At 65.8% G+C, this 43,818-nt stretch carries 40 protein-coding genes, 1 tRNA gene and 1 pseudogene; 17 read left to right on the top strand and 25 right to left on the bottom strand.

The features are described from left to right. From AC3EDY_RS15255 to hemF, 3 genes are all read right to left on the bottom strand, one after another. A partial coding sequence (locus AC3EDY_RS15255; RefSeq protein WP_488573353.1) for a hypothetical protein occupies positions 1-320 on the bottom strand: 320 nt, incomplete at its 3' end. 45 nt (positions 321-365) lie between these two features. Next, on the bottom strand, positions 366-995 hold the full coding sequence (locus AC3EDY_RS15250; RefSeq protein WP_488573352.1) for a GNAT family N-acetyltransferase: 630 nt from the start codon (positions 993-995) through the stop codon (positions 366-368). A gap of 4 nt (positions 996-999) precedes the next feature. Then, positions 1,000-1,863 carry an oxygen-dependent coproporphyrinogen oxidase gene (hemF, locus tag AC3EDY_RS15245; RefSeq protein WP_488573351.1) on the bottom strand — a complete coding sequence of 288 codons (864 nt, stop codon included), beginning with the start codon at positions 1,861-1,863 and terminating at the stop codon, positions 1,000-1,002. 58 nt (positions 1,864-1,921) lie between these two features. Here hemF and pdeM point away from each other — a divergent pair, with 58 nt between their 5' ends. Together pdeM and infC are read left to right on the top strand one after the other, a co-directional pair. Beyond that, a complete protein-coding gene (gene pdeM, locus AC3EDY_RS15240) occupies positions 1,922-2,629 on the top strand; it encodes a ligase-associated DNA damage response endonuclease PdeM (RefSeq protein WP_488573350.1) in 708 nt (235 codons plus the stop codon). 143 nt (positions 2,630-2,772) lie between these two features. Further along, positions 2,773-3,297 carry a translation initiation factor IF-3 gene (infC, locus tag AC3EDY_RS15235; protein ID WP_488573349.1) on the top strand — a complete coding sequence of 175 codons (525 nt, stop codon included), beginning with the start codon at positions 2,773-2,775 and terminating at the stop codon, positions 3,295-3,297. 105 nt (positions 3,298-3,402) lie between these two features. Here the strand turns inward: infC and AC3EDY_RS15230 are convergent, their stop codons facing one another. The 13 genes from AC3EDY_RS15230 to aguB all read right to left on the bottom strand — a co-directional run bounded on the left by AC3EDY_RS15230 (position 3,403) and on the right by aguB (position 18,468). Next, positions 3,403-4,026, bottom strand: coding sequence for a YceI family protein (locus AC3EDY_RS15230; protein WP_488573348.1), 624 nt, complete (start codon positions 4,024-4,026; stop codon positions 3,403-3,405). A gap of 105 nt (positions 4,027-4,131) precedes the next feature. Then, positions 4,132-6,918 carry a phosphoenolpyruvate carboxylase gene (locus AC3EDY_RS15225; protein ID WP_488573347.1) on the bottom strand — a complete coding sequence of 929 codons (2,787 nt, stop codon included), beginning with the start codon at positions 6,916-6,918 and terminating at the stop codon, positions 4,132-4,134. A gap of 93 nt (positions 6,919-7,011) precedes the next feature. Continuing rightward, positions 7,012-7,629 carry a bifunctional 4-hydroxy-2-oxoglutarate aldolase/2-dehydro-3-deoxy-phosphogluconate aldolase gene (gene eda, locus AC3EDY_RS15220; RefSeq protein ID WP_488573346.1) on the bottom strand — a complete coding sequence of 206 codons (618 nt, stop codon included), beginning with the start codon at positions 7,627-7,629 and terminating at the stop codon, positions 7,012-7,014. A gap of 107 nt (positions 7,630-7,736) precedes the next feature. Next, complete coding sequence (locus tag AC3EDY_RS15215) at positions 7,737-8,228, bottom strand: flavin reductase family protein (protein WP_488573345.1); 492 nt, start codon at positions 8,226-8,228, stop codon at positions 7,737-7,739. Between the two features lie 39 nt (positions 8,229-8,267). Continuing rightward, the gene (locus tag AC3EDY_RS15210) at positions 8,268-9,005 is read right to left on the bottom strand and encodes a 3'(2'),5'-bisphosphate nucleotidase CysQ (protein WP_488573344.1); all 738 of its coding nucleotides are present in this window, start codon (positions 9,003-9,005) and stop codon (positions 8,268-8,270) included. Positions 9,006-9,044: 39 nt separating this feature from the next. Beyond that, positions 9,045-10,985: a sulfate adenylyltransferase subunit CysN gene (gene cysN, locus AC3EDY_RS15205; protein WP_488573343.1), complete on the bottom strand. Its 1,941-nt coding sequence runs from the start codon at positions 10,983-10,985 to the stop codon at positions 9,045-9,047. Next, entirely contained in the window at positions 10,985-11,896 is a 912-nt protein-coding gene (gene cysD, locus AC3EDY_RS15200; protein WP_488573355.1) for a sulfate adenylyltransferase subunit CysD, read from the bottom strand. The genes cysN and cysD overlap by 1 nt, the downstream gene beginning before the upstream one ends. Positions 11,897-11,997: 101 nt before the next feature. Next, positions 11,998-12,984 carry a phospholipase C/P1 nuclease family protein gene (locus AC3EDY_RS15195; RefSeq protein WP_488573342.1) on the bottom strand — a complete coding sequence of 329 codons (987 nt, stop codon included), beginning with the start codon at positions 12,982-12,984 and terminating at the stop codon, positions 11,998-12,000. Between the two features lie 15 nt (positions 12,985-12,999). Continuing rightward, positions 13,000-14,181, bottom strand: a complete 1,182-nt coding sequence (locus AC3EDY_RS15190) for a YdcF family protein (RefSeq protein WP_488573341.1) — start codon at positions 14,179-14,181, stop codon at positions 13,000-13,002. A gap of 5 nt (positions 14,182-14,186) precedes the next feature. After that, positions 14,187-16,700, bottom strand: a complete 2,514-nt coding sequence (locus AC3EDY_RS15185; protein WP_488573354.1) for a TonB-dependent receptor — start codon at positions 16,698-16,700, stop codon at positions 14,187-14,189. Positions 16,701-16,988: 288 nt separating this feature from the next. Then, a tRNA-Lys gene (locus tag AC3EDY_RS15180) sits at positions 16,989-17,064 on the bottom strand. Positions 17,065-17,094: 30 nt separating this feature from the next. Then, positions 17,095-17,607, bottom strand: coding sequence for a 2-amino-4-hydroxy-6-hydroxymethyldihydropteridine diphosphokinase (folK, locus tag AC3EDY_RS15175; protein WP_488573340.1), 513 nt, complete (start codon positions 17,605-17,607; stop codon positions 17,095-17,097). Between the two features lie 6 nt (positions 17,608-17,613). Next, positions 17,614-18,468, bottom strand: coding sequence for an N-carbamoylputrescine amidase (aguB, locus tag AC3EDY_RS15170; protein ID WP_488573339.1), 855 nt, complete (start codon positions 18,466-18,468; stop codon positions 17,614-17,616). Positions 18,469-18,575: 107 nt separating this feature from the next. Here aguB and msrA point away from each other — a divergent pair, with 107 nt between their 5' ends. Both msrA and AC3EDY_RS15160 read left to right on the top strand, forming a co-directional pair. After that, positions 18,576-19,103, top strand: a complete 528-nt coding sequence (gene msrA / locus AC3EDY_RS15165) for a peptide-methionine (S)-S-oxide reductase MsrA (RefSeq protein ID WP_488573338.1) — start codon at positions 18,576-18,578, stop codon at positions 19,101-19,103. Positions 19,104-19,180: 77 nt separating this feature from the next. Then, positions 19,181-19,795, top strand: a complete 615-nt coding sequence (locus tag AC3EDY_RS15160; protein WP_488573337.1) for a hypothetical protein — start codon at positions 19,181-19,183, stop codon at positions 19,793-19,795. 110 nt (positions 19,796-19,905) lie between these two features. Here AC3EDY_RS15160 and AC3EDY_RS15155 read toward each other — a convergent pair whose 3' ends face one another. Further along, positions 19,906-21,822 (bottom strand): NAD(P)-binding protein, encoded by a 1,917-nt coding sequence (locus tag AC3EDY_RS15155; protein ID WP_488573336.1) that lies wholly within the window; start codon positions 21,820-21,822, stop codon positions 19,906-19,908. Positions 21,823-21,965: 143 nt separating this feature from the next. Here AC3EDY_RS15155 and AC3EDY_RS15150 point away from each other — a divergent pair, with 143 nt between their 5' ends. Then, complete coding sequence (locus AC3EDY_RS15150) at positions 21,966-23,051, top strand: ABC transporter substrate-binding protein (protein WP_488573335.1); 1,086 nt, start codon at positions 21,966-21,968, stop codon at positions 23,049-23,051. Between the two features lie 6 nt (positions 23,052-23,057). On the opposite strand, the gene AC3EDY_RS15145 is transcribed toward AC3EDY_RS15150, so the two are convergent. Together AC3EDY_RS15145 and AC3EDY_RS15140 are read right to left on the bottom strand one after the other, a co-directional pair. Continuing rightward, complete coding sequence (locus AC3EDY_RS15145) at positions 23,058-23,528, bottom strand: cupin domain-containing protein (protein WP_488573334.1); 471 nt, start codon at positions 23,526-23,528, stop codon at positions 23,058-23,060. Between the two features lie 39 nt (positions 23,529-23,567). Continuing rightward, entirely contained in the window at positions 23,568-24,545 is a 978-nt protein-coding gene (locus tag AC3EDY_RS15140; protein ID WP_488573333.1) for a LysR substrate-binding domain-containing protein, read from the bottom strand. Positions 24,546-24,670: 125 nt separating this feature from the next. On the opposite strand from AC3EDY_RS15140, the gene gabT reads away from it, so the two are divergent. The 7 genes from gabT (at position 24,671) to AC3EDY_RS15105 (ending at position 31,945) form a co-directional block, all read left to right on the top strand. Next, positions 24,671-25,957, top strand: coding sequence for a 4-aminobutyrate--2-oxoglutarate transaminase (gabT, locus tag AC3EDY_RS15135; protein ID WP_488573332.1), 1,287 nt, complete (start codon positions 24,671-24,673; stop codon positions 25,955-25,957). 66 nt (positions 25,958-26,023) lie between these two features. Next, positions 26,024-27,505 (top strand): NAD-dependent succinate-semialdehyde dehydrogenase, encoded by a 1,482-nt coding sequence (locus AC3EDY_RS15130; protein WP_488573331.1) that lies wholly within the window; start codon positions 26,024-26,026, stop codon positions 27,503-27,505. A 130-nt stretch (positions 27,506-27,635) separates the two neighbouring features. Continuing rightward, on the top strand, positions 27,636-28,751 hold the full coding sequence (ald, locus tag AC3EDY_RS15125) for an alanine dehydrogenase (protein WP_488573330.1): 1,116 nt from the start codon (positions 27,636-27,638) through the stop codon (positions 28,749-28,751). A 32-nt stretch (positions 28,752-28,783) separates the two neighbouring features. Further along, positions 28,784-29,656, top strand: a complete 873-nt coding sequence (locus AC3EDY_RS15120) for an XdhC family protein (protein WP_488573329.1) — start codon at positions 28,784-28,786, stop codon at positions 29,654-29,656. 117 nt (positions 29,657-29,773) lie between these two features. After that, positions 29,774-30,343 (top strand): hypothetical protein, encoded by a 570-nt coding sequence (locus tag AC3EDY_RS15115; RefSeq protein WP_488573328.1) that lies wholly within the window; start codon positions 29,774-29,776, stop codon positions 30,341-30,343. 128 nt (positions 30,344-30,471) lie between these two features. Continuing rightward, positions 30,472-30,966, top strand: a complete 495-nt coding sequence (locus AC3EDY_RS15110) for a hypothetical protein (RefSeq protein WP_488573327.1) — start codon at positions 30,472-30,474, stop codon at positions 30,964-30,966. Positions 30,967-31,072: 106 nt separating this feature from the next. Further along, positions 31,073-31,945, top strand: coding sequence for a dienelactone hydrolase family protein (locus tag AC3EDY_RS15105; RefSeq protein WP_488573326.1), 873 nt, complete (start codon positions 31,073-31,075; stop codon positions 31,943-31,945). Positions 31,946-31,980: 35 nt separating this feature from the next. On the opposite strand, the gene AC3EDY_RS15100 is transcribed toward AC3EDY_RS15105, so the two are convergent. The 5 genes from AC3EDY_RS15100 to AC3EDY_RS15080 all read right to left on the bottom strand — a co-directional run bounded on the left by AC3EDY_RS15100 (position 31,981) and on the right by AC3EDY_RS15080 (position 37,839). Further along, a complete protein-coding gene (locus AC3EDY_RS15100) occupies positions 31,981-34,098 on the bottom strand; it encodes a xanthine dehydrogenase family protein molybdopterin-binding subunit (protein WP_488573325.1) in 2,118 nt (705 codons plus the stop codon). Positions 34,099-34,109: 11 nt separating this feature from the next. Continuing rightward, a complete protein-coding gene (locus AC3EDY_RS15095) occupies positions 34,110-34,574 on the bottom strand; it encodes a (2Fe-2S)-binding protein (protein ID WP_488573324.1) in 465 nt (154 codons plus the stop codon). A 20-nt stretch (positions 34,575-34,594) separates the two neighbouring features. Continuing rightward, positions 34,595-34,966, bottom strand: coding sequence for a c-type cytochrome (locus AC3EDY_RS15090; protein ID WP_488573323.1), 372 nt, complete (start codon positions 34,964-34,966; stop codon positions 34,595-34,597). A 189-nt stretch (positions 34,967-35,155) separates the two neighbouring features. Next, positions 35,156-36,499 carry an NAD(P)/FAD-dependent oxidoreductase gene (locus AC3EDY_RS15085; protein WP_488573322.1) on the bottom strand — a complete coding sequence of 448 codons (1,344 nt, stop codon included), beginning with the start codon at positions 36,497-36,499 and terminating at the stop codon, positions 35,156-35,158. Next, positions 36,499-37,839: a glutamine synthetase family protein gene (locus AC3EDY_RS15080; protein WP_488573321.1), complete on the bottom strand. Its 1,341-nt coding sequence runs from the start codon at positions 37,837-37,839 to the stop codon at positions 36,499-36,501. The genes AC3EDY_RS15085 and AC3EDY_RS15080 overlap by 1 nt, the downstream gene beginning before the upstream one ends. Positions 37,840-38,055: 216 nt before the next feature. Here AC3EDY_RS15080 and AC3EDY_RS15075 point away from each other — a divergent pair, with 216 nt between their 5' ends. The 5 genes from AC3EDY_RS15075 (at position 38,056) to AC3EDY_RS15055 (ending at position 43,319) form a co-directional block, all read left to right on the top strand. Then, complete coding sequence (locus AC3EDY_RS15075) at positions 38,056-39,549, top strand: aldehyde dehydrogenase (protein WP_488573320.1); 1,494 nt, start codon at positions 38,056-38,058, stop codon at positions 39,547-39,549. Then, positions 39,546-40,304: a gamma-glutamyl-gamma-aminobutyrate hydrolase family protein gene (locus AC3EDY_RS15070; protein WP_488573319.1), complete on the top strand. Its 759-nt coding sequence runs from the start codon at positions 39,546-39,548 to the stop codon at positions 40,302-40,304. Before AC3EDY_RS15075 ends, AC3EDY_RS15070 begins: the two co-directional genes overlap by 4 nt. A gap of 171 nt (positions 40,305-40,475) precedes the next feature. After that, positions 40,476-41,345, top strand: coding sequence for an ABC transporter permease (locus AC3EDY_RS15065; RefSeq protein ID WP_488573318.1), 870 nt, complete (start codon positions 40,476-40,478; stop codon positions 41,343-41,345). Beyond that, on the top strand, positions 41,345-42,184 hold the full coding sequence (locus AC3EDY_RS15060; RefSeq protein ID WP_488573317.1) for an ABC transporter permease: 840 nt from the start codon (positions 41,345-41,347) through the stop codon (positions 42,182-42,184). The genes AC3EDY_RS15065 and AC3EDY_RS15060 overlap by 1 nt, the downstream gene beginning before the upstream one ends. A gap of 19 nt (positions 42,185-42,203) precedes the next feature. Then, positions 42,204-43,319 (top strand): ABC transporter ATP-binding protein, encoded by a 1,116-nt coding sequence (locus tag AC3EDY_RS15055; RefSeq protein ID WP_488573316.1) that lies wholly within the window; start codon positions 42,204-42,206, stop codon positions 43,317-43,319. 393 nt (positions 43,320-43,712) lie between these two features. Here AC3EDY_RS15055 and AC3EDY_RS15050 read toward each other — a convergent pair. Further along, a pseudogene (locus AC3EDY_RS15050) lies at positions 43,713-43,818 on the bottom strand (IS630 family transposase); the annotation flags it as partial.

Below are 43,818 nucleotides of genomic sequence, written 5' to 3'. Positions count from 1 at the left end.
AGATTATTGCCCACTCGTCGTCCCTCAAACCAATCCGCTCGCCCAACGCCGCCTCCAAAAGACAGCCTTGAATCAAGCAGCGAGTCCGTTGTCAACCTTTGTCCACGAAACCTAGTGAGTTTCAGCCAAATCCAAAGCCCGATGTTTCCGCTGATGTAATCCTCCGTCTTCGGAAACCCGAGGACGAACGGCATCTCATGTGATTTCTTAGGGACGCACTCAAAGAAACCAGAGAGGGCGTTAACATGTTCATCCAGGAGTTCGGGAAAAAAGCGTCTCACCCTAACTGAAAAATTTAGCGCCTGACTGTCGACGTCCATCAATCGCTGGCATAGATGATCATTTGAAAAAATGTCTGCTCTGTTTCACCCCAAAACCGGCACCTGCGGCGCTTCATCGCCCAGCAGGCCCAGCCCGCGCGGGTCAGGGAACACTTCCACGAAGCGCGCGTAGGGCACAAACCCCTGCGCCATGTAGAACGGCAGCGCGCTCGGCCCATCCAGCGTGCAGGTGTGCACCCACACGCGCGCCACGCCTTCCCGGCCCCAGGCCTTCTGCAAGGCGCGGCGCATCAGCCATTTGCCGAAACCCTTGCCGGTGGCCCCGGGGATCAGGCCGAAAAAGGCGATCTCCGCCTCGCCAGGCTTGCGGAAATCGAGTTCCAGCATGCCCACTTCGATGCCGGCGCGATCGGCCATGGCATAGATTTCGACATTCGGATCGTGGATGATCGCACCCAGCGCGGCATCGTCCAGCGCCAGGCGCGACCACCACAGCCATTTCGCCCCGACGCGGCGATAGAGCAGGCGGTACTTTGCCGGATCGGGGGCTTTCCAGCGCACCAGTTGCAGCGGCACGTCTGCCTCGGGCGTCGGACGCTTGAGATCGGGCGGCATGGCGCGCATTTCCAGCGCCGTGACGACCGCGGCCACGTCGCCACGGGCAACGGCGTGGAACCCGGCGGTCAGCGGCGCGGCAGTTTCGGCAATGACCATCGCTTCAACTCCACACCGCGCGCGGCGGCAGGCTCATCAGGATGGCGTCGACATTGCCTCCGGTCTTCAGGCCGAACAGCGTGCCCCGGTCATAGACCAGGTTGAATTCGGCATAGCGGCCGCGCCATTCCAGCATGCGCTGCTCATCCTGCGGGCTGAATTCGTGGTTCATGCGCCGCCGCACCAGACGCGGGAAAATGTCGAGGAACGCTTCCCCCACATCGCGGGTGAAGGCAAAGTTGGCCTCGAACGCGGCATCGTCGGCGCATTCCAGGTGATCATAGAAGATGCCGCCCACGCCGCGGTCCACCTTGCGATGCGGAATGTGGAAATAGTCGTCGGCCCAGGCCTTGAAGCGCGGATAATAGGCCGGATCGTGCACGTCGCAGGCGGCCTGAAAGCGCGCGTGGAAATCGGCCGTGTCTTCGTCATAGGGGATCGGGGGATTGAGATCGCCGCCGCCGCCGAACCAGGCCCTGCGCGTGGTGAGGAAGCGGGTGTTCATGTGCACGGCGGGCACGTGCGGGTTGGCCATGTGCGCCACCAGGCTGATGCCGGTCGCCGTGAAGGCCGGGTTTTCCACATCGGCGCCGTTGATTGTTCCGGCGAAATCCGGGCTGAACGTGCCCTGCACGGTGGAAACGTTGACCCCGACTTTCTCGAACACCGTGCCTTTCATCAGCCCCTGCACGCCGCCGCCGCCGTTTTCCACCGGCTCGCCCGCGTGCGCGCGGTTCCAGGGGGTGTAGGAAAAGACCGCCTCGCTTCCCGCCTCGCGCTCGATCGCCTCGAACGCCGCGCAGATGCGGTCGCGCAGTGCCTCGAACCAGGTGCGGGCGCGGGCGGTATGGGGCGTCCAATCGGTCATGCGATCTCCTCGATTCCGGGCGCTTGCCAAATCGCCGCCGCTGCGGCAAGGGGAAGAAATGGTTCCCCTTTCGTTCGCCCCTTTCCAGTTTGCCGGGCAGGAATGGCTGCTCGGTTCGGCGCGGGCGCTGGTCTGGCCGGCGGAGCAGGCGCTGCTGGTAGCCGATCTTCACCTGGAAAAAGCCAGCTGGTACGCCCGCGGCGGACAGTTGCTGCCCCCTTACGACAGCCGCGAAACGCTCGATCGCCTGGGCCGCCTGATCGGGCGCGGCGGCGTGCGCCGGGTGTTCTGCCTGGGCGACAATTTCCACGATGCCCATGGCCCTGCCCGGCTCGATGCCCATGCGGCGGAGCATCTGGCCGCGCTCGCCGCCAGGGTCGATTGGGTGTGGATCACCGGCAATCATGACGAAAAAGGCGCCGCCGCCCCGGAAAACCTGATCGGCGGCACCATGCTGCGCGAGTTGGCGACGGGCGGCGTGGTCCTGCGGCACGAAGCGCAGAGCGGGGAAACCCGGCCCGAGCTTTCGGGCCATTTCCATCCGCGCCTGCGCCTGGCCGCGCGGGGCCGCACGGTCAGCCGTCCCTGCGCGGTGATGAGCGAGCGCAAGCTGATCCTTCCGGCCTTCGGCACGCTCACCGGCGGGCTGGATGCCGCACACCCGGCCCTGCTCAAGGCGATGCAGCCCGCGGGCCGCATCACCGCGCTTGTCCCGACGGCTGCGCGTGTGGCGCATTTCCCACTATGGCAGGCTGCTGCGGCTTGAAACGCATGCACCGCGCGCCCAGATGTAGCCGAAGGCTCTTTATCTGCCGCGTTGTTGTGATAAGAGCGCGCGTTGAGTCCGTTTGATGACTCGCACCCCGATCAACGTCAGGAGATAGCACTATAGCTCCCCCGCCCCGGCGCATGTTGGCGCCCCCCGTCAAGAGTGGTCCTCGCTACAACCAGATGATCAACGTGCCCAAAGTGCGCGTGATCGATGAAAACGGCGAGAATCTTGGCGTGATGTACACGCGTGAAGCGATCGATCAGGCAGCCGAAGTCGGCTTGGACCTGGTTGAAGTGTCGCCCAACGCCGATCCGCCGGTGTGCAAGTTCCTCGACGTGGGCAAGTTCCGTTACGAGGCGCAGAAAAAGGCCAACGCCGCCCGCAAGAGCCAGAAGACGCAGGAGATCAAGGAGATCAAGATGCGTCCGAATATCGATGATCACGACTATGACGTGAAGATGCGCAACGTGTATCGCTTCATCGAAGACGGCGACAAGGTGAAAGTGACTCTGCGTTTCCGCGGTCGCGAACTTTCGCACCAGCAGCTGGGCATGAACCTGCTCAAGCGGGTGCAGGAAGACGTGGCCGAAGTCGCCAAGATCGAGGCGTTCCCACGCATGGAAGGCCGCCAGATGCTGATGGTACTCGCCCCCAAGGGTTAAGCCGTTCCGCCACAGGACCAAAGAACAGAGCGTGCTTGCACGGGCGCGCTTTTCCTTTCGGCCGCCGCTCTCGCGGCACCATGCCGGCATTCACCGCCGGTCCATTCAGCCGGCGCGGTCGAGCACCACGGCGATGGTCACTTTCACCTCGTCGCCCACGAACGGCGTATATTTCGTCATGCCGAATTCGGACCGGCGGACCGTGCCCGTGGCCATGACGGAAAGCGCGCCGCCCTTGCCGCCAGCCGATGCGCCCGACGGATTGGCAAAAGTGGCATCGAGCAGCAGGGGGCGCGTCACGCCGTGCATCGTCACTTCCCCTTCGATGCGCGCGGTGCGCGATCCGGTGGGCACCAGCCGGCGCCCCTGAAAGCGAATCGTGGGATAGCGCGCAACGTCGAACAGGCCCGGTCCTTTCAGTTCGTCGTCGAACGTGCCGTCCTCGGTCGCGATCGCCGTCGCCGGCATGACCACGTCGAGCGCCATGGCGTGAATATCGGTAGGGTCTATGACCACCGTGCCGGTCGCCCGGGGCACCCGGCCTTCGATGTGGCTCATGCCCAGATAGCGCACGCGAAACCGCGCGACGGTCTGTTCGGGATTGACGGCATAGCGCCCCGGGATCACCCCCTGTAGCAGCGAGGAAATGGCAGAACCCTGCGCCGGGGCCGGCGCGAAAGCGGGGCCGGCCAGGGCCAGGGCTATGGCTGCGCAAAACCGGCGACGCATGGCGACACGCTCTCCTGATCCGGCTCCTGATCCGGCGTTCGGATCGAATGACAAAGCGGGACTAGCACGACTTTCCGCTGTAGGCGCCTGCCTCTTGGGACGGGTTCAGCCGTGCGCGCCGAAATAGTTGGCCACGGCCACCGACACGCGCAGGTTGAGGGCATGGGCGCGCTCGATCGGATCGATGAAGCGGGTGCGAATCGCGCCATAGTCCTCGCCGTCGTGATCGGGAAAGTCGCTTGCTTCGTCCACGCTGAAATCAGCCAGATGGGGGATCGCCGCCGGATAGGCGCGGCGCAGCTGCGCCAGGGCATCGTCCACGCGCAGCGAAAGCACCATTTCCAGCACGTCGTCGCGGCTGACATCGTTCGAGCGCGAGAACGGCGGCACCTGCACCGCACGCAGGAACATGTGCATCAACAGCGCCAGGCGCACAGCCTGGAGCAGGCCGATCGTGCGGCGTTCGGCATCGACCACCGGATCGCGCCCCGCCGGCGAGCCCGGCACCAGCGCAAGCAGGCGGTGAAGCTTCATCCAGTCGACCCGCAGACGCGACGTCAGCCGGCGAAACACCCCGGCGCGATCGTCCTTGGTCAGATATTCGGCCAGCGCCATGCAGGCCGCTTCCAGCGCGGTTTCCGTACCGCGATACGGGCGGCTGGCCCAATAGGCGGAATTGAACAGTTCGCCATAGGCCGCCACCGTCTTGATCGAGGCCAGGCCATTGGCCGCGCGCAGCAGCCGCACCAGCTGGCTGCCGCGTTCAGACTGCCCCAGGAGTTCGGCAATGGCTTCCATCTCGTCGCCCACGGCCGTCCCGGCGCCGGCGATCACGTTCACCGGATAGCCGATCTGCTGCAGGATGGCATTGTGCGGGATCGCGCGGATCTGGCGCAGGCTCATCGAACGGTCGGCCGAAATGTCCGACTGGCGGCGCGAGACCCGGCTGCCGGTCGGCTTGAGCATGCCCAGACCGAAAGCCGTCACAGCGCGGGCGTATGTCGCGCTTTTCAGATGATCGCGCTGCACGCGGCGGATCGCGCGATAGAAATCGAGGCTCAGGTCGGTACGGTCATAGAACGGATCGCGCGCCGCAGGCGCGGCAAAGGCCGTTTCCGCCTCGGCAATGCGGGTCAGCGTGGCGAGTGCCAGTTCGTCGTTGCGGAAGAAAAGATAGCCATCGCCGCCCTGGAAACTCGCTTCCGGCTCGAGCGCGATGCCCGCCTTGGCGAACCGGCGGCGAGCCCAGCGGCTCAATGGCCAGGTCAACCGATCGGCAAAACCGGCCGGATGCGCGCCGCGCCCCATCGATTCCCCGTGCGTATCGAACACCAGCGCGGCAACGTCAGCGAGGCCGTTGGCGGTCATCGCCTCGGCCAGGCGTCCCTGCAGGCGCTCGATCGCGAGGGCAGCGGGCAATTGCCCGATAAAGCGGCCGGCATCGGAAAAACCGGTCTGGATCGAAACCCGCCCGCGCCGGCGCACGTAATCGCGATAGGCCTCCTCGGCCAGCAGGGCTTCGAGAAACCGCCCGCCGTGTTCGAGCGCGGTTTCCGTTTCGAACAGCGGCGATACGTCGACCTTGTCGTCGATGCCGAACAGCCGCGCGAAATAGAGCGCAGCCAGCACCGTCTGCGGCTGTTCGCATTCGGCAATCAGCATGCGGACCGGCGCATCGGCATCGATGTGATGCAGGATCTGCGCCATGGCCAGGAACTGGCGGATGGCCGTGCTCGTTTCGATCGCCAGCGCGGCAAAATTGACGCGCAGCGGCTTTGCTTCGGCCAGAAGCTCGCGCAGGCGCGAGATCGCGCTTTTGCTGGCAAGGTCAAGCGTGCCTTCCGGATCGATCCGGCGGCGCAGGGCGTTGTGCAACTGCGACGCGTTCACGCGGAAGTGGATCCAGCCCATGCCCAGGCCATCGGCGCGCATGGCGCCGGCCAGCGTTGCCAGGCCCACCGCCACATCGCCGTCCTCGGCCTCTGCCGCATCGCTTTCCAGCACGGCGATCAGCGGCCTCAGCGTCAGCAGCTTGGCCGGATCGTCGGCCGTCAGGCGGTTGGCGGCATCGGCCAGCGTTTCGGGCGCGTCGAGCGGCCGCGAAAACAGCTCCGCCATTTCCGATGCGTGGGTCTGCGCCGCGTCGAGCGTGGCGATCAGCGCATGGCCGGGCACCAGGCCGGCCAAGCTTGCGCTGTAACGGCCCAGGCGCCGCGCCTTTTCGCGCAGGCGGAACGCGATGGACGTATGCCAGCCGATATCGGTGCGACCGTCCATGTCGTAACCGACCCAGGTGGCAAAACGGAACGGCAAGGGCCGGAAATCGAGCCAGCGCCCCGGCCAGCGCTGGCGGGCATGCGACAGCAGCGCGGCATTGATGCGGTCACGCGCATGGCCCGCGCGCTCGATGGCGTCGCACACTTCGAGATGTTCGAATTCCAGGGTGATAGCCGCGCTTTGGGCCGGAAGCGCGCATACCGTGGCGGCCAGCGGATCGTCGGCCAGGGCCGCGGTCGCCACCGCGTCCGCCTGTGCGGGATTGAGCAGGAATGTGGGATGGGCCGTGAACACCGCATGCAGGAGCGGCTTTTCCCAGCGAGCGCGAAACTGGCCGAAACCATCTTCCTCGTCCAGCAGGGCGGCAATGCGCGCCAGGTTCTCGCCCGGGTCGGTCGGCGCGATCAGCCGGCGCAGGCGCCCGGCACGGTTTTGCAGCGCCTCGCACTCCAGTTCGGCCACCAGAGCGTCCATGTCGTCGAGCGACAAGGCCCTGGCCTCCAACTGGCGCGAAAGATCGTGGCTCAACTGGAAAACGGGATTGAACAGCGGCGTTTCGGCGGTCCGCTCGTGCAGCTTGCGCAAACGATCCCTGAGCTGTGCGACGGTCTTCATCTGCGGTTCCCCCTTGCGGGCTGCAATGCCATTACCAAGCTGCAGAGTCCTGCTTCCTGGGCAAGCAAACTGCGATCCGGCCGGTTGGTGCCTTCAGCCTTCGCCAAGCGCGCAAGCTTCCCGCGCCAGACGCTCGATTTCGGTCTCGTCGGGCGCGCCCTTGGGCACGATCCAGCTGCCGCCGACGCAAAGCACGCGATCGAACGCCAGCCATTCGGCCGCCGTTGCCGCGGTGATCCCGCCCGTGGGGCAGAACCGGGCCTGATAAAAGGGCGCCGCCAGGGCCTTGAGCGCGGGCAACCCACCCGAAGTGGAGGCCGGAAAGAACTTGAAATGGGTAAGCCCAAGATCGAGCCCGCGCATGATGTCCGCCGCGCTTGCCGTGCCGGGCAGGAAAGGAATGCCAGCATTGACGGCCGCCTGGCCCAGCCGTTCGGTCAGACCGGGCGATACGATGAATTCGGCGCCCGCGTCGATGGCGGCCTTGAGCTCGCCGGGGTTGGTCACCGTGCCTGCGCCCACGATAGCGCCATCCACGCTTTTCATCGCGGTTATCGCATCGAGCGCGGCGGGCGTTCGCAAAGTCACTTCCAGCACCCGCAGGCCGCCTGCCACCAGGGCCCGCGCCACCGGCAGGGCATGGGCCACATCGTCGATCACCAGCACCGGGATGACCGGCGCGGTACGCATGATGGCTTCGATCGGCTTCATGTATTCTCCCCGCGTTCTGCAGGGGAAAGCCTAGCCGCACAAGACGCGCCTGTGCACCCGCTAAGGGACCGGCGCATAGCTATTTTCTGCGCGGGCAGGCGCCGGCGTCAGACCCCCTGGGCGATTTCCACCGCATCGTGGTACTGCCCGCGGAAGAACAGCAGCGGCGTGCCCCCCGCCCGCGCATCGAGCGCGTCCACCGCGCCGACCACCAGCCAGTGGTCGCCGATGTCATTCACGCGTTCGATCCGGCAATCGATCCACGCCAGTGCGCCTTGCAGCACGGGCAGCCCGGTGGGGCTGGTGTCATGGGCCAGTTCCGCAAACTTGTCGTCGGCGCGGCTGGCAAAGCGGCGGCACAGATCGAGTTGATCGGCGCCCAGAACGTTGACGCAGAACCGCCCGGTTTCGGCAATGCGCGGCCACGATGTCGATCGCTTGTCGGGAAAAAAGCCCACCAGCGGCGGATCGAGCGAAATCGAGGTGAACGAGCCGACGACGAGGCCGGTGCGCAGGCCGGCCTCGTCAACCGAGGTGATGACGCAGACGCCGGTGGGATAGGCGCCCAGAACGGCGCGGAAATGCTTGGGGTCGATCATCGTGTCCTCTCGTCGTTCCGAAATCCTGTCACGCCTGCGTCAATTGCCGATCCGCGCAACTTCCTCAAGCACGCGTTGCGCCCATTCGCGCCGGCAGATCAACAGATCGGGCAGCCAGGTATCGGGATTGTTGTAAACCAGCGGCGATCCGTCGATGCGCGAAACATGAAGGCCGGCGCCGGCCGCCACTGCCACTGGCGCGCAATTGTCCCATTCGTACTGGCCGCCGGAATGGAGATAGATTTCGGCCTGCCCGCGGACCACCGCCATGGCCTTGGCCCCCGCGCTGCCCATCGGCAGCATCTCGCCGCCCAGCGCTTCGGCCACGGCAACCGCTTCGCGCGCCGGGCGCGAACGGCTGACCAGCAAACGCGGCACGGGCGGCAAAGAAGGCAGCGGCGGGGTCGGGCCGGCGCTGTCGAACACCAGCCTTTCGCCCGGCAGAGCCACCGCGCCCAGCAGCGCCTGCCCGTTGACGGCAAGGCCCACATGCACGGCCCAATCGGCACGGCCCTCGCCATATTCGCGCGTACCGTCCAGCGGATCGATGATCCACACTCGGTCCTTGGCCAGGCGCGCGGGGGTATCGGCGGTCTCTTCGCTCAACACCCCGTCGTCGCGGCGGTGCGCGGCTATTTCCTGCATCAGAAAGGCGTTGGCCAGCCTGTCGCCTTCCGCGCCCAGCGCCCTGCCCACGAGCGCGCCCGATGCGCGCAGGGCCATGAGTATCTCTCCGGCCTTTTCCGCCAGGTGCCGCGCCAGTGCCAGATCGTCCATGCCCTGCCCCCGTTCACTTCGATCCGGTCGCCCGCCCGGTCAGATGACCGGCATCCACGCGCCGATCACCCGCTCGACGATCCGCTCCGCCGCTTCTTCGGGGCTTTCGCGTGTGGTGTCCACCCGGATCTCAGGATGCTCCGGCCGTTCATAGGGGCTGTCGATGCCAGTGAAATTCTTCAGTTCGCCGCTGCGGGCCTTGCGGTAAAGACCTTTGACGTCACGCTTTTCGGCATCTTCCAGCGGGGTATCGATAAAGACCTCGATGAACTCGCCTTCGGGCAGCAGGCTGCGCACCAGTTCCCGCTCGGCACGGAAGGGGCTGATGAACGCGGTCAACACGATAAGGCCCGCATCGGTCATCAACTTGGCCACTTCGCCCACGCGCCGGATGTTCTCGATCCGGTCGGCATCGGTAAAGCCCAGGTCCTTGTTCAGGCCGTGCCGCACATTGTCGCCATCGAGCAGGAACGTATGCTTGCCCAGCGCATGCAGCTTCTTTTCGACCAGGTTGGCGATGGTCGATTTGCCCGAGCCCGACAGGCCGGTGAACCACAACACGGCCGGCTGCTGCATCTTGAGCGCGGCATGCGCCTTGCGGGTGATGTCCAGCGCCTGCCAGTGCACGTTCCGGGCGCGGCGCAGGCTGAAGTTCAGCATGCCGGCGCCGACCGTGGCGTTGGTGATCTTGTCGATCAGGATGAACCCGCCCAGCGTGCGGCTCTGCGCATAGGGCTCGAACACCAGGGGCTTGTCCGTCACCACTTCGGCCACGCCGATGGCATTGAGTTCCAGCGTCTTGGCGGCCAGATGCTCCATCGTGTTGACGTTGACGACGTATTCGGGCGCGCGCACCGTTGCCGATACCGTCTGCGTGCCGAGCTTGAGCCAATAGGCGCGGCCCGGGGTCAGCACTTCGTCGGCCATCCACACCAGCGTCGCTTCGAACTGGTCGGCCACTTCGGGCGCATTGTCCGCCTGGGCGATCACGTCTCCGCGCGAACAGTCGATCTCGTCGGCCAGGCACAGGGTCACGGCCTGCCCGGCCTGGGCCTGGTCCAGATCGCCATCCAGCGTCACGATCCGCGCTACCGTGCTGGTCTTGCCCGAAGGCAGTACGCGCACCGGGTCCCCGCGCCTGACGCTGCCGCTGGCGACAAGGCCGGCAAAACCGCGAAAATCGAGGTTCGGGCGGTTGACCCATTGCACGGCCATGGTGAACGGCCGCGCCAGATCGTCGGCCCCGCGCACCGGCACGGTTTCCAGGTGCCCGATCAGCGATGGCCCGGCATACCAGGGCGTATTGGCCGAAGGGCCGGTAACGTTGTCGCCGGCGAAGCCCGAGATCGGCAGGGCCGTGAACGTCCCGATGCCGATGCCGGCGGCAAAGGCGCGGTAATCGGCCACGATCTCGTCAAAGCGGGCCTGGCTGTAATCCACCAGGTCCATCTTGTTGACCGCCAGCACGAAATTGCGAATGCCCAGAAGATGGCAGAGGTAGGAATGGCGCCGCGTCTGCACCAGCACGCCCTTGCGCGCATCGATCAGGATCACGGCCAGATCGGCGGTGGAGGCGCCGGTGACCATGTTGCGCGTATATTGTTCATGGCCGGGGCAATCGGCGACGATGAACTTGCGCTTTTCGGTATTGAAGAAGCGATAGGCGACATCGATAGTGATGCCCTGCTCGCGCTCGGCCGCAAGGCCATCGACCAGCAGCGCGAAATCGATCGCTTCGCCCTGCGTGCCCACTTTGCGGCTGTCGCTTTCCAGTGCGGCCAGCTGATCCTCGAATATCATCTTGGAATCGTAAAGCAATCGCCCGATCAGGGTGGACTTGCCATCGTCCACCGATCCGCAGGTGATGAAGCGCAGCATCGTCTTGTGCTGATGCGTTTCGAGATAGGCATCGATATCCCGCGCGATAAGGGCATCGGTCTTGTAGACGACGCCCGCCGCGTCCGTGACGGTCTGCTGCATCAGAAGTACCCCTGCTGCTTCTTCACTTCCATGCCGGCCCCGCCGGCGTCCTTGTCGATCACGCGGCCTTGGCGCTCGCTGGTGGTGGTAAGCAGGGTTTCCTGGATCACTTCGGGCAACGTCGCCGCAGTGCTTTCCACCGCTCCGGTCAGCGGAAAGCAGCCTAGAGTGCGGAAGCGGATCGCGCGTTCGACGATGTCGGGTCGACGGCCGAGAACCTTTTCCAGCCGGTCCGGATCGTCGGCCATGAACAGCTGCCCGTCCCATTCGTAGGTCGGACGCTTTGCGGCAAAATAGAGCGGCACGATGGGTACGTCGTTCAGGTGGATGTACTGCCAGATGTCCAGCTCGGTCCAGTTGCTGATCGGGAAGACGCGAATGCTTTCGCCTTTGTTCTTGCGCGCGTTATAAAGGTTCCACAGCTCGGGCCGCTGGTTTTTGGGATCCCAGCCGTGGCTGGCGGTGCGGAACGAAAAGATGCGCTCCTTGGCGCGGCTCTTTTCCTCGTCGCGCCGCGCGCCGCCGAACGCCACGTCGAACCCATGCAGATCGAGCGCCTGCTTGAGGCCCTCGGTCTTCCACATGTCGGTATGCAGGGGTCCGTGATCGAACGGGTTGATCCCCCGCGCCGCAGCCTCGGGGTTCTGATAGACCAGCAGTTCCATCCCGCTTTCGCGCGCCATGCGATCGCGCATCGCGTACATCGCCTGGAATTTCCACGTCGTATCGATGTGCAGCAGGGGGAACGGCGGCGGCGCGGGATGAAAGGCCTTGCGCGCCAGATGCAGCATCACCGCGCTGTCCTTGCCCACCGAATAGAGCATGACCGGGCGCTCCGCCTCGGCCACGACTTCGCGCATGATGTGGATCGCCTCGGCTTCCAGGCGCTCGAGATGGGTCAACGACGGCATGTTCATGGGCGGGCCTTTGGCACAGGCCCGCCGCATAATGACAGGGCGATTTGGTTAAGCGCCCCCAAGCCAAACTTTGGGCGGGGGGCGCGCCAGGCGGATCAGCCCGGCGCCGAACCCGTTTCCGGGTTGAACCGCGGATTGGCGAAATCGATCGGCGAAGGCTGGACGTCTTTGGCCGGGTCCGCGCTTTCCGCCCAGGCCCGGTCGAGCATGTCGCGCAGCATGGAGGCGGCGGCGGCCGTGCGCTGATAGACCAGCGCCCGCACATCGGGATCGGCATGATTGGCGAAACCGTCGCGCTTTTCCAGCCGGTAGACGGTTTCCACCTGGTCGCCGGCCGTGTTCAGGAACGCCAGCACCGCATCGAACATGTCGCCGGTCTGGCGTGCCGGTGGATCGAGGCGCGGGGCAATGTCGGCAGCGGTCAGTTTCATGCCGTCGACGAACTGGGTTTCGAAGCGGCTGTGAATGCTCCTCTCGCGGGTGTAACCGTGGGGGTTGTCGCCGATCCATCCATCGGAATGGATCGAATCATGCAATGGTTGCGCACCATCGCCAATATAGTGGCCGAGGCGGATGACCTGGAACGCGCAGTGCTGTTCGGGAACCGAGGCATCGCGCCCTTCCGCCCGCGCCTTGCGCACATAACGCATGCACACGATCAGGCGCTCGTAGGTTTCCATCGCGGCATAGGGCAAGGTGCCCGTCCAGCGGACATTGGTGCGCGCTGCTTTCGCCGGGTCGCTGCGGGCGATCTTGCGATACTGGTCGTATACCGCGATGACGAATTCATAACGCGAGCGCGGAATGGGCTTGAGGAATGCGAACTGCTCGCGGAACCAGCCGTGGTTGGGATCTTCCTCGATCTTGGAAAAGTTTTCCGAGGCGCCGCGCCAACTGTCCGGCAGGGACGCGGACGCGACGATGAAATCGCGGTATTTCTGCAGGAACGTGGGGCCGTCCGGCGCAATCGCGTCGATCGCCGCACGGTCGATCACCGCGTGTCCCGTCATGCCCCAGGCCTGGGCCTGCCGGGGCACGAGCGCAAGAGCGGCAAGCGCCACGATCGAAAAACGCTTGGGCATGTCCTTCTCCTTGGCTTACGGGTCCAGCGGATCGCGCGCGTCCACCCGGCTGACGATCGTCGCCGGTTGGAAGACCAGTTCGGTGGGGGAAACGCGCGCGCCGATCCGGCCTGGCTGATAGCCCAGCTCGTCGGCATTGCGCTGGGCAAAACGGGGACTTTCGATATAGGCGCTCTGGATCGGGTTGCAGAGAATCAGCGCGTCCTTCCCCGGCGGCGCACCGATCGTCGCCAGGATCCGCGCCGCGTTGCGCAGGTTTGTCGTCGTGTGGCGCGCATAAGGTTCGATCACGATCGCGTCGGCAGGCACGCCATACCGTTCGATCAGCGCCTTGCGCATTTCCACCGCTTCGACAAAGCGCGTGGCGCGCGGATGGGCGCGCCCGCCGCTGACGATAATGAAACCGACATCGCCCCGCGCAAAGCGTTCGGCCGCCAATCGGACATGGTACTTGCCGAACGGGCTGAGCGCCATGCCGGCGATTTCCGGGCCGACGCCGGTGACAATTGCCGCGCTGTAGCGATATCTGCTCCAGTCCAGCGCTTTGGCCCGGGCAAAAGCCGCCGCGTTGCTGCCTTCCGCCAGCGGCTCGTGATCGATGGCATCGGTCCGGTCGCTGACGTCGAGCAATGCCAGCGCGTAGTCGGCGCTCGGGTCAAGGGCCTGCGCCGACCCGGTGCGCGGCGCGGCGGCGAGCCAGGCGGCGGCCTGCAGCCGCGCCTGGCGCTCCGCCGGGTCGATCGCGCCGGCCCCGTCGATCTCGGGATAGGCCGGAACCTCGCCCAGCGCATAAGTCCGCACGATCGCGTTGATGCCCTCCAGTTCCCGTTTCACCTGGGCCTGGGGGCCATCGTCGGCACCGGCAAGTGGCTTGAGCGGCGCGAATGTACGGCGCATCGTTTCGATCTCGGCCGGTGTCCACAGCAGTGCCTGCGCCAGGCACGGCATAGTCTGTGCGCAGGCGGCGCGGCGTCGCGCCCGCTCCCCGATCAGGGTGGACATGGCCTGACTCCGCGCGATACCGTCAAGAACCGCGATGTCGCGCGATGCCGCGGTCAACAGCGGAAAGAGCCGCGCGGACAGCGCCTCGATCCGCATGTCGCGCACCGTTGCGGCCCGGGCCGGCGCAGCCGCCAGCCCAATCGCCGCAATCGCCGCGATCGCCTCCAGGCAGAGCCTGGCCGTGATGCGGGGCATGCGCATTACCATTTCCGGTTGAGGATCAGGCGGAAATTGCGGCCGAACAGCGGCCGCCCATAGATGGCATCCGAGGAACCCTGTCCGGCAAGCTGGTCGGTACGGGGATTGCCTTCCGTCAGCCCCTTGGCGTTGGTGATGTTGTCGCCCACAACCTGGATGCGCCAGTTGCCGCGGGTCAGCGAAGCACCTGCGCCCAGAGTCTGATAGGCCGGCAGGACAGTGCGGTTGAACAGATCGACATAGCGTTTCCCGACCCACTCGAAGCGGCCAAAGATCTCGACCCTGTTGCCCGCCACGTCAAGGCTGACATTGGGTCTGAGATTGCCGAAGAACTTGGGTTCGCGGATGATCTGGTTGCCGTTGACTGCGCTTGGATCGGCGCCGGAACTGTTGACGAGGTTGGCATATTCCGGGTCCTGCCATGTGGCCGAACCGGTGAGCGAAAACCACGAGGTCGGCGCGATGCGCCCGTCGATTTCGACGCCCTTGACCGTTGCCTCGCCGATGAACGGCACGGCCTGATCGTTCCGGCCCGTTTGCGGATTGAACGCCACGAACGAGGCATTGAACGGATTGAAATTGGTGTAAAATCCTGTGGCGTAGAAATAATTACCGCCAATACTGGCCTTGACGCCCACTTCGTACTGGCGCGCCTTGGTTTTCACGATCGTCGGGTTGATGCTGCTGACGACGCTCAGTTGCGGCACCACTTCCAGATTGGAAATGCGGCCATAGATGCCGAAGCGCTGGCTGAAATCGTAATTGACCCCGGCCGTCCAGTTAACGGCGCTGGGGCTCAGCCGCTGATTGATGATGGCGCCGGTAAACGCACGGGTCGTAGTATCGGCCAGCGTGGTCGCATCGCCCAGATCGGCCTGGGTGGTCGGCAGCGCATAGCCACGATAGCCGTACCATTCGGCGCGGATCCCGCCATCCACCCGCAGGCGGGGCGTGATGTCCCAGGTATCGTTGGCATAGACGGCAATCATCTTGGCATCGCCTTTGCCCTGGTTCAACGTCGTCGTGTAGCGCAGCACGCCGTTCTGCGTGACAGAGCCCAGCACTGTGCCTGAAGCCGAATAAGCCACCAGATCGAGCGTGCGCGGCTGGCTGCGCACTTCGATGAGCATGTCCTGATAAGCCTGGAACGAGGTATTGCCATAGAACGAGAAATAGGTGCCGGCGCGGATGTCGTGAGTACCCAGCCCCGTGACGAACTTGCGCGTCACGCTGAGGTCTGACTGGACCGAATAGAAACGCGATTCGACCGCGCGATACTGGCCCGACATCACCAGGCCCGAATCCGCATAAGGATCATAGGCGGTCGCCCCGTTGGTGCCGGCAATGGCATAGCCCAGCCGCGCCACGCCCGAACCGAATGCCGCCGTCGCACGGGACAGATAGCTGGTCGATGTCCCATCGTTGGCAAATGTATTGGCATCGGCCGGATTGGTGGTGGAATAGAACGCGTCAAAGCTGTTCTTGCCCGATGTCACCCCTGCTTTGAGCGAGACGTTCCAGTCGTCAAACGCCCCTTCGTACTGCACTGCGGCGTTGAAGAAGCGCATGTGCCGTCCATCGGCCAGATCGCGGTTCAGCGTCTGGATGTTGCCGGCGCCGTCGCGATACTTGATGTTGACGTTGCGCAGCGACGGGGAATTCAGCGTGCCATTGAAGTAATCGATATAGGAATTGAGCGAAACCGATGCATTGCGCGGATCCGACACCGGAATGGGCAGATAAAAAACGTTGTGATCGTTGGTATACTGCAATGATACTTTGACGAAGCCGTTATCCAGATCATGCTTCAGGTTAGCGCGGATCTGTCCGCCCCTGTCGTTGGGAAAGCCATTGTCGCGATAGCCTTCGTGCAGACGCATGAAACCGCCGATGGCAAAATAGGTGTTGTCGCTGATCGGGCCAGATTGCATGGCATCCAGCCGATAAAGCCCGGTATCGCCAAGCGTAAGTTGCGCCTGCCCCGCAGCCGTGCCGGTGCCGGTCACGGTGATGTTGTTGGCAATGGCGGCCGCGCTGCTGGCATAGATCGGCGCCGGGCCGCCGCGCACCACTTCCACGCGCTGGGTCATCAGGTCGAAGCGGTTCATCCCTTCGCCCGAATTGAAAAAGACGCCGTCGATCTCGTGATAGAGCGGCAGGCCGTCCTGCTGGAAGATCAGATAGCCGCGGTCGGTCGGAATTCCGCGCACCCGCGTGATGTTCTGCACCTCGCCGCCCGTCGCTTCCACTTGTATGCCCGGCACGGTGCCCAGAAGGTCGGCAAAGCTCTTGGGCGCGATCTTCTGCACGTCGCTCTGGCTCAGCGAATTGACCGCGTAGGACACGTCGAAACGACGCTGCGGCCGGGCCGAACCGGTAACGATGATCTGCGCCTGCGGCTCCGCTTCACCCGGCTGCGCACCAGCAGGCTGGTCCTGCGCGGCGGCGGCGGCGTTGGTTTGTGCGAAAACGGACGTGGACCACGCGGCCATGACGGCAACCACAAAGCTTTTCATCAGGATGGATTGGTGCACGATCTTGTCCCTCGATCCGGCTGATTGGATACAAAAGGCCCATAGATCGGCTCCGTGACGGGTATGTGAAACAGTCAGTAGCGCAAATGTGCGTTAGCGAAGCTTTTCGCGGTCAAGCGTTTTGCCATTGCCCCAAAGCCAGGCATTGCAATCCTTTGCCATGGCACAGCGACTCAGCTTTCCATGCTGCACCAGCGCTGTGAAACACTTGCACGCACTGCCCCCGCCGAATCGGCGGTGCTGTCGAAGAGTTCTGCGGTATGCGAAATTTGGTGAGCCCTGCTGGATTCGAACCAGCGACCTACTGATTAAAAGTCAGTTGCTCTACCGACTGAGCTAAGGGCCCCGGGCGCCCGATGGCGCGTGGTTGGTGCCGTCACCTAGGGGCGGGGCGGCGGCGGGTCAAGCGGGAAGCCAGGTGTTTTGTTGCCAGCCCCGTGAGCGGATCGCGCCAGTCGGGGGCGATCCGCACGGCCGGGCCCATCACGAAGGGACGCTGGCGGCAGGCTGGATGCGGGATGACGAGGTTGGCGTGAATATCCGCCAGGGCTCCGCCGGACCACAGCACGATATCAAGATCGAGCGTGCGGGCGCGCCATGGGGCGCCGCGGCGCACGCGGCCGAAGCTGTGTTCGAGACCTTGCAGGCGGGCGAGCAGTTGCGCCGGCTCCAGCGGGGTGGTGATCACCGCGCAGGCATTGGCATAGCGCCGGCGCGAGGGGCCGAGCGGTGCGCTGGCAACGATCGGCGACATCGCTCTGAGTGCAAGGCCCGCGTCATCGAGCGCACGCGCCGCCGCGCGCAGCACGCCCGCCGGGGCGCCATGGCGCGGATGGCGCACGTTGGAACCGAGCGCGATCAGGTACTGGTGCTGGCTGTCCCCCGACATCGGCGGTCAGATATCCTGCGCCAGGCGGCTGTAGAGCTGCGGGCGGCGATCGCGGAAGAAGCCCATGCCGGCACGGTGCCGCGCCGCCGCGTCAAGATCGAGCGCGGCGACCAGCGCGCCGCTTTCCTCGCGGCCGTATTCGGCGCGGAAATCGCCCCATTCGTCGGCGATGAAGCTGTGCCCGTAAAAGACCTGGTCGTTTTCCTCCGTACCGATGCGGTTGGCGGCCACCACCGGCATGCAATTGGATGCGGCATGACCCAGCATGGCGCGGCGCCAGATACGACTGGTATCGAGCGCGGCGTCATAGGGCTCGCTGCCGATCGCGGTGGGATAGAACAGCACCTGGGCGCCCATCAATGCCATGGCGCGGGCGCATTCGGGATACCACTGGTCCCAGCAGACGCCCACGCCGATGCGCGTGCCGAACACGTCCCACACCTTGAACCCGGTATTGCCGGGGCGGAAATAGTACTTTTCTTCGTACCCCGGCCCATCGGGAATGTGGCTCTTGCGATAGATGCCGATGATCTCTCCCGCGGGATCGATCATCGCCAGGCTGTTGTAGTAATGCGGCCCGTCACGCTCGAAAAAGCTGGTGGGAATGGCAATGCCCAGCCCCTTGGCCAGCGCCCGCATGGCCTTGATCGAAGGGTCTTCGCCGACGGGATGGGCCAGGGCGAAGCGCGCTTCGTCCTCGGTCACGCAGAAATAGGGACCGGCAAAAAGTTCGGGCGGCAGCACGATCTGCGCGCCCCGCGCCGCCGCCTGTTCCACCAGCGCGGATACGGCGGCGATGTTGTCTGCCGCATCGGGCGAATTGAGCGCGAGCTGAAGCGCGGCGACGGAAAGCTGGGTCATGGGCCACGCATCTATGCGTTTGGCACCGCCAATTCAACGACAGGTGGATGACAGCGGCGCGCGAGGTTCCTATCTGTGCGGACAAACTTCTTGGAAAAGGATCCATTATGACGCAGGCCATTTTCGCCGGCGGCTGCTTCTGGTGCACCGAAGCCGTGTTCCGCGACGTGATCGGCGTGTCCGAAGTGGAAAGCGGCTATATCGGCGGCACCACCGAAAACCCGACGTACAAGCAGGTGTGCAGCGGCACCACCGGCCATGCCGAGGCAATCCGCGTCACGTTCGATCCGGCGGTCATCGATTACGGCCAGTTGCTCGATATCTTCTTCGCCACGCACGATCCCACGCAGCTCAACCGCCAGGGCAACGACGTGGGCACGCAGTATCGCTCTGCCGTCTTCCCGCTGGACGAAGCGCAGCAAGCCGAAGCCCGGGCTGCCATCGCCCGCGCCCAGGCCGAGCGCCAGGCCCCGGTGGTCACCACGATTGAGCCGCTGGCGCCGTGGTATCCAGCCGAGGACTATCATCAGGAGTACTGGCAGGGCGAAGGCCAGCGCAATCCCTACTGCCTGGCCGTCATCCCGCCCAAGCTGATGAAACTGCGCAAGAGCTTTGCCGCAAAGGTAAGAGCCTGAGGCGGCGTGGGCAGAAGAGCAGCACGGCGGAATGGGTGGTGAGCGGACGTTAGCCTTTGCCGTGCCATAAGACTTAAATGCCCATGACTCCAACCGGCCAACGACAGCTCGCGATCAACCTCGTAGTGAGCGACCCAAAAAAGGCATTATCGATTGCTCGTGCAATCGAAGATCCGTGGTTTAAATGCCAATCACTGGCCTATGTTGCGCGCTACTGGCCGAATGACGATTATGAACAACTCCTACACGAGGCGATCAAAGCAGCAGATTCGCAAGTTAACTGGTACAAGCGCGTCGCAGTGTCGGCATGGCCAATACGCGCGTATTTAGAGCTGGGAAACCCAAACCCGGCAAAAAGGCTCCTAACGCGATACACGGAAGCGGCGAATAATATCGAGAACATGGGCGGCCGTTCAGAGGCATTGGTGATGCTCTTCCAGGCGGCCAAGCCATTTGACCGGGACCTGTGGGAGCCTGTTTTCCACGCTTTGGTGAAAGCGACGGAGCCTGCGCTTGCATGGCGGCAAACGAGAAACATAAGGAATGCCATTGCCATGGTCGCACCGGACAATCCCACGCTTTTACAAGAGGCGATCAAGTGCCTCACGAATGAAAAGACGGTCGCGGCGATTAAACGCGACGTAGGCAATCGGAAAGCTGCAGAGCCACGACCATTTTTCTGGCTCGACTGAAAATTCTAACTGCTTTCGCGTCCCGCTCAACTCGCAGCCGTGCTGCCGGGGAGCGGCGGAAAGTGGGCGATAGCGGTCGATCCAAACTCTGTCCGCGCCGCCCGCACGCCCTATCCTAGCAGTTCGCCCACCGCGCGCCAGGCCTGGTCGATCGCGCTGTCGGTATAGGCGGCGCGGCCGCTGTCCGAATTGGCAATCGCGATCGCGCCGAACCGGCGGCGGCCCACCCTGTGGGGGGCGAGCGGATCGTCGTCCTGCCGCTTGTCCCACAGGGCGTTGTATTCCGGGGCATAACCATGGGGCCAGCGGTTGACGGTGATTGCCGCGATATCCTTGTCCGCGTCGAAACCATACGCGCCCATGGCCCGGGTCAAAAGGTCGCGGATGCGGGTTTCGAACGTGGCAAGGTCCGTGTCCAAAAGCTCCATGCGACCGGCGCGGCTCTGATCGTGTTCGGGCAGGCCAGGAGCATGGGGAATGCCGGTCAGGTGGAGCAGAACGGGATCGTCCGGCGATTTCGGCCCGGCATAGCCGCCCATGGGCAGGGCATGATCGATCGCCGCATTCTGGAACCAGGCCTGGGGAAATTCGATCGATCCGATCCCCGCCTTGGCAAAGGCGCGCCAGTTGTCAAGCGCGACGCTGACATAGACCAGCGGTTCCTTCACAAGTTCGCGCAAGGCTTCCTTCTGCGCCTCGGGCAGGCTGGGCACCAGATAGGGAATGATCATGTTATAGCAGGCCATCACAACGTGGCGCGCCGCCACCTTGTGCACCTTGCCGGCATGGGAATAGACGATATCCGCCCCGGCCTGCGCGCGATTGACGGCGTGGACGGCCGTGCTGGAAAGACGCAGGCGCACCGCGTTTCCGGGCCGGTCGAGCACGGCATAGTCGGCCGGCGCCAGGATCGATTGTTCGATGCCAAGGCCCGGCGCCATGAACCCGGGGATCAGTTCGGCCACCAGGCGGCGGGCGATCGTGGCATTGCCGTCAGGGAAATGGAAATCATAGCTGCCCCCGGTGCTGGCAAAGCCGCGCGGGGTATAGCCCATGCGCATGGTGCCGCCCGGCGCCAGCTTCAGGCCCTTGAAGCCCGGAAAGAACCCCGTGCCCCAGGCATCGAGCGCGGAAATGCCATCGGCCCCCACGCACCACCAGCCCAGCGGGCGGTTCTGATAGAACAGCACCGCTTCTTCCGACAGGCCGCCGTGCTTGATCAGGTAATCGCGGTAACTGATGGTCGACAGGTAATCCTTGCGCGAGGCCAGGGGCATCGCGCCCAGCGGATCGGTGGCGCCCGCCTCGAGCGCGGCGATCTGCGCCCGGGCGGCCGCCGAGAGCGGCGCCTTGGCCAGAGCCTGCGCCAGCGGGGCATCGTCGGCCAGGGGGATCAACGCGTCGGCGCCGAAGCTTTCCCGGTCGAAAAACACCGCCCTGCCCAGCTTTACCCCGGCAAGCGTGCCTTCCTCGGCCTCGCCCGCGCCATGGGCCTTGGCCAGCGCCGGCACGTCGATGCCCAGGCGCCTTAACAACCCGTCGGCGGTCCCGCTGTAAGGCGTAGGGCTTTCGATGCTGGCAGTGCCGCCGTTCATCAGCAGGGTATGGCCGCGCACCCGGAATTCGTTGCGCTTGGCGTGGCCGCCGAAATCGTCGTGGTTTTCCAGGATCAGGATGCGCGCGGCCGGGTGGCGATCGCGATAGAACAAGGCGGCGGAAAGGCCGCTGATGCCCCCGCCGACCACGACAAGATCATAGCTTTCGTGCGCCGGGCCGGCCAGGGCCTGGCCCACCTGCTGCCCATCGCGCAGGGCATGGGCCACTTCGAACGAGCCGGGATGCGACCCGCGCATGCCGGTGCGCAGCGGCGGGTAATATCCGCCGGGTTCGCCGGCCACGGCAGGCAGCGGCGCGGGCATTGCCGGCGTGATGGCCGCGGCCTCCGCTCCCGGGCCGGACAGGACCGCGCCCGCACCCGCGGCGCCGGCCGCCGCCGAACCGCTTTTCACGAAAGCGCGACGCGTCAACCTTCCGGGGCGGCAGGATCCGGGTGCATCTTCCGAGGCCATTGGTGCTCACCTGCGATGAAAGGCTTTACCTGCAACCTGTGATCACATATCGTGCCGAAATGCAATGCCCGATATCGCGCGGGCCAGTCACGAGGGCCAACATGCAAGCAACCCCTTCCCGGCACGGAACCCTGGCGCGACGTGGATTTCTCGCCGGTCTGGGCACGGCCGCGGTCGGCATCAGCCTGGCGGGGCTGGCAGGCTGCAAAAAGCATCCCGGGCAGACGGTCAATTTCTACAACTGGGACACTTACGTCGGCAAGAACACGCTGTCGGGCTTTGAAAAAGCCACCGGCATCGGCGTGAACATGAGCCTTTATTCGAACAACGACGAATTGTTCGCCAAGCTGCGCAGCGGCAATCCCGGCTATGACGTGGTGGTTCCTGCCAACGATTTCGTGCAGCGCATGGCCAAGGCCGGCATGCTGATGTCGTTGAACCACGCCAGAATACCCAACATGAAGAACATCCTGCCCCGGTTTCAGGACGCGCCGTTCGATCCGGGCCGCCGCTATGCCATGCCCTATACCTGGCTGGTGCTGGGCATCGGCTATCGCAAGTCCAAGATCGACGGGGTGCCCGACAGCTGGAAATGGGTGTTCGATTCCCCGCAATACAAGGGCCGCATCGCGGTCATGTCCGATGCGGCGGACCTGTGCCGGCTGACCGAGATCTATCTTGGCGCGGACATGAACCGGTTCGACCCGGCGGCCCTGGCCAGGGTGCAGGACCTGCTGATCCGCCAGAAAGCCAATATCGCCACTTTCCATGACGATAACGGCCAGGACCTGCTTCTTTCGGGCGATTGCGACATCGTGGTCGAATACAATGGCGATATCGCCCAGGTCATGCGCGAGGACAAGGATCTGGCTTTCGTGGTTCCGCGCGAAGGCAGCATCCTGCAATCGGACCAGTTGTGCATTCCCACCGGCGCGCCCAACCCGGATGCGGCCCATGCCTTCATCGATTACCTGCTGGGCGCCGAAGCCGGGGCGGATATTTCCCGCACCATCCGCTATCCCACGCCAAATGCGGCGGCGCTGGCCCAGATGGATGCCGAATACCGCACCGATCCCGCAATCTTCCCGCCGGCCGCGGCGCTCGCCAAGTGCCAGTATGCCAATTACCTGGGCGAAGACGCCTATCGCGCGTATCAGGACGTGATCACCCGGGTGCGAGCCGCCTGAGCGGCGCTATTCGACCGGCTTGTCGGGATCATAGATCACGTAGAACTTGCGATAGCCCTGCGAGTCCCACCTGCCCAGCCAGCCTTTGGGAATGGAAACCGAATCGCCGGCCTTCACCTTCAGAATCGTGCCATCGGCAGAGGTCAGCGTGACGCCACCCTCCAGGAACATCATGAACTCGTTGACCGGATAGCCTTCGCCCGCAAAGGTTTCATGGTTCGGCCCGGCCACGGCATAGGCGCCGCTCATGAACTTTCTGTCGGCCGAATGCAGTTGCGGCAGATCGGAAACGGCAATGCCTTCCACCGTGCTGTGACGGGCGCCGGCACCGGCCAGCGCGGCGGCCACCGCCTTGGCCGGCAATTTGGCGGGCTTGGCAATGCTGGCGGCATCGGTCCCGGCGGCATGGGCAGCCGGTGCGGCCAGGATCACGGCCATGGGCAAAAAGGTGGTGGCAACACGGATGCGCAACCGCATGTCGGTCTCCTGTGGCAGGACTGCGATCTCAATCGCGCGTCATGGCATGGCCGTCAACCGGTCCCGTGGGCAGCCATCGTCGCGGGCCAGCCAGTCGGGCGGGGAAGCGGCCACCGCATCGGCCAGCCAGGCGCGAAACCGGGCGATGGGCCGGGCATCCCACATGTCGGCCCTGGCCGTGAAATAATAGGCCCCCGGCGCGCAGGGCGCGAAAGCCGGGTTCCCGGCACCCAGTTCCACCAGCCGTCCGCTGCGCAGATGCTCCGCCGCCAGAAAACCGTTGGTGATCGCCACGCCTTGCCCGTCGGCCGCGGCTGCCAGTGTCATGTGCGCCTGCCACAGCCGCGCGGCAACCGGCGGATGCAGGTCGGCCAGACCCTGGGCGGCAAACCAGGCGCGCCATTCCACGTCGGAATTTTCGTGCAGCAGCGGCAGCGCCAGCAGATCCTGCGGGGTTGCCACGTCTCCGCCCGCCAGCCAGTGCGCATCGGCACGGGCGACCGGAAACAGGCGCGGGCGCACGATGGCCCGGCGCACCAGGCCGCGGGGAGAGGGCAGTTCGGCAGCGGAGTCGAGATACCAGCGGATATCGCCATGCGCCTCGCGCCGGGCAAGGTCGGGCGGACTGTCGCTGGGCCGCAGGTCCAGCGCCATGCCCGCGTGGCGCCGGCCGAAACCCGGGAGGTTGGGCGTGAGCCACAGGTAGGCCAGGCCCGCCACCGACCATACGTCGAGGCGCCCGCTGTCCTGCCCCCGCGCCTGGCTGGTCGCCGTGCACAACTGATCGAACGCCGGCCCGATCAGCGCGTGGTAGCGTTCGCCCGCCGGCGTCAGGCCGCCGCTCTGCCGGTCAACCAGCATCACTCCCAGCCAGGCTTCCAGCGCGCGCAAGTGGCGGCTGACGATGGCATGGCTGACTCCAAGCGCCGCGGCCGTTCGGCGCACGCCGCGGTGGCGGCCAAACGCCTCGAAGGCGCGCAAGGCGGCGAAGGGCGGCAGTTGGGGGCGGTCCGGCATGGCCGTGGCAACCTGCGCTTGGTAACTTCCAGTCACCGGACAGGTAGCATTAGTGCGCTTTCGCGCGCAAGCCGATGATGCCAAGGCGGAGGCCCTTGTCCGTTCCAGCCCGGAGTGCGCGAACCATGGTCGACAACGCTTCCCTCCTTGCCCGCCGCAACAAGGCCGTGCCGCGCGGCGTGGCCTCGTCCACCGCGATCTTTGCCGATCGGGCTGAAAATGCGCAGCTGTGGGATGTGGAGGGGCGCCGCTTCATCGATTTCGCCGGCGGCATCGCAGTGCTCAATACCGGCCATCGCCATCCCCAAGTCATGGCCGCGGTGACGGCACAGATGGAACGCTTCACCCACACCGCGTTCCAGGTCAGTCCTTATGAAAGCTATATCGCACTGGCCGAAAAACTGAACGAGGCCGCCCCGTTTTCGGGCGAGGCCAAGACCATCCTGCTGACCACCGGTGCAGAAGCGACCGAAAATGCCGTCAAGGTAGCCCGGGCCGCCACCGGACGCTCTGCCATTATCGCGTTTACCGGTGGTTTCCACGGCCGCACGCTGCTCGCCAGCGCGATGACCGGCAAGACCACGCCCTACAAGCGCCGCTTCGGCCCGATGCCTGGCGAAGTGTTTCACGCCCCCTTCCCTACCGGGCTCGACGGCAACACGGTGGAACGCACGCTTGAGGCGATCGCCTATCTCTTCGCCGCCGATGTGGAGCCCGAACGCGTGGCGGCGTTCATTGTCGAGCCGGTCCAGGGCGAAGGCGGCTTTCATGTTGCCCCGCCCGCTTTTCTCGAAGCGCTGCGCGCGCTGGCCGACAGCCACGGCATCCTGCTGATTGCCGATGAAGTGCAGGCCGGGTTTGCCCGTACCGGCAAGCTGTTCGGGATCGAGCATTCGGGCGTGGAACCCGATCTGGTGTGCGTTGCCAAGTCGCTGGCGGGGGGCTTTCCCCTTGCCGGCCTGATCGGCCGCGCGCCGATCATGGACGCGCTCGATCCCGGCGGCCTAGGCGGTACCTATGGCGGATCGCCGATCGGCTGCGCGGCAGCGCTCGCGGTGCTCGCGGTGATCGAAGAGGAAGGCCTGTGCGCCCGCGCCAGCGTGATCGGCGCCCGGATGCGGGCAAGGGTCGAAGGTTTTGCCGCCGCTGGCCTGCCGGTGGCCAATATCCGCGGCCTTGGCGCGATGTTCGGCTTCGATGTGACCGGTCCGGATGGCAAGACCGATGGCGCCGTGGCCAGGGCCGTCACCGCCGCCGCGCTCGATCTCGGGCTGATCCTGCTGTCTTGCGGCACCAGGGGGGAAACCATCCGCGTGCTTGTGCCGTTGACGGCATCCGACGATCTGATTGACGAAGGGCTCGATCTGATGGAACGCGCCCTGGTGACGGTGGCTGGCCCAGTGACCGCATGAAAGTGACGGCATGAAAATGACGGCATGAAAGTGATGGCATGAAGGTGATGGCATGAAGGTGATGGCATGAATGCAGTTCCCGACCTGACCCGCCCCCCGTTGCAGCGTGCCGACCTGTGGCGCGAACAGGCTTTCGTGGCGGGCACATGGCGCGGCGGCGCGGCCACGATCGCGGTGGAAGATCCCGCCACCGGCGCGGTCATCGGTCACGTTCCCGATCTGGGCGCGGCCGAAACCGAAGAAGCGGTGGCTGCCGCCCATGCCGCGTTCGGCCCGTGGAAAGCGGCAACCGCGCGCGAGCGGGGCTCCGTGCTCAAGCGCTGGGCCGCGCTGATGCTCGATCATGCCGACGATCTGGCCACGATCATGACCGCCGAACAGGGCAAACCCCTGGCCGAGGCCAGAGGCGAGGTGGCCTATGCCGCATCGTTTCTGGAATGGTTCGGCGAAGAGGCACGGCGCGTACGCGGCGAGGTGATCGCCCCGCACCAGGCAGACCGGCGCCTTGTCGTCACGCGCCAGCCGGTGGGAGTGGTCGGGGCGATCACGCCCTGGAACTTTCCCCTGGCGATGATCACGCGCAAGGCCGGGCCGGCGCTGGCGGTGGGCTGCCCGATCGTGATCAAACCATCCGAGCTCACGCCGTTTTCCGCGCTGGCGCTGGCCGTTCTGGCCCAGCAGGCCGGCCTGCCCGACGGGCTGCTGAGCGTGGTCACCGGACAGGCCAGGCCGATCGGCGAAGTGCTGACCGGTGATCCGCGCGTTGCCAAGTTCACGTTCACCGGATCGACGGCGGTGGGCAAGCTGCTGGCCGCGCAATGCGCCGGCACGGTCAAGCGCGTCAGCCTGGAACTGGGCGGCAATGCGCCCTTCATCGTGTTCGAGGATGCAGACCTCGATGCCGCGGTGGAAGGCGCGCTGGCATCCAAGTTCCGCAACACCGGCCAGACCTGCGTCTGCGCCAACCGCCTGCTGGTACACGATGCGGTATACGACGCCTTTGCCCGGAAACTGGCCGCGCGCGTGGCCGCCTTTCGCGTCGGGCCGGGGCTCGGCGGCCCGACCGACCAGGGCCCGCTGATCGACGAGCGCGCCGTCGCCAAGGTCGGTGCCCATGTCGAGGATGCCGTCGCCCGTGGCGGCAGCGTGCTTACCGGGGGCAAACCGGCATCGGCCCTTGGCGCCCGGTTCTTCGAACCCACGGTGATAGTCGACGTGCCCGCCGATGCCTTGCTCAACCGGGAGGAAACCTTTGGCCCGCTGGCCGGCCTGGTGCGCTTTTCGAGCGAACGGGAAGCGGTGGCCCTGGCCAATGCAACCCGTGCGGGCCTGGCGGCCTATGCCTATACGGCTGATGCGGCGCGGCAATGGCGGCTGACGGAAGCGCTGGAATACGGCATGGTGGGAATCAACACCGGGCTGATTTCCACCGAGGTGGCACCGTTCGGCGGGGTCAAGGAATCCGGGCTGGGTCGCGAGGGTTCGCACCTTGGCGTGGACGATTATCTGGAGATCAGGCTGGCCTGCATCGCGGTACCGTCGCTATAATTGCAGAACCGGTCGATGGCGGGAAAATTTCCCGGCTTTGGGCGCTGATGCGGCAAATCAGGGAAATCTGGCAAGCCGGATTGGCGTATTGTCCCGTCAGGATCGCCATCGATCGTTCTGGGAGTTCGCCATGCTTGTCGGCACCGTCAGGGAAATCAAGAACCATGAATACCGCGTCGGGTTGACCCCGGAAAGCGCGCACGAACTGGTGGCGCAGGGCCACGCGGTCCTGGTCGAAACAGGCGCCGGTGCCGGCATCGACGCCACGGACGCGGCTTATGCGGCAGCCGGGGCGCAGATCGTGGCCAGCGCGGCTGACGTCTTCGCCCGGGCCGACATGGTCGTGAAAGTCAAGGAACCGCAGGCGGTGGAGCGCGCGATGCTGCGCGAAGGACAGATCCTCTACACCTACCTGCACCTGGCCCCCGATCCGGAACAGACCGCCGATCTGGTGAAGTCGGGCGCGGTGTGCATCGCCTATGAAACCGTGACCGATGTCGCCGGCGGCCTGCCGCTGCTCAAGCCGATGAGCCAGGTTGCCGGGCGCATGGCGATCCAGGCCGGCGCCACCGCGCTGGAAAAGGCCCAGGGCGGGCGCGGCGTTCTGCTTGGCGGGGTGCCGGGCGTATCGCCGGGCAAGGTCGTGGTGATCGGCGGCGGCGTGGTGGGCTTCAACGCCGCGCAGATGGCCACCGGGCTGGGCGCCGATGTCACGATCATCGACCGCAGCCCCGACGTGCTGGAGCGCCTTGCCGCCCATTTCGAGAACCGCGCGAAAACGCTCTATGCCGGCAAGGCCAGCATTGCCGCCGCCGTGGCCGAGGCCGATCTGGTGATCGGCGCAGTGCTGGTGCCCGGCGCGGCCGCGCCCCAGCTCGTCACGCGCGAAATGCTCGCCACGATGAAGCCGGGCGCCGTGCTGGTCGACGTCGCTATCGACCAGGGCGGCTGCTTCGAAACCAGCCGCGCCACGACCCACGCCGCGCCCACCTATGTGGTCGATGGCATCGTGCACTATTGCGTGGCCAACATGCCCGGCGGCGTCGCGCGCACCAGCACTTATGCGCTCAATGCCGTCACCCTGCCCCATGCCCTGGCCATCGCCAGCCGGGGCTGGAAAGACGCGCTGCGCGCCAATGCCCACCTTGCCAATGGCCTCAACGTTGCCTTGGGCCACGTCACCTATCAGGCAGTGGCGCAAAACCTCGGCTATGCCTATAGCCCGGCGGCCGAAGTGATCGGCTGACGCATACCGCCACCGCCTTTTCGGGAGATGCCGTGATCCACGCCGACCATGCCGCGCTGCGGGCCGCTGCCGAAACGGGCATGGCGCTGTGCACAGTGGTGGGGATCGACGGCAGCTTTTCACGCCGCGTGGGCGCGCAGATGGCAACGCGCCATGACGGCGCGGGGCCGGCCGTGGCAGGCGGGCTTGCCGATGCCTGCCTCGAGCGGCAGCTGGCCGGCGATCTGGCGCTGCTGGCGCCCGGGGCGGGGCCATCGTTGCAGCGCTATGGCCGTGGCTCGCCGTTGATCGATTTCCGCCTGCCCTGCGGGGGCGGACTCGATATCCTGCTCGATCCTCGGCCCGATCGCGCGGCCCTGGCCCAGGCGGTCGCCACGCTCGATGCCCGCCAGCCGGCCATGTTGCCGCTGCCGGTGCCCGCTGCCGCACCCGCCCACCTGCTGCGCGCGCGGCCCTATATGCCGGCCCTGTCGCTGGCGCTGTTCGGCGAAGGATCGGAACTGGCGGCCATGGCCGCCCTCGCCCGCGCGCTTGGGCTGGATACCCAGGTTTTTGCCAAGGACGAAACCGCCCATGCCCTGCGCCTGGGTCAGATACCCCAAGCGGCGCGTGCCGATGCCTGGACGGCGGTGCTGCTGCTGTTCCACGATCACGAGTGGGAACGCGCGCTGCTGCGCTGGGCGCTTGGCACGCCGGCGTTCTACATCGGCGCACAAGGCGGCCTGCGCGCGCGCATGGCGCGTCTGGAAGACCTGGCGCGCGACGGGCTGAACGAAACCCAGTTGGCGCGCGTCACCAGCCCTGTCGGCCTGATCCCTCGCGCACGCGAACCGCAGGTGCTGGCGCTGTCTGCCCTGGCGGAAATCATGGGCGCTTACGAGGCTATGCACCCGCTGGCTGCATGAACCGAAGATCGGCACGAGCCCGCTTTTTCTGTCGCGCGCCGTCCGCACCTGGGATAGGATATGATCTGGGGACCAGGACCGTTCGTGGGAATACCTGGCATGAGAACAAACCGAGTCATGAAAGCCGCCGCCACGCTGGCACTGCTTGCCGGTACAGCGGCCTGCGACAGGCTCTCGCGATGGACGTCAGGCGATACGGCCCCGGCCGCCGCCACTGCCGATGCCGCCACCGGCCGACCGGACATTTTCACGACCGACACGCCCGACGATCCGGAAGCCTTTCTCAAGGCGATGTTTGCCGACGACGGTCTTGGCGGATCGGTTGCCACGGACGGCGATCTGCGTCATCGCTATTTCTCGTCGGAACTGGCGGGCATGCTGTCCGACACCTTGCGCGACCCGACGCTGACGCTCACCTCCAGCCCCCTGTGCCTATGCAGCAATCCCCGCCATCTGCGCCAGAACATCACGATGCAGCATGCCGATGCCCGCACGGCCCTGGCCCGCGTAACCGTGATCCGCAGCGGTGTGCCCGACGGGCCGCTTGCCCACCTCGTTATTGCCATGGCCAAGGGCGAGGAAGGTTGGAAAGTCACCGACGTGCGCTATCCCGAACTGAAAACGACGCTGCACGATCTCCTGGCCAAGACCAATGCCCCGTCGCTTGACGGCAACGCCGCGGATTGAGGCGGCGCGTTCCGGGTCCGAACAGGCCGACGTCGCCAAATTGGCAACATCTGTCCAAAATCGTATCTTGTTGAAACAATTTGAAGGCGATAGGCAATAGCGTGCAGCGTCTGCACGGAGGGGACCCTATGAAATCTGGATTTAACGCATTCACCGCTGCTCTGCTTGTCGTGGCCGCACCTGCCGCTCTCGCGATCGCGCCAGTTCATGCGCAGACCGCCCCGGCCGGAAAGACGCTTCCGGCCAACACGCTGGTACAGGTCACGCCGGAAAAGGAAATTTCGTCGAAGAAGCTCAACTTGGGCGATAAAGTCACGTTCTCGGTGGTCAACGATGTTGTCGATGGCGGGCGGGTGGCAATTCCACGCGGCAGTTCCGTCGAAGGATCGGTCACTTTCAAAACCGGCAAGGCGATCGGCGGCAAGTCGGGCAAGTTCGAAGTGACGTTCGAAAAGATCGTGGTCGGCGGCAAGACCTATGCGATGAAAGGCGTCCATCGCCAGGAAGGCAAAGGCAATACCGTCGCCGCCGTATTCGGCAGCATGCTGGTCAGCGGCCGCTCGGCCGTGATGCGGCCGGGGGACTTTGCCAACGCCTTTACCGACGCCGCGATCCCCTATTGAGCGAACCTGGCTTATGCCAGGCTGCCGTGACGCACGAATGGGCGTATCCATGCCCACCTGTCTGGGCTAGGTGGCGTGGACGGGGACGGTTCTGGAGAGACGCTTCATGTGCGATAGCTTGACCGAAGACGACAACGCCCAGTGGCTGGCTGTCAATCGCCGCCAGTTTGCCGTGATGGGCGCGGGTGCGGCAACCCTGGCGCTGGCGCCCGGCTGCCTGGCTGCCGCGCCGGCCGGGCTGCCCACCCAGTCGCGGCCGGTGACGATCGAAACCGCCGACGGCACGGCCGACGGTTTCTTCGTCCATCCGCAGCAGGGCGCCCACCCCGCGGTGCTGCTCTGGCCCGATATCGCCGGCCTGCGCGAAGCTTATCAGACCATGGCAACGCGCCTTGCCGCAGCGGGCTTTGCCGTGCTGGCGATCAATCATTACTATCGCAACGGCAAGGCCCCGGTGCTGCCCGATTTCGCCGCCTGGCGTACGCCCGGAGGGCAGCAGAAACTGCAGCCGATGATCGCGGCGCTCACGCCGGAAAAGATCCAGGCCGATGCCGGCAGCTACATCGACTGGCTCGATCGCCAACCGCAGGTCAACCCCGCGCGCAAAGTGGGCACGCAGGGCTATTGCATGGGCGGGCCTTACACCGTGTTTTCCGCCTATGCCCGCCCGATGCGCGTCGGCGCGGCGGTTTCCTGCCACGGCGGCAACCTTGTCAACGACACGCCACACAGCCCCCATCGCCTGCTCGGACAGACCCAGGCATCGTTCATCTTCGCCATTGCCCAGAACGACGACGCCCGCAGCCCCGACGACAAGACCGCGCTGAAAAACGCCGCCGCGGCAGCCGATCGCCCGGCCGACGTGACCGTCTATCCTGCCCAGCACGGCTGGTGCACGATCGATGCCCCGGTCTATGACAAGGTGCAGGCGGAAAAGGTGTGGAACAAGCTGCTCGCACTTTACGCCAAGGCCCTTTGACCGGCCACGGCGCGGAAAGACGGTCAAAGGCGCGCTCAGGCCGCCTCCAGCCCCGCCTGCAACGGCACCTGGCGCACCCGCTTGCCCGTTGCCGCAAAGATCGCGTTGGCCACGGCCGGCGCGATCACGGCGGCGGGCGGCTCGCCCATGCCGCCAGGCGCGTTGTCCGTCGGCATCACATGCGTCACCACGCGCGGCGCCTCGCTCATCCGCAAGGGGCGTACGTCGTGATAATTGGACTGGGCGATGCGGCCCTTTTCCAGCGTCACCCCGCCATAAAGCGCGGCGGAAAGGGCAAAGATCACCCCGCCTTCGACCTGCGCCTTCACGCCCAGCGGGTTGACCGCCGGGCCGCAATCGACCGCGACCGTCACGTGCGGCACGGCGATCTGCTTCTGCGCATCGACGGTCACATGCGCCACGGCCGCCAGGCAGGTGTCCCAGATATGCAGCACGGCCAGGCCCAGCCCTTCGCCCTTGGGCAGCGTCTTGCCCCAGCCGGCCTCTGTCGCCGCTTTCTGCAGCACGGCGCGCGCACGCGGATTGGTGATCTGGGCAAGACGCCAGGCCAGCGGGTCCTGCCCCGCCGCGAGCGCCAGTTCGTCGGCAAAGCTTTCGATCACGAAGGTATTGCGCAGGCCGCCCACGCCGCGCCACCAGCTGGTGGGCATCGGGCTTTCGACACGGGCAAACGTCACCAGCCGGGCCTGCGCCGGATAAAGCGGGTCCACCGCCCCGTCCACGGCATCGCTGTCCACCCCGCTGAACTTGTCGCCCACCAACCGTGCGATGATCGATGAACCGGCAACGCGGTGTTCCCAGGCCATGATCCTGCCGCCGCCATCCAGGCCCGCCGCGATGCGATCGACATAGGCCGGGCGCACCAGGTCGTGCTGGATATCTTCCTCGCGCGTCCACACCAGCTTGACAGGATAGGGTACTTTCGCCGCCAGGCTTGCCGCGCGCTCCACCATGTCGGTTTCGAGCCGCCGGCCAAAGCCGCCGCCCATCAGGAAATTGTGCAGGCGGACTTTGTCTTCGGGCAGGCCCAGCACTTTGGCCGCCGCTGCGCGGGCCTCGCTGGGCACCTGCGTTCCCGTCCACACCTGCGCGCCTTGCGCCGTGACATGCGCGGTGCAATTGCCCGGCTCCATAGGGGCATGAGCCAGGAACGGCTGGTGATAGACCGCTTCGATGCTTTTGGCGGCGCCGGCCCGCGCCCGGGCAAGATCGCCTTCGGCCTTGGCCGTCACGCCCGGCCTTGCCACCGCGGCTTCCAGCGCGGCGACCACCTGGGGCTGGCTCACCGCCGCATTCGCACCCTCGTTCCATCGCGGTGCAGCCGCTTCCAAACCCTTTTTGGCCGTCCACAGGCTGTCGGCCGTCACGAACAGGCAATCCTCGAGCGCGACGACGTCGGCCACGCCCGGCACGGCCTTGGCGGCAGCCGCGTCATGGCTTGCCAGCGTGCCGCCGAAAACCGGTGATTGCGCCAGCGTGGCGATTTTCAGGCCCGGCAATTGCACGTCGATGCCGAACAGCGCCTTGCCCCGCACCTTGTCGGCCGAATCCAGCCGGCGCGTGTCCTTGCCGATCACTTTCCATGCCGATGGCGGCAACGGGGTGGCATCGGCAGGTACATGCGTGGCGGCATCGGCCACCAGCGCGGAAAACGGCAGCCGCCTGGCCGTCGCAGGATCGGTGACCGCGCCATCGGCCAGCGTCAGCCCGGCCGGCGCCACGTTCCATCGGCGCGCCGCCGCCCCCACCAGCGCAGCGCGGGCATTGGCGGCGGCCTGGCGCAGCGGCTTCCACACTTCGCGGATCGAGGTTGAGCCGCCCGTGCCCGTATCCACGGGGGCAAAGCGCGCGCGGTCGGCTTCGGGGATCGAGACTTTCACCGCCGCGGGCGCCAGGCCCAGTTCCTCGGCCACCAGCATGGTCAGCGCGGTCATGATGCCCTGCCCCATTTCCGTCTTGGGCAGGGCCAGCGATACCGTGCCATCGGGCGCGATCGCCAGATAGCCGTTGGCCGCAAGCTGCCCCGGCGTGCCGCCCAGCGCGTGGCGCAGCGGCACCACCAAGGCGCCGGCGAGCAAAGCCGAACCGGCCAGGAAGCCCCGGCGCGACGTCGCGGAAAGCGGTTTGTCCATCGCCATGCCTTTCATGCCTCGATCATGCCGGCGGCGCGATGGATCGCGGCGCGGATGCGGTTGTACGTGCCGCAGCGGCAGATATTGCCGCTCATCCCTTCATCGATCGCGGTATCGTCGGGCCGAGGATTAGCCTTGAGCAGCGCGGCGGCGGCCACGATCTGCCCCGGCTGGCAATAGCCGCATTGCACCACGTCCAGTTCTTCCCAAGCCGCCGCCAGCGCCTGGCCCAGCGGCTGCGCGATCAAGCCCTCGATCGTGACGACGGCTTTGCCCGCAACGGCCGAAACCGGCGTCTGGCAGGCGAACAGCCGCTCGCCATCCACCAGGACGCTGCAGGCCCCGCACAGGCCCGCCCCGCAGCCGAACTTGACCCCGTTTGCCCCGGCGCCATCGCGCAAGGCCCACAGCAACGGCATGTCGTCGGCCACGGCAAGGGTGCGTGGTTTGCCATCGATCGTCAACGAAACGGACATAAGGCGGGCTCCGGCGGCTGTCAGTGCAGGGTTTTCAGATAAGCGATCACATCGGCGCGCTTCTTGGCATCGGGAATCGCCACCACCATGCGCGTGCCCGGCACCAGCTTGCCCGGCGCTGTCAGGAACGTGTCGAGCGTCCTAGGATCCCATGTCTTATCGGCATTCTTGAGCGCGGTCGAATAGGGATAGGCCGTGGTGCCGGCCTTGCGGCCAACCACGCCCCACAGATTGGGCGCAGCAAAGCCCTTGGCCCCCGCGGTGTTCACGTGGCACATCTGGCACTGCTGCTTGAAAACGGCTGCCCCCGCCCCGGCGTTCTGGGCATGGGCCGGCGCCGTCACGCCCGTAGCCAGGCCGGCAGCCAGGCTCACCAGGGCAAGAACCGACATTGAAAAGCGCCGCATCATCGATCGTCCTTCGGAAATGGAATGGCGAATGGTCCGGCCCCCCGGCACCGCGACTATAAAGTGGGATCGAAGGCCGGGCCCGACCGGGCACCTGCCGAGCGCCCATCTTGCACAATCCGCCGCCAAAGGTCCATTGGTTACGGCGCGTCGCCCCCACTTTCCGCGGCGCCGTCAGACTCCCAACCGATCACGCAGCGTGTACCACAGCGATCCCAGCGTCGAAAGCGGCGCGCGAAACAGCTGCCCCCCGGGAAAGGGTGGATGCGGCAGGCCGGCAAAGACATCGAAGCGGGCATGCTGCCCGGCAATTGCCTCGGCCAGCAGGCGGCCCAGCAATTGCGTGGTCGTCACGCCGTGGCCGCTATCGCCATGGGCATAGAATACGTGCGGGGAAAGCCGGCCCACCTGCGGCATGCGGCTCAGCGTCATGGCAAAAGTGCCGCTCCAGGCAAAATCCAGCTTCACGTTCCCGAGTTGGGGAAACGTCTTGAGCATGCCCGGGCGGATCTTGGCTTCGACGCTCGCCGGGTCCTGCCCGCCATAGACGATGCCCCCGCCATAAAGCAGGCGGCCATCGGCCGTGCGGCGGAAATAGTCGAGGATGTAATTGGCATCCTCCACACAGAGATTGCTGGGCAGCAGTGCCTGCGCCAGGTCTCCCAGCGGCTCGGTCGTCACGATCTGGGTGGATACCGGCATGATCTGGCGGGACAGGCGGGGCAGCGTTCTGCCCAGATAGGCATTGCCGCAGACCACCAGCGTATCGGCGCGAACTTCGCCCTGCGCGGTGATCATGCGCGGGTGCGGGCCACTCTCGTCCACGGCCAGAACGCGGCTATATTCGAACACGCGCCCGCCAAGTGCCTCGAATGCGGCCGCCTCTCCCAGAAGATAGTTGAGCGGGTGGAAATGGCCGCGCAGCGGATCGAGAATGCCGCCCACGTAACGCTCGCTCTGCACGTGCGCGCGCAGGGCCTCGCGGTCGAGCAACGCGATGGCGCCATGGCCGTGCGCGGCCCACACTTTCTGTTCCTCTTCAAGCCCGCGCATCTGCCTGGCGTTCAGCGCGACGCCCAGTCCGCCGTCCACCAGATCGCAGGCGATGCGATAGCGCGCCACCCGATCACGGATGATGCCGGCGCCTTCCAGCGCAACTTTGCCCAGCTCGCCCGCCACGGCCGGGCCATGGCGGGCCTCCAGCACGTCGAGCCCGCGTGAATAGCCGTTGATCAATTGCCCGCCGTTGCGGCCTGATGCGCCCCAGCCCACGCGGTCGCTTTCCAGGACGATCACGTCGAGGCCCTTCTCGGCCAGTTCCAGCGCCACCGAAATGCCGGTAAAGCCTGCCCCGATCACGCAGACCGTGGCGCGGTGCGCGCCTTGCAGAACCGGGCGCAGCGGCGCCCGATGAGCGCTGGCCGCATAATAGGTATCCATCCCGGCATAAGGGCCGCCATCGGCCCGCGCCGGCGCGCCCGCTGCCGGGTCCATCGCCGCCTGGATCGCGGCGTTCATCACAGCAGCCCCAGATAGGTATCGTGTTCGAAGCGGTCGATCTGCGCCAGGAACGCGGCCCGGTCCTGCTGCTTGCACGCCAGGAATATGTCGCGAAAGCGCGCGCCGAACAGGCGCTCGGCACGGGCGGACGCGGCAAAGGCCGTCTGCGCCACGCCCCATTCCACCGGCAGCGGCGCCCCCGCGCCGGGATGGGCCGGATCCTGCGCCGGCGGCGGCATCGCTCCCTCTTCGATCCCTTGCAGCATGCCCCCCAGCATGGCCGCCATCGCCAGGTGCGGGTTGACGTCTGCCCCCGATATGCGGTGCTCGATCCGCGTCGTCTTGGCATCGCCCACGATCACGCGCACCGCGGCCGAACGGTCGTCGATGCCCCAACTTGCCGAAAGGGGGGCATGCGCATCGGGGCGGAAGCGGCGGAACGAATTGTAATTCGGGGCAAAAGCCAGCATCGTTTCGGGCATGGCGACAAGCAGACCGGCCACGGCATGCAGCAGCATGTCGGCCGGCCCGCCCACGGGCCCGGCCAGCACGTTGCCGCCATCCGCACTGTTCAGGCTGGCGTGGATATGCATCCCGCTGCCCGAGCAGTCGCCATAGGGCTTGGCCATGAAAGTGGCGCCCAGGCCATGGTGCGCGGCCAGCGCGCGCACGATCCGCTTCATCAGCACGGCATCGTCGGCGGCCGCCAGCGCGTCGGCGCGGTGCAGCAGGTTCAACTCGTACTGCCCCGGCCCCGCCTCGCTGATCACGGCATCGGCGGGAATGCCCATGGCGTGGGCCAGGTCGATGATCTGGTCGAACAGCGCGGCATGCGCCGTCAGCGCCGCGGTCGACAGCGTATCGTTGCGGCGCGGGTTGCCATCGGGGGGCACCGGCACGCCGTTTTCCAGGCGATAGAGATAGAATTCCAGTTCCGTCGCCACCACCGGGGTCAGCCCGCGCGCGGCAAATCGCGCCAGCAGTGTCTGCAACACGCCGCGCGGATCGGCGACGACCGGCGCGCCGTCCTTGTCTGCCATGGCCAAGAACACCTGGGCGCTGTCTTCGCCCAGCCAGGGCGCCTTGCTCCACCGGCCGGGCACCGGGCGGCACAGCCCGTCGGGATCACCCGTGCCGAACGCCAGGCCCGCGCCCGCCACGTCACACCCCCAGGCATCCAGGGCAAAGACCGAAAGGGGCATCGGCAGGCCCTTGGCGGCAAGGCCCAGCGCCTTGTCGCGCACCAGCCACTTGCCCCTGGGCGCGCCGTTCACATCGGTCACGAACGCTTCCACCCGCGTCACTTCGGGATGGGCGGCCAGCCAGGCGGCAAACGACGAAGCGGTTTCCTGCAACATGGTGTGATCACATATTGAAACACCTCGGGCCTGTCCAGCCCGGATCGCGCGATGACCGCGCCGATTTGCCGACGGCGCGGTCGTTCTTCTCCATGAACTGCTCATGACTTGCCCATGCCTTGGCCTTGACCTGTCGGTCGATCTGCCGCAGCCACCTTGCCAGCCGGGCCGCAATCCTTATTAGTGATCACACATTCCCCCGTCGATGGACTCGCAATGAACAGCGCCCCGCCTACCCTGCCTGCCCGCCTGCCCGCCCATCACGTGATCGGCGGCACCCTGGCCCCGGCCGCTTCGGGCGCGACACTGGAAACGATCAATCCCGCCACCGGCCAGGCCATCGGCACTTTGCCGGCTGGCGATGCCGGCGATGTCGACCGCGCCGTCGCCGCCGCGCGCCGGCGTTTCGAAGCCGGCCAGTGGCGCGACATGCCCCCGGCCCAGCGCAAGAAACACTTGCTGGCCGTGGCCGACAGGCTGGAAAGCGCGGCCGAAGAGTTCGCCGTCCTCGAAACTATCGATACCGGCAAGCCGATCAGCGATAGCCGCCAGGTCGACGTGCCGCTGGCGCTGACCACGCTGCGCTATTATGCCGAGGCGATCGACAAGATCCATGGCGAAGTCGGCCCCACCGGCCCGGACCGGTTCAGCTATGCCGTGCACGATCCGCTGGGGGTGATCGGGGCCATCGTGCCGTGGAATTTTCCCTTGCTGATGGCCATGTGGAAAATCGCCCCGGCCATCGCCATGGGCAATTCGATCGTGGTCAAACCGTCGGAGCTTTCGTCCCTCACGGCACTTCGCTTTGCCGAACTGGCGCTCGAGGCCGGCCTTCCCGACGGCGTGCTCAACGTCGTCACCGGGACCGGGCAGGATGCCGGCGCCGCGCTCGCCCTGCATCGCGATATCGATATGATCGCCTTTACCGGTTCCGGGCCGGTCGGTCGCCAGCTGATGCACTATGCGGCCGACAGCAATCTCAAGCGGGTGAGCCTGGAACTGGGCGGCAAGAGCCCGCATATCGTCTTTGCCGACTATCCCGATCTCGATCGCGCGGCACACGCCGCGGCCTGGGGCATTTTCTACAACCAGGGCCAGGTCTGCACGGCCGGTTCGCGGCTTCTGGTCCAGCGCTCCATTCACGCCGAATTCGTGGACAAGGTGCTGTCCATCGCCCGCACCATTCGCCCCGGCGATCCGCTCGATCCCGCCACACAGCTGGGCGCGGTGATCAGCGACCGGCAATTGCAAGGCGTGCTGACGCGCATCGCCCGCGCGCAGCAGGAAGGCGCCACCCTGCGCCTGGGCGGCAACCGGGCTCTTGCCGAAAGCGGCGGCTTCTATCTCGATCCCACGGTGTTCGACGCGGTCAGCAACGCCAGCTCCCTGGCGCGCGAAGAGGTGTTCGGCCCGGTGCTGGCGATCGTGCCGTTCGATACGCCGGAAGAAGCGCTGGCCCTTGCCAACGATACCGATTACGGCCTCGCATCGGGCCTGTGGACGGGTTCGATCGACATTGCCCATGCCTTTGCGCGGCGCCTGCGCGCCGGCCTCGTCTGGGTCAACGGCTGGGACACGTGCGACATCACCATGCCGTTCGGCGGGTTCAAGCAATCCGGTTTCGGCCGCGACCGCAGTCTCCACGCGCTGTACAAGTATGCCGATCTCAAATCGGTCACCATTTCGACGCCGGGGGCATTCCCGGCATGACCAGGCCGCTGCTGGGCGTTTCGTGCTGCATCCGGCCCGGCGGACCCGAGCCGGTGCATGGCGTGATCGATCGCTATCTGCGCGCACCGGCCACCCATGCCGATTGCGACGTGGTGCTGGTGCCCGCCCTGCCGGGCCTCACCGACTGGGCGGCGCTGGCCGGCCGGCTCGACGGCCTGCTGCTCACCGGCAGCCCTTCGAACGTGGAACCATGGCGGTATGGCGCCGGCACCGACGCCGGCAGCGACAGCGGCAGCAATGGGGCGCCGTGCGCGGGTCCATTCGATCCAGCGCGCGATGCCACCACGCTCTCGCTGGCCGATGCGATGCTGCGCGCGGGCAAGCCGGTGTTCGGCATCTGCCGGGGTTTTCAGGAACTCAACGTGGCTTTCGGCGGCACGCTGCAGGTGCTGCCCACCCAGGGGCCGGTGGCGCACCATGCGCCCGAGGGGGTGAGCCTTCCGGCGATGTTTGCCGCCACCCATCCCGTTGCGCTTGCGCCGGGGGGCATGCTGGCCCGGGCATTGGGCGCAACGATCATCGTCAATACCGTGCATTTCCAGGGTATCGGCCTGCTTGGCGAGGGGCTGCAGGTCGAAGCCACCGCACCGGATGGCACGATCGAGGCCTTTTCCGCGCGCATCGGCACGAGCCAGGTTCTGGCCGTGCAGTGGCACCCGGAATGGGACGCCGATCGCAATGCCCATTCCGCCTGGTTCTTCAACCGCCTGGGCCAGGCCCTGCGCGGCGCGTGACGGGCTCTGTGCAGCGGGCACGGGCCAGCCGATTTGCAATTGACCGACGCCGCGCCCGGGCGTATGTGTGATCGCAGATAATTCGACGATCCGGGGAATTGCCGCGATGGGGCCAGCGACGAAGCCGGAAACAGGGCCGGAAACAGGGCCGGAAACAGGTATCATGCCGCGATGAACAGCGCGTGGAACAACAGCAGGGGCGCATTCCTGGCCGTGCTGACCGCGCCCGCGGCCTGGATCGTCCTGTTCTTCGTCGTCCCGCTCAGCGTGATCTGGGCCTACAGCTTCGGCCGCACCCTGGGGCTGACCGACGTGGCGGTGACCGGCACGCTCGACAATTACGTGCGGGTGCTCGATCCGGTCTACCTGATGATTTTCGTCAAGTCGCTGGTCTTTGCCGGCGTCACCACGGCGATCTGCCTCGTGATCGGCTTTCCCTACGCCCTGGCAATGACGTTCGCGTCGGACCGCGGCAAGATCCTCATGCTGCTGGGCATCATGCTGCCGTTCTGGACCAACCTGCTGGTGCGCACTTACGCGCTGATGGCCGTCATGCGCACCGAGGGCTATATCAACGATGCGTTCGGTCTTGTCGGTCTCGGCCCGTTCGAAATGCTGCACACCAATTTCGCGGTGATCGTCGGCCTCGTCTATGTCCACCTGCCGTTCATCATCCTGCCGCTTTATTCCACGCTTGATCGGCTCGACCGTTCGCTGATCGAGGCCAGCCTCGATCTGGGCGCGGGGCACATCGCCACGGTACTCAAGGTGATCGTGCCGATCGCCAGGCCCGGCATCCTTTCGGCCGTGATGCTCACGTTCATTCCCGCGCTGGGATCCTATCTCACGCCCGATCTGCTCGGCGGGCCAGACAGCCAGATGATCGCCAGCGTGATCGAGCGGCAGTTCAAGCGCGCCAACGACTGGCCGTTCGGCGCGGCGCTGTCGTTCATGCTGATGTATCTCACCCTGCTCGTCATGGGCCTGCGCGCGGTGGAGGACCGCCGCGCCGCCCGCGCCCTGCCGCAGGGAGGCGCCTGATGCCGGCCAGCAAAGACCGGCCCGGCCCGCTGGAATACAGCCGCCGCTGGCCGCTGCGGCTGTGGGTCGGCGCGGTGACGCTGTTCCTCTATCTGCCGCTGGCCAGCCTTGTCGCGTTCAGTTTCAACGACAGCCGCCGCACGATCCGCTGGGAAGGCTTCACGCTCGATTGGTACGCCGCGATGTGGAACGATGCGGCGCTGATCGATGCTTTCGTCAATTCGCTGACCATCGCATTCATCTCGATGATTTTCAGCGTGGCGCTGGGCGCGCTGGCCGCCGTCGCCCTCTGGCGGTTCCGCTTTCCCGGCAAGGGACTGTTCGATGGCGTGGTGACCTTGCCGATCGTCGTTCCCGAAATCTGCATGGGCGTCGCCATGCTGGTGTTCTTCGGCCAGATCGTGCCCTGGCCGCGCGATCTGGTCTGGCCGTTCGATCTGGGCGCGATCATCATTGCCCACATCACGTTCAGCTTCCCGTTCGTGGCCGTGGTGGTGCGCGCGCGCCTGGCCAGCTTCAACCGCGAGATGGAGGAAGCCGCGCGCGACCTGGGCGCCAGTGAACTGCGCGCGCTGTGGGACGTGCTGGTGCCCCACGTGCGCCCGGCGCTGATCTCGGGCGGATTGCTGGCCTTCACGCTCAGCCTCGACGATTTCGTGATCACCTTCTTCACCTCCGGCCCCAACACGGTGACATTCCCGGTCAAGATTTATTCGATGGTGCGGTTTTCCGTCACGCCCGAAGTCAATGCCGCCTCTACCGTGCTGATGCTGATCACTATTGCCCTCACGGCCATCGGCATGAAGCTCCAGGGCCGCGACATGGCGCAGAACCATTGATTTCGCACAGGATTTTCGAATGACCCAGCCGCTCATCCAGTTCGAGAACGTGAGCAAGCGCTTTGGCGCGTTCATCGCGGTGGACGATGTCAGCCTCGCGATCCATCGCGGCGAGTTCTTCTCCCTGCTCGGGCCGTCGGGCTGCGGCAAGACCACGTTGCTGCGCATGCTGGCGGGCCTGGAAACCCCCACCGAAGGGCGCATCCTGATCGATGGCGAGGACATGAGCACCACGCCGCCCAACCGCCGCCCGGTCAACATGGTGTTTCAGTCCTACGCCGTGTTCCCGCATCTCACGGTGGCCGACAACGTCGCCTATGGCCTCAAGATCGATCGCGTCGGCAAGGACGAGCGCGCGGCGCGCGTGGCCGAGGCGCTGCGCCTGGTCAAGCTCGACGAATTCGGCCATCGCAAGCCCGATCAGCTGTCCGGCGGGCAGCGGCAGCGCGTCGCCCTGGCCCGCGCGCTGGTCAAGCGGCCCAAGGTCCTGCTGCTCGACGAACCGCTTTCCGCGCTCGACGCCAAGCTGCGCGATGCCATGCGCGCCGAACTGGCGCAGATCCAGCACGACGTGGGCGTCACTTTCGTGATGGTCACCCATGATCAGGACGAAGCGCTGGCCATGGCCAGCCGCTGCGCGCTGATGAACCGGGGGCGGCTGCAGCAGGTGGCGGCGCCCGGCGATCTCTACGAATATCCGGCCAACCGCTTCGTTGCGGATTTCATCGGCACGATCAACATGTTCGAAGGCCGCCTCAGCGTGGACGAACCCGATCATGCCACGATCACCTCCCCCGATCTGGCCGCCCCCATCCATGTCGGCCACGGCGTGACGGGCGCGCCCGATACGCCGGTATGGGTCGGCATCCGGCCCGAAAAGATCGCCATGACTCCCGCCGCCGCCGGCCGCCCGGCCGGCCCCGCCGCCCGGCCCGATGCCAATGTCGTGCAGGGCACGATCGTCCGCTCGGCCTATCTGGGCAGCGAAACGCTCTACGACGTGGAAACCGCCGGCGGCGCCACGTTCAAGGTCGTCCGCCCCAATGGCGAGCGCACCTTGGCCCCCAGCCTGCCGGTGGGCGAAGCCGTCTGGCTGACCTGGCCCCCCACCGCGCCGGTCGTGCTGCTGGGGTGATCGCGGCGTCGGGCGGCATGGGCAGATTTGGATGCGTGGATTGGGCCAAAGCCGGTCGTTTAAATCAGGTACCGCGGACGTCTGCTCCTGACAGAAGCTGCCGATGGATAGCTGCAATGCAGACCGTCAGGAAGGCGCGCCGGTGCAGTCACTCAGGCGTTCAATCGGTCGTCCTGTAAGCCGCCATTCGCCAAAATGGCGCAGACCGTCCAGTTGAACCGTCGAGGTTCGGACGTCGCCGCCTTCAATGCGGGATGGGTCATGCTTCAGCTTGCCACGGTCCAACCGAAGCAACCGAGAAATCTCGAGCGCCGAGACGGCTTGTCAGACAAACCGTCCCTACAACCCACTCGTTCGAAAAATGCGAAGCGCGGACGTTAGAGCAGATTCCGATCACTCTGGCTCATAACCTGCTGCGATAAAGTAATTTGTGCATTCGTGGGGTGTGAAGCGTGGCAGCGCATCGCGAATGGCATCCCAGAGTTCGGGGACAGTCCGT

This window comes from Novosphingobium sp. DS6-6 (assembly GCF_057784975.1).
The sequence above is the reverse complement of the archived record's forward strand: the minus strand, read 5'-3'. Positions and strand labels throughout refer to the sequence as shown.

Excerpts from the sequence above, each read along its gene's own strand:
- AC3EDY_RS15140 (WP_488573333.1), bottom strand. The coding sequence starts at position 24,545 with ATGCCGGACCGCCCCCAACTGCCGCCCTTCGCCGCCTTGCGCGCCTTC.
- cysD (WP_488573355.1), bottom strand. The coding sequence starts at position 11,896 with ATGCCGTCGTTGACCCATCTCGAGCGCCTGGAAGCCGAGGCGATCCAC.
- AC3EDY_RS15210 (WP_488573344.1), bottom strand. The coding sequence starts at position 9,005 with ATGGACGATCTGGCACTGGCGCGGCACCTGGCGGAAAAGGCCGGAGAG.
- AC3EDY_RS15055 (WP_488573316.1), top strand. The coding sequence starts at position 42,204 with ATGACCCAGCCGCTCATCCAGTTCGAGAACGTGAGCAAGCGCTTTGGC.
- folK (WP_488573340.1), bottom strand. The coding sequence starts at position 17,607 with ATGTCGGGGGACAGCCAGCACCAGTACCTGATCGCGCTCGGTTCCAAC.
- eda (WP_488573346.1), bottom strand. The coding sequence starts at position 7,629 with ATGAAGCCGATCGAAGCCATCATGCGTACCGCGCCGGTCATCCCGGTG.
- AC3EDY_RS15100 (WP_488573325.1), bottom strand. The coding sequence starts at position 34,098 with ATGGACAAACCGCTTTCCGCGACGTCGCGCCGGGGCTTCCTGGCCGGT.
- hemF (WP_488573351.1), bottom strand. The coding sequence starts at position 1,863 with ATGACCGATTGGACGCCCCATACCGCCCGCGCCCGCACCTGGTTCGAG.
- infC (WP_488573349.1), top strand. The coding sequence starts at position 2,773 with ATGTTGGCGCCCCCCGTCAAGAGTGGTCCTCGCTACAACCAGATGATC.
- AC3EDY_RS15115 (WP_488573328.1), top strand. The coding sequence starts at position 29,774 with ATGAAAGCCGCCGCCACGCTGGCACTGCTTGCCGGTACAGCGGCCTGC.
- pdeM (WP_488573350.1), top strand. The coding sequence starts at position 1,922 with ATGGTTCCCCTTTCGTTCGCCCCTTTCCAGTTTGCCGGGCAGGAATGG.
- AC3EDY_RS15225 (WP_488573347.1), bottom strand. The coding sequence starts at position 6,918 with ATGAAGACCGTCGCACAGCTCAGGGATCGTTTGCGCAAGCTGCACGAG.
- aguB (WP_488573339.1), bottom strand. The coding sequence starts at position 18,468 with ATGACCCAGCTTTCCGTCGCCGCGCTTCAGCTCGCGCTCAATTCGCCC.
- AC3EDY_RS15185 (WP_488573354.1), bottom strand. The coding sequence starts at position 16,700 with ATGAAAAGCTTTGTGGTTGCCGTCATGGCCGCGTGGTCCACGTCCGTT.
- AC3EDY_RS15130 (WP_488573331.1), top strand. The coding sequence starts at position 26,024 with ATGAATGCAGTTCCCGACCTGACCCGCCCCCCGTTGCAGCGTGCCGAC.
- AC3EDY_RS15085 (WP_488573322.1), bottom strand. The coding sequence starts at position 36,499 with ATGAACGCCGCGATCCAGGCGGCGATGGACCCGGCAGCGGGCGCGCCG.
- AC3EDY_RS15090 (WP_488573323.1), bottom strand. The coding sequence starts at position 34,966 with ATGTCGGTTCTTGCCCTGGTGAGCCTGGCTGCCGGCCTGGCTACGGGC.
- AC3EDY_RS15060 (WP_488573317.1), top strand. The coding sequence starts at position 41,345 with ATGCCGGCCAGCAAAGACCGGCCCGGCCCGCTGGAATACAGCCGCCGC.
- AC3EDY_RS15080 (WP_488573321.1), bottom strand. The coding sequence starts at position 37,839 with ATGTTGCAGGAAACCGCTTCGTCGTTTGCCGCCTGGCTGGCCGCCCAT.
- AC3EDY_RS15110 (WP_488573327.1), top strand. The coding sequence starts at position 30,472 with ATGAAATCTGGATTTAACGCATTCACCGCTGCTCTGCTTGTCGTGGCC.
- AC3EDY_RS15065 (WP_488573318.1), top strand. The coding sequence starts at position 40,476 with ATGAACAGCGCGTGGAACAACAGCAGGGGCGCATTCCTGGCCGTGCTG.
- AC3EDY_RS15160 (WP_488573337.1), top strand. The coding sequence starts at position 19,181 with ATGCCCATGACTCCAACCGGCCAACGACAGCTCGCGATCAACCTCGTA.
- msrA (WP_488573338.1), top strand. The coding sequence starts at position 18,576 with ATGACGCAGGCCATTTTCGCCGGCGGCTGCTTCTGGTGCACCGAAGCC.
- AC3EDY_RS15190 (WP_488573341.1), bottom strand. The coding sequence starts at position 14,181 with ATGCCCCGCATCACGGCCAGGCTCTGCCTGGAGGCGATCGCGGCGATT.
- AC3EDY_RS15230 (WP_488573348.1), bottom strand. The coding sequence starts at position 4,026 with ATGCGTCGCCGGTTTTGCGCAGCCATAGCCCTGGCCCTGGCCGGCCCC.
- AC3EDY_RS15070 (WP_488573319.1), top strand. The coding sequence starts at position 39,546 with ATGACCAGGCCGCTGCTGGGCGTTTCGTGCTGCATCCGGCCCGGCGGA.
- cysN (WP_488573343.1), bottom strand. The coding sequence starts at position 10,985 with ATGCAGCAGACCGTCACGGACGCGGCGGGCGTCGTCTACAAGACCGAT.
- AC3EDY_RS15095 (WP_488573324.1), bottom strand. The coding sequence starts at position 34,574 with ATGTCCGTTTCGTTGACGATCGATGGCAAACCACGCACCCTTGCCGTG.
- gabT (WP_488573332.1), top strand. The coding sequence starts at position 24,671 with ATGGTCGACAACGCTTCCCTCCTTGCCCGCCGCAACAAGGCCGTGCCG.
- AC3EDY_RS15195 (WP_488573342.1), bottom strand. The coding sequence starts at position 12,984 with ATGCCCAAGCGTTTTTCGATCGTGGCGCTTGCCGCTCTTGCGCTCGTG.
- AC3EDY_RS15145 (WP_488573334.1), bottom strand. The coding sequence starts at position 23,528 with ATGCGGTTGCGCATCCGTGTTGCCACCACCTTTTTGCCCATGGCCGTG.
- AC3EDY_RS15250 (WP_488573352.1), bottom strand. The coding sequence starts at position 995 with ATGGTCATTGCCGAAACTGCCGCGCCGCTGACCGCCGGGTTCCACGCC.
- AC3EDY_RS15150 (WP_488573335.1), top strand. The coding sequence starts at position 21,966 with ATGCAAGCAACCCCTTCCCGGCACGGAACCCTGGCGCGACGTGGATTT.
- AC3EDY_RS15075 (WP_488573320.1), top strand. The coding sequence starts at position 38,056 with ATGAACAGCGCCCCGCCTACCCTGCCTGCCCGCCTGCCCGCCCATCAC.
- ald (WP_488573330.1), top strand. The coding sequence starts at position 27,636 with ATGCTTGTCGGCACCGTCAGGGAAATCAAGAACCATGAATACCGCGTC.
- AC3EDY_RS15105 (WP_488573326.1), top strand. The coding sequence starts at position 31,073 with ATGTGCGATAGCTTGACCGAAGACGACAACGCCCAGTGGCTGGCTGTC.
- AC3EDY_RS15215 (WP_488573345.1), bottom strand. The coding sequence starts at position 8,228 with ATGATCGACCCCAAGCATTTCCGCGCCGTTCTGGGCGCCTATCCCACC.